The following is a 54,845-nucleotide window of genomic DNA, read 5'->3' on the forward strand; positions in this document are numbered from 1 at the left end:
GGTGATCGTCCAGAGCGTTCCGGCGACCGTCCTGAGCGTGGTGATCGTGAGCGTCGCGCTCCGGTGCCATTGGCTGAAGGTCGTGCTCGCTGCCGTACCGCGCTGGGCGCGCGTGACGGTATCGCGGCCAAGAACCTGCTGGGCGCTATCCTCAACGAGGGTGGCCTGGCACGTGAGGCCATCGGTCGCATCCAGGTCCGTGACAGCTTCTCCCTGGTGGAGCTGCCGGAAGACGGTCTGGAAAAACTGCTGACCAAGCTGAAAGACACACGCGTTGCCGGTAAGCAGCTCAAGCTGCGTCGCTACCGCGAAGATTGATCCGCCCCTGGGCTGATTGATCGCACCTAAAAAAATCCCCGACTGGTTCGGGGATTTTTTTTGCCCGGCAATTGGCGCGGATCGTCGTGGGGTGGTCGGCCATAACGGTCAGCTACTGATCTTATCGGGTTTAGGAAAAGTCTGAGTTTCTGAGCGGCCTTTCTGGCAGCCGGCTTTGCGTAAAGTTTTTACTATCAAGTGACGGGGGCGGATAAACCTGAGTTGCATCGCTCAAGGGTAAAAAACGCTCTCAATCTGCTCTCGTCAGTTGTTCAAGTTGGAAAGGTTCGCTTGTGACCGTGTCGAGGGATAGGCGCCGGGCTTGACGGCTATTGATTGATTTTTCCAGAAAGGAGCTGTGGCTGTTATGCGTATTAATAATTCACAGTTGTTTCCACAAACAATGCCTGAGCCTGCGACTTATCCTCCCAGCCAACCGCCTGTTAATCAGGCGCGAGAGCCAACACGCGAGCACGGTTTGCCGTGGACCGAGCGCGCACTCGCTTCGGATGCCGCGGCCGCTCGTTCAAGAAGAAATACGCCATCCATGCCTGTAGCGTCTGCGACCACGACGTCAACGCTTAATAAAGTCAGCGATCCAAAACTGGAAATCAAGAAGGTAGCCACATCGCCCAATGGGTTGTATGGCCTGAGTTACTCGCTGTCCGCGCCTGGCGCTGGGTTGAGTAACATTACGTTTCCAATGAGTATCGACGAAGGCCTTCAACGAAAAGGAAGCAAGGACGCAGGGATTTATTATGCGATGCAGTTTGGCGTCAATGATGCGCAAGGTCGGCCTCTTGGCCGTGGCTATATTGGGATGCAGCCGCGCGGGGATGGCAAGGCGCTGATTGTGTTTTCTGGAAACGGTGAGCATTTCAAGGCGCCACAAGGCCGCCCCGAGTTTGATGGGGGAAAAGGCGCCAGTAACAGCACCTTGGTAGATTTTAAATTTGGGAATAAATATAACCTCACGGTAGAACGAGATCCTGAGGATGCCCATAAGTTGAGGGGGTTTATTCAGGACGTTACCGATGCCGACATGCCGGGCCCCAAGCAGCATGTCAAAGATATTTATGTCGATCAGAAGTTTGCCTTGGCTGGCAGAGACAGAGGCTTCGTCGAACATTACGGCGCGAAAATAGACCGAAGTTCGCAGATCGCGCCTACTCGCGGTAGTTTCTCCGCCCCCTTTACTACAGACGATAAGGGCAATGTCAGGGTGGGTGAAATCAAGAGTGACGGGCTCTATGGCCGGTACAAGAACTCGATGGTGGGACTGCAGCGGGTGATCAGCGAAGCGGGTAAAGGTCAGGAAATACAATTCTCTTTTCAGGGCGCAGGTTATGAGAAGAAAGCCTGAAGGCGCTGTTGATAGAGCCTGAGTAGCGTTTCAACGCTACGCCTGTTGGAGTTGCGCCCCTTGAAAATATTGGCGATGCAAAAACCCGGAAGGCCCACGCAGGTGAGGATTTCCGGTTTTTCTTCTTGGGCCGCGCTCGCTTTGTGGGCGGCCCTCAATCTGGGTTTGCCCGCGCATTGGGATGTGCGTCAGCCGAAGCGGTAGATGTCCATGCCCAGCGCGCCCATGGTGAAGCCTTGGTGCGCCACGCTGAAGTCGCCGCCGGCACCCCGCGCAAAGTAGAGCGGCAGTAAATGTTCATCACTGGGATGGCTGCGCACGGCGTTGGGCGCCTGGCGGCGATAATCGTGCAGCGCGGCTTCGTCGTTGGCGGCAAGCTTGTCCACCATCCAGTCACGAAACGCCCGCGCCCACGGCTCGATGCTTTCGGACCCGGCGTGCCAATCCAGTTCACCGAGGTTGTGGGTGATGCTGCCGGAGCCGATCAGCAACACGCCTTGTTCGCGCAGGCTGGCGAGGGCGTGTCCGACCCGGGTCTGCAGGGCAGGGCCCATACGGCTGGGCAAGGACACTTGCACCACCGGGATATCCGCGGCCGGATACATCAGCGACAGCGGCACCCAGGCGCCGTGGTCGAAGGGACGGCGCTCATCGATGCGCGCATTCAAGCCATCGGCGTGCAGCAACTCGACAATCTCGCGCGCCAATTGCGGGTCGCCCGGCGCCGGGTATTGCACGGCAAACAACTCGGCCGGAAAGCCGCCGAAGTCATGCCAGGTTTCCGGTGCGGCGTTGCCGCTGACCAGCAATTCCTGACTTTCCCAATGCGCCGACACCACCACAATCGCCTTCGGCCGTGGCAGTTCAGCTGCCAGGCGCTGCAGAGCCGGGCCGCTGGCGCCGGGTTGCAGGGCGAGCATGGGCGAACCATGGGAGATAAACAGAGTGGGGAGCATTAGAAGGGCCCTCAGGGTTAACATGCCCCATCTTCAACCAGATCAATGATCTAAATCTAATATAAGTTTTAGCGCCTTTTGATCGAATTTTTAGGGTGATGTATGGATTCTCAGTTTTGGCGGGAGCGCTGGGCACGTAATCAGATCGGTTTTCACTTGCCCGAGGTCAACCCCTATCTGCAACGGCACTGGCCGCAGTTGGCGGTCGCGCAGGGGGCAAAGGTGCTGGTGCCCTTGTGTGGCAAAAGCCTGGATCTGGTGTGGCTGGCCAGTCAAGGCTGTCGCGTGCTCGGGGTAGAGCTGTCGGAGCAGGCGGTTGAGGCATTCTTCAGTGAGCAGGGGCTGACACCGCATATCAGCCAACGTGGCGTGTTCAAGGTGTACCAGGCGGATGTGATCGAGGTGTGGTGCGGTGATTTCTTCGCGCTGGACGCGCAGGCGCTGCTCGATTGCACGGCGCTTTATGATCGCGCGGCGTTGATCGCCTTGCCGCCGCTGATGCGGGCGCGCTACACCGAGCACCTCAATACGCTTCTGGGGCCGGGTTGCAAGGGGTTGCTGATTACCCTCGACTACGACCAGACGCAAAAGGCCGGCCCACCGTTTGCGGTGACCGATGATGAGGTGAAGGCGCTGCTGGGGGCGCACTGGGCCCTCGAAGTGCTTGAGGAGCAGGACGTTTTGGGTGAGAGCTGGAAGTTCGTTCAGGACGGCGTAACCCGGCTGGAAGAGCGAGTCTACCGACTCACGAAGCGCTGAGTCCTGGGCTGGCAAGGCGCCCACAAAAAAGGGGCGATCAGATCGCCCCTTTCCGTGTCGCCGCCAAGCGGTCAGCCGCGACGACGCAGTGCGTCAATCCGCTCTTCCAGCGGCGGGTGGCTCATGAACATGCGCGCCAGGCCCTGCTTGATGCCGCCGTTGATGCCAAACGCGGTCAGGCTGTCCGGCATATGCACCGGCAGGCCTTGTTCGGAGCGCAGGTGCTGCAAGGCTGCAATCATCGCCCCGGTGCCGGCCAGGCGGGCACCGGCTTCGTCCGCACGAAATTCCCGTTTGCGCGAGAACCACATGACGATCGCGCTGGCCAGGAAGCCCAGCACCAGTTCAGCGAAGATGGTTGCCACGTAGTAGGCAATGCCGCGGCCTTCTTCGTTCTTGAAGATCACCTTGTCGACGAAGTTGCCGATGATCCGCGCGAAGAACATCACGAAGGTGTTCACCACGCCCTGGACCAGCGCCAGGGTGACCATGTCACCGTTCGCCACGTGGCCGATCTCGTGGGCCAGCACCGCCTTGACTTCATCGTAGGAGAAGCGCTCCAGCATGCCCTGGCTCACCGCAACGAGCGCGTCGTTCTTGTTCCAGCCGGTGGCAAAGGCGTTGGCTTCATAGGCCGGGAAGATCCCGACCTCCGGCATCTTGATACCGGCCTCGCGGGACAACTGTTCGACGGTCTGCAGCAACCATTGCTCATGCCGGGTGCGTGGCTGAGTGATGACCTGGGTGCTGGTGCTCATCTTCGCCATCCACTTGGAGATGAACAGCGAGAACAGCGAGCCGGCAAAACCAAAGACCGCACAGAAGATCAGCAGCTGATTGAGGTTCAGATCAACCCCGTTGGCCGCCATGAACCCGTTGAAGCCGAAAAGGCTCAGGGTGATGCTGGCAATCAGCACGACCGCCAGGTTGGTGGCCAAGAACAGCAGGATGCGCATCATGGTTGTAGAGTTCTCCTCATGCTAAATATGTCGCGTACTGCGGGGTATATAAGGTGCGACATGGGGTGATTCAACCGAGCGACTATTTCAAACTGTGTCCTACAGCCTGAATGTAGAGTCTTGAAGGGAATTTCCCACCTGTATTGCCCCGCTTGATCAGCCTCCTGTTGCCTCGCGGCCCTTTGATTATAAGGGGCACGCGCTGGGAGAGGGGCAAACGCAGTGCGGAGCGGGGCAATGGGCAGAGAAGTGTTGCCAGATACTCGCTGTACGACCAGATCCCGGTCGTACAGCGTCATAGTCGTTACTGGCGATAGGACTTGAGGAAGTTGCCGATGCGACCGATGGCCATGTCCAGGTCATCCACACGCGGCAAGGTCACCACGCGGAAGTGATCCGGCCACGGCCAGTTGAACGCGGTGCCTTGCACCACCAGGAGCTTTTCCGACAGCAGCAGGTCGAGCACGAACTTCTCGTCGTTGAGGATCGGGCAGACTTTCGGGTCGATGCGTGGGAAGGCGTACAGCGCACCCATCGGCTTCACGCAACTGACGCCGGGAATGTCGTTGAGCAATTCCCAGGTGCGGTTGCGTTGTTCCAACAGGCGGCCCTGAGGCAGCAGCAGATCGTTGATGCTCTGGTAACCTCCCAGCGCAGTCTGGATCGCGTGCTGGCTCGGTACGTTGGCACACAGGCGCATATTGGCCAGCATGTCGATGCCTTCAATGTAGCTCTGGGCGTTGTGCTTGGGCCCGGAGATGGCGACCCAGCCGGAGCGGAAACCCGCCACGCGGTAGGACTTGGACAAGCCGTTGAAGGTCAGGCAGAGCAGGTCCGGCGCGAGGGAGGCGGTGCAGATGTGGACGGCGTCGTCGTAGAGGATCTTGTCGTAGATCTCGTCGGAGAACACCACCAGGTTGTGCTGGCGCGCCAGCTCGAGCATGCCCAGCAGCACTTCCCGCGAGTACACGGCGCCGGTCGGGTTGTTCGGGTTGATGATGACCAGCGCCTTGGTGTTCGGGGTGATCTTGGCCTTGATGTCGGCCAGGTCCGGGAACCAGTCGGCGCCTTCGTCGCACAGGTAGTGTACCGGGCGGCCACCGGCCAGGGTCACCGCGGCGGTCCACAGCGGGTAGTCCGGCGCCGGCACCAGCACTTCGTCGCTATTGTTGAGCAAGGCCTGCATCGACATCACGATCAGTTCGGACACGCCGTTGCCCAGGTAGATGTCTTCGATGCCGACACCTTCGACCTGCTTCTGCTGGTAATACTGCATCACCGCCTTGCGCGCACTGAACAGGCCTTTGGAATCGCTGTAGCCCTGGGCGGTGGGCAGGTTGCGGATCACGTCCTGGAGGATTTCGTCCGGCGCTTCGAAACCAAAGGGCGCCGGGTTGCCAATGTTCAGCTTGAGGATGCGATGGCCTTCCTCTTCCAGGCGTTTGGCGTGCTTGAGCACCGGGCCGCGAATGTCGTAGCAGACGTTGGCGAGCTTGTTCGATTTGCTGACCTGCATGGCGATGTGATCCTGAAAATGAACGATCCAGACGGTGCGAAGCCTACCGTGCTGAGAATCCTGCGTTGGTCGCACCCATAAATACGTTTGAATGCCGCTAACGCGGGTGCCAGACTGCCGGGTTGAAGAGGCGCAATCATACGTGCCGCCTGATCCCTGGAAAAGACACAGATCAGGGTTTTTCAGTTGCCGAGGTGTACTGATGGAAAAGCTGCAGAAAACCATTGAAGAATGGAAAGCGATGCTCGATCCGGAGCAATACAACGTGTGCCGCCTGAAGGGCACCGAACGGCCGTTTTCCGGCAAGTACAATGCCACCAAGACCGACGGCGTGTATCACTGCATCTGCTGCAATGAGCCGCTGTTCGACTCTACCACCAAGTTCGATTCCGGCTGCGGCTGGCCCAGCTTCTACGCACCGATCGCCGACAGCGCGATGATCGAGATCCGCGATGTCAGCCACGGCATGATCCGCACCGAAGTCACCTGCGCCAAGTGCGACGCGCACCTGGGGCATGTGTTCCCGGATGGCCCGCCGCCGACCGGCCTGCGCTATTGCATCAACTCGGTGTGCCTGGACCTCGTGCCGCGCTGAGCCTGAGTCGCCCCTGCGTCTTGCGCGGGGGCGATGTATACCGGGCTATCAGTTTGATCAATTCAATTGCATGCAATTGAATTGCTCGCTATGTTTTGCCTTCTTTCTCCTGATCCGAGGCATTGCCATGAGCGACAACCTGCTGAGCATCCCTTGCACCACCATCAAGGGTGAGCAAAAGACCTTGGCCGATTTCGCCGGCAAGGCCATTCTTGTGGTCAACACTGCCAGCAAATGCGGCTTCACCCCGCAGTACAAGGGCCTGGAGCAACTCTGGCAGCAGTACAAGGACCAGGGCCTGGTGGTGCTGGGGTTTCCGTGCAACCAGTTCGGCAAGCAGGAACCGGGCAACGAAGGCGCGATTGCCGAGTTCTGCGAGCTGAATTTCGGCGTCAGCTTCCCGTTGTTCAAGAAGATCGACGTCAATGGCGGCGCTGCCCACCCGCTGTTCGTGCAGTTGAAAAAACGTGCGCCGGGCCTGCTGGGTTCCAAGGGCATCAAGTGGAATTTCACCAAGTTCCTCATCGGTCGCGACGGCCAGGTGGTCAAGCGCTTTGCGCCAACCACCAAGCCCCAGGAGTTGACCCAAGAGATCGAAGCCCTGCTCAAATGACCGACCTGCCCACCGTGTCCCTGGCGCTGGACAACCAGCTGTGTTTCAAGCTCTACGCCGCATCGCGCGCGGTGACCCGCGCCTACAAACCGATGCTTGACCAGTTGGGCCTGACCTACCCGCAATACGTGGTGATGCTGGTGTTGTGGGAATGGCACCACGCGACGCCGCCCCAGCCCACGGTCAAGGCCTTGGGCGAGCGCTTGATGCTCGATTCGGGCACGCTGACGCCGCTGCTCAAGCGCCTGGAGCAGCTTGGGTTAGTGAGACGCCAGCGCAGCGCGCAGGATGAACGCGAAGTGCATTTGAGCCTGAGCCACGCCGGGGTGCAGTTGCGCGGCCAGGCCCATCAGTTGAAAACCCGCTTGCTGTGCGACAGCGGTGTCGACCTCAACCAGGCCGATGCCTTGCGCGAGGGGTTGGACCAATTGCTCGCGCAGATCAGAGACTTGTCGTCTTAGGCACCCACAGGTCCAGCAGCGCATTGAGTTCTTCGCGGCGAAACGGCTTGGCCAGGTAGTCATTCATCCCCGCCGCCCGGCAACGCTCGCGTTCTTCCGACAGCGCGTTGGCGGTCAGGGCGACAATGGGCAGGTCCGGCCAGCGCCCGCTGCGACGAATCTGCCGACTGGCCTCGTAGCCATCCATCACCGGCATGTTGCAGTCCATCAGCACCATGTCGAAGTGCTGTTCTTCGAGGAACCTGAGCGCTTCGCCACCATGGGCGGCGACGATCACTTCGCAGCCCAACTTGCTGAGCATGCCCTTGGCCACCAGTTGATTGACCGGGTTGTCCTCCACCAGCAGGATGCGTGCCCGGTGGACCAGGGGCGTGGCATCGAGTGCGATCGGGTCGAGGATCAAGTGCGCGTCGCTGCGCAGATTACGTTGCAGGATCTGGTACAGCGCGTTGCGGCTCAAAGGGCGCGCCTGTTGCTGCAACGGCGCCAGGGCCGCGACTTCCTCACTGGGCATGAAATTGCCATAGGCGGTCACCAGCAGGATCGGCGCCGTGATGGCCGGGCGCAGGCGAAACAGGCACTCCGGGCAGTCCGTGATCAGCAAGTCGGGGTTTTTCCCGCTCAAGTCCTCATCGATAGAATAGCAATGCACTGTCAGCCCCCAGTGAGGTAGCAGGGTGCTGAGCAGCTCCGCCAGGCCGCTGTCGGCACTGGTGATTGCAATGACTTCGCCCGTCAGCGGCGCGAGCCGGGGCGCAGGTAAATGGGCGGGCAGCGGCAGGTCGGCGCAGAACTGGCTGCCGAAGCCGACTTCCGAACTGATGCTCAGCCGACCGTGCATCGCCTCGCACAGGTTATGGGTCAGCGCCAGGCCCAGGCCGGTGCCGCCAAACTGGCGGGTGATGCCCGCGCCAGCCTGGGTGAACGGCTGGAAGATCTTCACCTGCGCGTCCTGGGCAATGCCGATCCCGGTGTCGCACACTTCGATTTTTACTCGGCCATCCTGGGCGCTGAGGCGCACATCCACGCGGCCGAAGCGCGTGAACTTCAAGGCGTTGGACAGCAGGTTACTGACGATCTGCCGCACACGTGTCGGGTCGCCGAGCACCTGCGCCGGGAACTGCGGGTCGATCAGGCACGTCAGTTCGACACTCGGCGCGGCGTTCTGCGATAACAGGTTGGCGGTGTCTTCCACCAGCGCGCCGAGGTCGAACGGGATGCGCTCCAGCTCCAACTGGCCCGCGTCGAACTTGGACAGATCGAGGATATCGTTGAGCAGTTCCACCAGCACCTTGCCGGAGTCATGGGCGATCGACAGTTGCTGACGCTGCTCGGCGTTGAGCGGGCTGTCCAGCGACAGCGCGATCATGCCCAGCAACCCATTGAGCGGCGTGCGGATTTCGTGACTCATATTGGCCAGGAACGCCGCCCGCGCCTGAGCCATGCCCAGCGCGTTCATTTTTGCTGCTTCCAACTCATCGTTGGACTGGCTCAAGCGCTGGTTGCTGGCCTTGAGCTCCAGCGTGCGCGCCGAGACGATGTTTTCCAGTTGCCCCAGGTACTCGGTGAGGCGGTCCTCGGCGTGACGGCGCTGCTGGATCTCGGTTTCCAGGGTGTCGAATTGCTGGTTGGCCATGTTGACCAGCACGCCGATTTCATCGTGCTCGTGCCCCGGCGGGCAATCCAGGCGTGTCTGCCTGCGCGTGCTCAGCTCGCGAATGATGCGTACCAGCGGTTGGGTCAGCATCACATAGAACAGGCCCAGCAGGATCCCGGTCAGCAGCAGGCTGCGCACAAACCCGTTGATCAGGGTGACCTCGGCGCGGTGCAGGAAGCGGCTGCCAAAGGCGTAGGTGTCTACGTCGAGGCGCAGCACGCCAAGGGATTCGTTGGGCATATGGCTGAGGAACAGCCGGTCTTCAAACTGGCGGTTGGCGCCGAACAGGAAATCGCTGACGGGCCGGTAGGGGCTTTCCTTGCGCGGCCGTCCGACGTCGGCCAGTACCACGCCGTTGTTGTCGGTCAACCGCGCCTGAATGATGGCGGGGGAGTGCAACAGGCCGAGGGTCAGCTCCTGGGCCAGCTCGGCGTCGATGTTGTAGGCGATGCGCGACGCCGGGTTATGGCTGATTTCAATCAGCGAACGAATTTCACGGTTGATGGATGCGTCTTCGCTGGCATAATCAATGCCGATCTGGATCAGGCTGAGCAAGGTTCCCAAGACGAAACCGACCAGCACAGTCAATCTGGCTTGTTTATAAGACAAGCGGTGGGCGAACTTGATATCCATCGAGTGTTGAACCACTTCACGTTTCCCTTCGCCCGGCAAGCATAGCTGAACATCCACAGGTTCAGGCTTGCCCGGTACGAATCGTCAGTTTTAGAGGTGCAGCCCGGAGCGCTCGGCCGCAGGGTTGCCAATACGCCATCTTTTACAAGAACTTGCCAGAGGAATAGTCGTGGATTCTCGATTGAATGCCTTTCTTGAGCGTGCCGATGCCGTACTCGCGCGCCTGGAACCCCTGTTGCCAGCCCCGCGCCAAACCATCGACTGGAACCAATGCCTTGCGGCCCGTTGGCAGCGTGAGGGTCGCAGCGGCTTCCTGCTGCCGCTGGAGGTCAGCCTGGACATGCGTCTGTCCGACCTGATCGGTGTGGACAAGCAGCGTGAAACATTGGCGCGCAACACCCGACAGTTCCTCGACGGCCTGCCCGCCAACCATGCGTTGCTGTGGGGCTCGCGCGGCACGGGGAAATCGTCGATGGTGCGCGCCTTGCTCGCCCAGCACGCCAGCGCCGGTTTGCGCTTGATCGAAATCGAACGCGATCACCTCGCCGACCTGCCGCGTGTGGTCGAACAACTGCTCAAGCTGCCGCAGCGTTTCATTCTGTTCTGCGATGACCTGTCGTTCGAGGCCGGAGAAGGCGATTACCGCGTGCTCAAGAGCGTGCTGGACGGTTCCCTGGAACAGGCGCCGGAAAACGTGCTGCTGTATGCCACGTCCAACCGTCGTCACCTGGTGCCGGAAAACCAGAGCGACAACGATAACTGGAAACGCGTGGATGGCGAGCTGCACCCGAGTGAGGCGGTGGAAGACAAGATCGCCTTGTCCGACCGTTTTGGCCTGTGGCTGTCGTTCTACCCATTCACCCAGGAACATTTCCTGAACGTGGTGGAACACTGGATCGGCGAGCTGGCGCGCAAGGCCGGCCTGCAGTGGCAGCGTGATGAAGACCTCGATATCCTCGCCGTGCGCTGGGCCACCGGGCGTGGCAACCGCAACGGCCGTTGCGCGTATCAATTCGCCCGTTACTGGGTGGGCCTCAAATTGCTGGAGCGTCAACCATGATCGATTTGCAGCAGGCCGGCAGCGGTCTGGATGGCTATGCCATGTTGTGTGCGCAGTTGGAGTCGCTGCTGGCCGATGAGCGCGATTTCATCGCCAACGGCGCGCAGTTCTCTGCGTTTTTGTTCAATCAGTTGGATGACTTGAACTGGGCCGGTTTCTACCTCAACCGTCACGAAGAGTTGGTGTTGGGGCCGTTCCAGGGGCAGATCGCGTGTGTACGCATTCCGTTCGGGCGTGGCGTGTGCGGTGCGGCGGCCGCGTCGCGCCAGACCCAGCGGGTGGAAGATGTGCATGCGTTCCCGGGGCATATCGCCTGTGACAGCGCATCGAACAGTGAACTGGTGGTGCCGCTGGTCAAGGATGGCCGACTGATTGGCGTCCTCGACCTCGACAGCCCGTCGCTGGCCCGGTTTACCGCGCAAGACCAGGTTGGTATCGAGCAGTTGGCGGCGATTTTCCTGCGCCTGACCGACTGCTGACCGACCGTTGCGGGGGCGGGCCGTGCGGCGCGCTCCTGCCTACCCTGGAGAGCCCAGGCCGTTGAGTTGCATGTGCAGCAGGCGCTCCAGTTCCAGCATGCACTTTTCCAGGGTCTTGATGCCGGTTTCGATCACCGCCCGATCATCGCCGCGGGCGCAGGCCTGCTCCAGCGCTTCGCATTGCGCCGCCAGTACACTGGCCTGGACGATACGCGCAGCGCCCTTGATCTTGTGGGCCTGCTCGATGATGTCCTGCAGTGAAGCCTGCTGGGCCCACAACGTGACCAATATCTGGCGATCGTGACAACTGCTGCTCAGCAGTTCCTCAAGCAGCCGCCGAGTCAGTTGCGGATCGCCGCCCGTCAGCGCATCCAGGTGGCTGAGGTCGAGTCGCGGGCCGGACGGCTGCGGCGCGATCTGCGCCAGTTGCCGTTCCAGCGCCGTGAGGCTGATCGGTTTGAACAGGCAGTCGTTCATCCCGGCTTCGGCGCAGCGCAGCTTCTCTTCGGGCTGGGCGTTGGCGGTAAACCCCAGGACCACGCAGGGTGTCAGTTGCTCCCGCTGCTCATACTCACGGATCGAGCGGCTTAACTCATAGCCATTCATGATGGGCATGTTGCAGTCGGCGATCACCAGGTCGAAGTGGGCCTGGCGCCAGGCCTGGAACCCGGCGGCGCCATGTTGGGCTGCGGTGAACTGGTGGCCCAGGTAACCCAGTTGCTGGCACATCAGCAGGCGATTCGCCGGATGATCATCCACCACCAGCACGTTGAGCACCGGCGCCGGTGCGGGCGCAGCCGGCAGGGGTTCATCCGCGGCCTGGATGGGCTGCAGGCAGTTCATCTTCAGGCTGACATGCACCTGGGTGCCGACCATGGGCACGCTGCTCAGGCTCAGTTGCCCGCCCATCATCGCGCACAGGCTGCGGCAGATCACCAGCCCCAGGCCCGCGCCGCTGCGGGCCAATTGCCCGGAATTGTCGGCCTGGGCAAAGGGTTCGAACAGGCGCAACTGGTCGTCGCGGCTGATGCCGATCCCCGTGTCTTCGACCACCAGCTTCATTTCGACCTGCTGTGCCAATTCGGTGGCTTGCACCTGCACCTTGATCTTTACCTGCCCGCGCTCGGTGAACTTGATCGCATTGCTCACCAGGTTGGACAGCACCTGCTTGAAGCGCAGCGGGTCGATCAGCACGTCGGTGTCATCGAGTTCGGGCTTGAACTCCAGCAGCAAACTCAGGGTTTTCTGGCGTGCCAGGCCGTCGAACACCCGCACCACCGACTCGATCACTTCCCGCAGGTTCACACGCTCCGGCGCCAGGCTCAGGCGGCCGGATTCGATCCGCGCGATGTCCAGAATATCGCCGATCAGCTCCAGCAGGTCCTTGGCCGAGTGGTAGGCGACTTCGATCGCCGGGCGGTCGAGATGCCCCTGGTCGGCGCGCTTGAGGGTCAGTTCGAGCATGCCGATCACCGCGTTCATCGGGGTGCGGATTTCGTGGCTCATGGTTGCCAGAAAGGTGCTCTTGGCACGGTTGGCTTCGTCGGCACGTTCCTTGGCGGCGCGCAGCTCATCGAACAGCTGGCGTCGTTCGCTGATGTCGATCCAGCCGCCGATGATGCCCTGGACTTCGCCGGTGGAGTCGCGGTAGGGCAGTATCCAGTGGTAGATCGTCAGCTTTTTGCCATTGATGAGCAGGGTGCGATCAAGGATCAGCGGGTTGCCCTCGGCGACCACGCGCAGATAGTCGGCGTGATACTGAGCCGCTTCGGTTGCCTGGGCCGTGCTCATCTGCATCACACTTTTGCCGATGACCTCTTCGCGCTTGACGTCGAACACCTGCAGGTAGCTGTCGTTGCAGGTCTGCAACAGGCCGTTGCGGTCGCGGACATAGATCGGGTGTGGCGTTTCGTTGACCAGTGCGCGCATGAATTCGAACTGGTCGTTGAGGGCGCGTTCGGCCATCTTGCGGTGCTTGATCTCCCGGCGCATGTAGGCGTTCCAGGTCAGGGAAATCAGCAGCAGCAGGCCGGTGACGAGGATGATCTGGGCAATCAGGTGGTGGTAGTTGCGCCAGTAGCTGTCGGAGGCGGCGGCGTAGCCTCGCCAACGGCTGTTGATCACCCCGAGCTCATCGGGGGCGATGCTCAGCAGCGCCTTGTCGAGGATCGCGCTCAACTCGGTGGCACCCCGTGACGTGGCCAGCGCAAAGACTGCGGGGAGGGTGCCGATGCTGCCGCTGATCTGCAGTTTGTCCTGAAACACTTGGGAGGACAGGAAATAGTTGGCGACCACCAACGAGTTCACCGCGCCTTCCACATGCCCCTGGGCCAGGAGTTCCGAGGCCTTGAAGGTATCACTGGTTTCCACCAGGCGAATGTGCGGGAAATCCTTGCGCAGAAGGCTTTCCAGAGGGTTGCCTTGGGTGATCGCCAGGCGCTTGCCTGCCATCTGTTCAAGATTCGATGGGGCGTTGGGTTCCTTGCGCGTGAGCAATACGTAGGAGTTTTCCAGATAGGGACGACTGAAGTTCAGTTGAGCTTCGCGTTCCGTGCTGGGAATGATGGCGCCGATGAGGTCGGCTTTGCCGGTATCGATTTGCTCGATCATCGCGTTGACATCGCGTGCGCGCAGGATCTCGAAGCGCAACCCGGTGCGCAGGCGGATCAGCTCCAGGAGGTCGGCGGTGATGCCGCGGAAGTTGCCGTCGGCATCGAAGAAGGTCAATGGCGCGAAGGTTTCGTTGGCGATTACCCGGACCACCGGGTGCGCCTTCAGCCAGCGTTCTTCGCGTTGCGTCAGTTGCAGTTTTTGCGCGGTGAGCAGGATGTCGCTGCCCGCACTCCAGCGTTTGGCAATGCTCTCCTGCTCATTGGTCGGCACCGCCGCCAGCACCGCGTTGAGGATGCTCAAGAGGGTGTGCTGGTCCTGGCGCACGGCAAAGCTGAAACCATAGGCTTCGTGCTTGCCGAAGTTGGCCATGCGGATATTTTTCAGGTAGCCCTTGTTGATCATGTAATGGGTGGAAATGGTGTCGCCGAGAAACACATCCGCCTGGTCGAATGCCACCGCATTCAGGGCGTTCTGATAAGAAGGGTAGGTGTGGATGATCGCCTCGGGATACAGCTTCTCGACTTCGCCCAGCGGCAGGTAGTGATAGACCAGGCTCAGGCGCAGCCCGGCCAGGCCCTCACTGAGGCTGCGGGTTTCGCCCTCGCGTGTCACCAGCACTGGCTGGTCCACGGCATACGGTGCTGAAAGGGTGAGCAGCGGGTTGGTGGCCTCAAAGCCATTGGACGAGCCCAGCAGGTCGATTTCACCGGCTTCAAGCGCCTGAATGGAGGCTTCCCGGTTGGGGTAGCGCAGCACTCTGACGGGGAGCGCCAGCGCCTTGGCCAACAGCCCGGCGTAATCGGCCGTGAGCCCCTCATAGTCGCGTCCGCTGGCCGTGAGGTCGAAGGGCGGGTAGTCGGGAGCTGCCGCGCCGAGCACCAGTTCGCGTTTGTTCTGCAGCCACTGGCGTTGCGTCTTGTCCAGTTGAGTGTCCAGTTGAACGGCGCCTGCGCGGCTCAATAAGGTGAAGTGTTCCGGTTCCGTTTGAGCAGCGAGCACAGAGGTGCTCAAGCACACGCCTGCGCTCAATATGATCAGATAGTCCTTTATACGCCTGGGCATCCGCTTTCTCACACTAGCGCGTTTCGTTTTGCCAACTCGATAAGTTCTACCAAGGACTTGGCTTTGAGTTTTTGCATAAGCCTCTTTTTGTAGGTGCTGACGGTTTTGTTACTGAGAAACATACCTTTGGCAATTTCCTTGTTGGTGCGACCTTGTGCAAAAAGTTGCAAGACCATTAATTCGCGATCATTCACTGCCTTGAACAGTTCCAGTTCCTGGGAATTACTGTCCGGGCCGCAGGCGTTCAATGCCTGGCTGGGGAAGTAGTTGTAGCCGGATAATACAGCGCGGATGGCACTCAGCAGTTCACTCAGGTCGCCCTCTTTGCACACATAGCCATCGGCGCCCGAGCGCATGCAGCGGGTGGCGAACAGGGTTGGGCATTGGGCCGTCAGAATCAGGGTTTTCATCGAAGTATTCATTGCGTTAAATCGGCACAGCACTTCGAGGCCATCAAGTTTTGGAATACTGATATCCAGAATGATCAGGTCTGGAAGGCATTCGCGAACCATTTGTATTGCATCACAACCGTTATCCGTTTCGCCGACGACTTTATAGCCTTCGTGTTCCAACAACATACGAATCGCCAGCCTGATAACAGGATGGTCATCAATGATGAAAACTGTGTTCATAATCACATTCCATGCAAGTGCAAATAAAGCGGGCACATTAGCTCAGAAGGCGAGGCGGGAGCATGGAGGTGAGGGGGCGTAGATACAGAACAGGAATATTCCTACATTAAAAAAGGTATTTCCTTACGATCTATCAAGGCTTTGTGGACGTCTGTTTCAGAATTCGGTCGGCGATGCGGGTTCGGGCCTTGGCCCACCGGTTAAGCGGTTGTTGTGGTAAGTTTTTCCTATGTGGAGATGTTTAAATTCCTACATTTACAGCGGGCTTATCAGCGTCATTAGTTCGTCCCGGTTTAACGGTTTTGATAAATAGCCAAGTAACGGCAAGTTACGTTGTAAGGCTTGAGTCTTCAGATTCGCCAGTTCGGGCAGGGGCAGCCCGCTCAACAGGATCGCCCCTGCGATAAACCCCCGCCGACCGGCGATTTCGACTAACTCAAGCCCGGGCAGATCTGGCAGGCATTGGTCGCACAACATGAGGTCGAAGGGCCGTTCGGACTGGGTCATCAAGCGGATCGCCTGTTCGGCGTTTTCCGCCAGGGTCAGGTGCTCGAAGCCGAAGCTGTTGAGCAGGCACTGGGTTGCCAGGAGCTGAAAGGGGTGATCCTCCACCAACAGGATGCGAAGGCAATTCTTGAACATAGGAAGGGCACACGGTGAGTCAAGCGGCGATTGGGCGGGGCGTAGGAAGGCGCCCTATGCCCTTTAAGAGCGTGCGTGATTATTCATCGGGTGTTTGTACTGATTCGATCAGGCCGCTCTGTTCCCTTCGTAGGTAGATTCTGTTCAGGCAACAGGCAGCTGGATCAGTCATCTATTGCGGGCTGGAACGCCCGGTCATTTCCCGCGCCATCTCGGTGGCGTAGCTGTCGGTCATGCCGGCGATGAAATCGATCATCCGCAGGAACGAGGCGTGCAGCGACCAGGCCGGGTCGGGGGCACTGTTGCCCAGCAAGTCGAGGATGCGCCGGTTCTTGAACGACGGCGTGCGCCCGCCGTGCTGTTCAAGCGCCGCCCCGCAGAAGGCGTTGAGGAGGATTTCCAGGGTGGTGTAGGCGCCGATTTCATGCAGGGTCTTGCGCTTGTCCTGGAAGATTTTCTTGCGCGCCATGTCCTTGGCATCCAGCACGCAGCGCTTGGCGGGGCCGTGCATATGCTCGACCAGATCACCGTGCAAGGTGCCGGCGAGCAAGGCGTCCTGTTGTTCGACGAAAGCGCGTGCGGCGGCGTTGGTCAGGTGTTCGATGGCTTTGCCGCGCAGGATCGCCAGTTTGCGCCGCCGTGAATCCTGGGCGCCCAGTTGCCGGTAGGTTTGCGGCAGGTCGTCGCCGACCAGGTCGAGCAGCAGCGACTCGACTTCGGCATATTGCAGCAAGTCCATTTCCAAGCCGTCTTCCAGGTCGATCAGCGCGTAGCAGATGTCGTCCGCGGCCTCCATCAAGTACACCAGCGGATGGCGCGCCCAGCGTTGTTCTTCCAGTTGCGGCAGGCCGAGCTTGTGGGCGATCTGCTCAAGGATCGGCAATTCGCTCTGGTAGCAGCCGAACTTGTGTTTCTTGTAGCCCAAGGAGTCCGCATGGCGGGCGGTCCACGGGTATTTCAGGTAGGTGCCCAAGGTCGCGTAGGTCAGCCGCGTGCCGCCGTCGAACTGGTGGTATTCCAGCTGGGTCAGCACCCTGAAGCCCTGGGCGTTGCCTTCGAAATTGAGGAAGTCATTGCGCTCGGCCACGCTCATGTCGTCCAGCCAGCCGCGCCCGGCGGCCTGCTGGAACCAATGGCGGATGGCGTCTTCGCCGGAGTGTCCGAAGGGCGGGTTGCCGATGTCGTGGGCCAGGCAGGCCGATTGCACCACCATGCCCAGGTCGCTCGGGTCGCACCACTCGGGCAGGGCGCTGCGCAGGGTTTCGCCCACGCGCATGCCGAGGGAGCGGCCGACGCAGCTGACTTCCAGGGAGTGGGTCAGACGGGTGTGGATATGGTCGTTGCTCGACACCGGGTGGACTTGAGTCTTGCGCCCCAGGCGGCGGAACGCGCCGGAGAAAATGATGCGGTCATGGTCTTTGTGAAACGGGCTACGGCCCAATTCTTCCGGGCTGTGCAGGGGCTTTCCAAGACGTTCGCGAGTCAGCAGGGTGGGCCAATCCAAGGCGGGTACTCTCCGTGCGGTGAATGACTCGCCCAGCTTCCCGGTTCCGGGTGGGCGGAGCAAGCGAAAATCTACAGGCCGACCGCGTCGATATCGATTAACAGCAAGCGCTGACCGTTATCGAAGAATTGTCCGGCGGTCAGGCAATACTGGTTGGTGGTGGCGTCGCGGTAGGTCGAAGACAGCGTCAAACGGCGCTCGTCCCAGCCTTCGGCCAGCAGATGATAGAAATACGGGCGCCACGACCAATTGTGGCCGAGGTAGCGGCTGTCGGCTTGCCAGGCGTCCTGGCGCCATTCGAAATTGGGGGTCAGTTGGGTGCCATGCCGGTCGCACTGGTAGAACCGCAGCAGCCAGGGATAATCCGGCAATTGCGGCAAATGGCTCAGCGGCGCCTGGCCCTGGGCCCAGGTCTGGAGGATTTTCATCAGTTCGGCCAGTTGTTGGCGCAATTGCATGATGCGTCCGCGTTCGGCGAGTTTTTTCTGCACGTAGGCGCCACGCAGTTGGGCGAAGCGCGGCACGAAAGCATCGGCGGCGAACCAGTCCAGTTGCGCCTGGGCAAACAGATAACCCTGCACATACCGCGAGCCGCATTCCAGCGCAAAACTCAACTGCGCCTCGGTCTCCACCCCTTCGGCAATGATCCAGCAGCCGGTTTTTTCCGCCATTTGCGCCAGTGCCCGCACCACTTCACTGCTGGGGCCCCCTTTGGCGGCCTCCTGAAACAGGCGCATGTCCAGCTTGAGAATGTCCGGCTGCAACGCCAGCACGCGGTCGAGCTGCGAATAGCCGGCGCCGAAGTCATCGATGGCGATGCGCGCGCCGGCCTCGCGATAGCGCGCCACCACGTCGGCCAGGCGCTGAATATCGCCGCCCAGTTCAGTGATCTCGAACACGATGCGCTGTGGATCGACGCCGTGGGCCTGCACCTGTTGCAAGCTGGGCAGGGCCTGGCCGGCGCGCAGGCGATTGATCCAGCGCGGTGAGATATTCAGGCTCAGAAACCAGTCCTGCGGTGCCTCGTGCAGACGGCTCAAGGCGTTGTCGCGGATCTGCCGGTCCAGGCGCCGCAAGGCCACGCCTGAGGTGCGCGGGTCGGCGAACAACGGGCCGACCGACAGCAGGCGACCGTCAGCCTGGCGCAGGCGGCCGAGAGCCTCGACGCCGGCGATGCGCCCGGTGGCGGTGTCGATGAAGGGTTGGAAGCAGGCGAGCGGTTGCCCGTCGATCACGGGGCCTCCTTAAAAACGTTGGCAACAAAGTGCCCGGCCCTCGTTGACGAGGGCCGGGCCGATTCTGTTTGCAAGAATGCAGCCAGCAGGCCTCAACCTTTGCGTGAGGCGCCCTGCATGGCTAATTTGATCAGTGGGATCAAACCGGCGCCCAGCCGCACCAGGCGGGTCAGGCTGCTGAGACTGCCGCCCTTGGCGCCCTTGCCGGTAAAGAAGCCGATCAGCGTCACTGCGGCCACGCCCCACAGCGGCGCATGCTTGATGCCCAGGCTGTCCTGCCAGTGCTGGCCCATGTTGCGCACCTTATTCAGGGGCGCCATCAGTTGCTGGGACTCGTGGCGGATTTCCTGGCGGTGCATTTCCATGCGCAGGCGGATCAATGCCTTGCGCATTTCCCGGCGCGAGTTGGTGGGTGGGATTTCAGTCAGGCTCATGGCAGCAGGCGCTCCCGGTCATTGGCCAGCTCTTCGAGGGTGGCGTGGAACGGCGTGGACTCATCGAACACCGCCGCCTTCAAGCGCACACCGCAGAATGCAGCGGCCAGGGTATAGAACACGCAGAGGCAGATGATTCCGGTCAGGCGGTAGCCGGTGTCCCACACCAGAATCATCACCAATGTCGACAACCCCACCAGCAACAGCAGGGCAAACACCAGGGCCAGCCCGGCAAACAGCAGCAGGCTGACGGTGCGCGCTTTCTGCTCCTGCAGCTCGATGCCGAACAGTTCGACATGGCTGTGCAGCAAGCCCAGTACGGCTGCGCCCAGGCGTCGGGACGTTGAACTTGGGCCCGTGGACGAGCCGGATTCGCCGATAGACATAGGATTAGCGCCTTGTAGCCAACAGACCGATCAAGAAGCCCACGCCAGCGGCAATGCCCACTGATTGCCAAGGGTTGGCCTGCACATAATCTTCGGTCGCGGTGACGGCGGCCTTGCTGCGGTCGCGCAGGGAGTCTTCGGTCAGTTGCAGGGTTTCACGGGCCTTGAGCAGGCTGTCGTGGATCTTGGCGCGCAGCTCGTCGGCCTGGTCACCGGCCAGGATGGCGGTGTCGTCCAGCAACTTTTCAGTATCACTGACCAGCGTTTGAAAATCCGCCATCAGTATTTCTTGAGCCGTCTGTGCTGTTTTGCTGGCCATGGTTATCTCCGTGAGTGGCTGATCGGTACGTGTGGTTTCGAGTCACCGGTATCGGTGAAGGTTCATTGCAAATGACTGGTACAGCTTTTGCTTTGCCTTGGTGCGCAGGCCCCTGGGTCTGCGCTGAATCTGGGCGGTTGGGCCGCAAACCGGTGAAAACCTTACCCTATATAACTGAAACTCGCGGAAAAACCCTGTCGGGAATGGCCGGTTGTGCTGATCGCTGCGCTAAAGCGGTTCACGCCCTCAGAAGAGGGGCGGAGCCGGTGGTACCAATTTAGTGCGCGAAACGCCGGTTTGAACCGCTTTGGTGCTTTTTGCCTTTATCGCAGGCCTGCCAACCTCCATGGAAAATCTGCAAAGCGCAGTGGACACCCTCGTCCACAGCTCCAACACCCTGTTCATTCTGATCGGTGCGGTCATGGTTTTGGCCATGCACGCCGGTTTTGCCTTCCTCGAAGTCGGCACCGTGCGTCAGAAGAACCAAGTCAACGCCCTGTCGAAAATCCTCAGTGACTTCGCGATCTCCACCCTGGCCTATTTCTTTATAGGCTATTGGATCTCTTATGGCGTGAGCTTCATGCAACCGGCGGCGGTGATCAGTGCCGATCACGGCTATGGTCTGGTGAAGTTCTTCTTCCTGCTGACCTTTGCCGCGGCGATTCCGGCGATCATTTCCGGGGGCATTGCCGAGCGTGCACGATTTGTTCCGCAACTGTGCGCTACCGCGCTGATCGTGGCGTTTATCTACCCGTTTTTCGAAGGCATGGTGTGGAACGGCAATTTCGGCGTGCAGGCCTGGTTGCTCGCGACCTCCGGTGCCAGCTTCCATGACTTCGCCGGTTCCGTGGTGGTGCATGCCATGGGCGGCTGGCTGGCGTTGGCGGCGGTGCTGTTGCTCGGGCCGCGCAACGGGCGTTATCGCGAAGGGCGCCTGGTCGCGTTTGCGCCGTCGAGCATCCCGTTCCTGGCGCTGGGCTCGTGGATTCTGATTGTCGGCTGGTTCGGCTTTAACGTGATGAGCGCACAGACCCTGAACGGCGTCAGCGGCCTGGTGGCGGTCAACTCGCTGATGGCCATGGTCGGCGGTACGGTTGCGGCGCTGGTGATTGGCCGCAATGACCCCGGCTTCCTGCACAACGGCCCCCTGGCCGGGCTGGTGGCGATTTGTGCCGGTTCCGACCTGATGCATCCGGTGGGCGCATTGGTCACGGGGGTTGTCGCCGGTGGCTTGTTTGTGTGGTGCTTCATTGCCGCCCAGGATCGCTGGAAGATCGACGATGTGCTGGGTGTCTGGCCGTTGCATGGCCTGTGTGGCGTGTGGGGTGGCATTGCCTGCGGCATCTTCGGCCAGACCGCCCTTGGCGGGTTGGGCGGGGTCAGCCTGATCAGCCAATTGATCGGCACCGCGTTGGGTGTGCTGGTGGCGTTTGCCGGCGGCCTGCTGGTGTATGGCGTGATCAAGCGCGTACACGGGCTGCGCCTGAGTCAGGAAGAGGAGTACTACGGCGCGGACCTGTCGATCCACAAGATCGGTGCGATCAGTCAGGATTGATCGGCGCCTCTTCGTCAGGGGCCGCCCGCGGGTAGAAGCCGTGCAGCAGACGGTAGCGGTTATGCCGCACCTCATCGACCCGCGCTTGCACCTGCTGGTCCGGCAGGCCCAGCAGGATCAGGGCGTGGGAGGCGAGCATCAGGCTCGACTCCAGCAGCTCGGGCACCACTTCGCTGGCGCCCGCGGCTTTCAGTTCGGCTAATTGGCTGTCGTCGCGGGTGCGTACCAGGATCGGTACGTCGGCGTTGATCCGGCGGGCTTCCTTCAGCACCAGCAGGGCGACTTCGGTGTTATCCACGGCGATCACCACCAGCCGCGCCCGCTCCAGGCCGACCGCGCTGAGCAGGGCGCCACGGCGGCAGTCGCCGTAATGCACGCTGTTGTCTTCGGTGGCGGCTTCCTGCACCCGTTCCGGGTTGTCATCCAGGGCGATAAACGCTTGTTTTTCGTGGTGCAGAAAGCGCCCGATGGATTGCCCGACGCGGCCATAGCCGCAGATTACCGCATGGTCGCGTAACTCGGCGTTGAGCGCGGTGATGGCTTCGAGTTGCACCTGCTGGTTGGGTTTGCGGTGCAGGCGCAGGGCAATGCCCGGTGCCGCGCGCAGCAAAAGAGGGGTCAGCAGCATCGAGCAGAAGGTGGCGGCCAGCAGCAAGCCGTTGAACTCATCCGGAATCAGCCGGCTCTGTTGCATCTGCGCCATCAGCGCAAAACAGAACTCGCCGCCCTGGGCCAGGGCCAGGCCGCTGCGCCAGGCGGTTTCGCGGTCGCTGCCGCGCAGTTTGACCAGCGCCGCGACCACGCAGCCCTTGGTCAGCATCAGCGTGAAGGTCAGGCCGAGGATCAGCAGGCTGTGGCTGATGAACAGTTGCAGGTCGATGAGCATGCCGATGCTGACGAAAAACAGCCCCAGCAGAATGTCGCGAAACGGCCGGATATCCGCCTCGATCTGATGCCGGTAATGGCTTTCCCCCAGCAGCATGCCGGCCAGGAACGCACCAAGCGCCGGGGAGAGGCCCAGCAAGTGCGTGAGCCAGGCGGTCAGCAACACGATCACCAGCGCCAGCAGCACAAACAGCTCGGCCGAATGGGAGGCGGCGACTTCATGGAACAGACGCGGCAATAACCAGCGGCTGGCGAGCAACAGGCCGACGAACAACAACAATGTCTTGGCCAGCGTCAACGGCAGTGCCCAGTACCAGGCCTGCTCACTGCCACCGGCGAACACCGGCACCAGGGTCAGCAGCAACACCGCCACTACATCCTGGAACAGCAGCACGCCAATCGCGTTCTGGCCGTGGCTGCTGAAGATTTCCCCGAGGCTGCTCAGCTCTTTGCTGACAATGGCCGTGGACGACAACGCCAGCCCCGCACCGAGCATCAAGGCGATGTTCGGCGACACGCCAAAGGCCATCAACAGGCCTCCCAGCAGCAACCCGCAGCCCAGCACTTGCAAGCTGCCCAGGCCAAATACCACGTGGCGCAGGGCGAACATCTTGCTCAGGGAGAACTCCAGGCCAAGGGAAAACAGCAGGAATACCACGCCCAGCTCGGCGAGGTCGGGCAGGTTTTCGCTGTCATTCACCCAGTCGAGGGCGGTCGGCCCCACGGCCAGGCCCACGCACAGGTAGCCCAGCACGGGCGGCAATTGCAGCCGGCGAAACAGCGCAATCACCACCAGGGATGAGGCCAGAATGATCAGCAGGTTGGCGAACACAAGCATCTCCGTTGCAGGGCGAGCGGACAAAAAGCCGCGAGAATCGCTGAATCAGTTATAGGGCATGGTGATCTGGGTCAGGGTTTATCGGCTCGCCAGCGCTATAGAGTCGGCCTAAAATGGGCGCCTATCCCTGATCAGGTCCTGTCGTCATGCCTTCTGAATGCCAGTTGTTCACTACTTCGGGTTGCCATCTGTGTGAGCTCGCCGAAGCAGAAATCATGCCGTTGGTCGAACATGGGTTGCTGGTTGAGCTGGTGGATATCGCCGATTCCGAAGCCTTGTTTGAAGCCTATGGCCTAACGATTCCGGTGCTGCGCCGGGTGGATACCGGGGCTGAACTGGGGTGGCCGTTCGACACGGAGCAGGTGGTGGCCTTCCTATTCTAGCGCTTGGGCGATGGCAGCTTTCTCAATATTGGGTTACTGTATGTTTGTACAGCGATTGAATAGAGGGAACGCCCGTGGTGAATGTTGAACAACTGAAAAGCAGCGTTAATCGCATGTCCGCCGACGTCGTGCGCGATGCGGTGAACGAGCTGCGCCTCGACGGCCTGGTCACGGAAGGCAAGACGCCGTTTAACAAAGTGCATTTCAATACCTGCTTTGCCGAGATCGAAGCGCTGTTCCAACGCGCCGGTTATCACAAGCAGTTGGATGTGGTGGGTTACCAGGGCTTGCTGTACGCGCTATATGATCCGGGCCGTTGGGAAGCGGTGGACGTGCTGCGCTGGCTCAAGGAATTTACCGAGGCCGCCAGTGCTTCGCCGATTCTGCGGGCGCAATTGGCCAAGGCCTGAGATCCGCCCTAGGCTCAATCCCGCTCCATGCGGGATAATGCCGGCCTGTTTCCCAGGCTTCGAGCATCTGCATGTCCACTTCCGGTTTTTCCGCGTCCCAGCATCAAGCCAGCACCCTGTACTTGCCGCCTGGCCCTTGGGCGACGGTGCTCGACTGCCTGTGCGAGCATTTCCCGGCGATCGGCCGCACGCAGTGGCTGGACCGCATCGCCCGTGGCCGGGTGCTGGATCTGCAGGGTAGCCCGATCCGCCTGGACCTGGCCTACAAGGAAGGCCTGTGCATCTACTACTTCCGCGAAGTGCCGAACGAAAAAGTCATCCCGGTGCAGGAAACCATCCTGTACGCCGATGAACACCTGGTGGTGGCGGACAAACCACACTTTCTGCCCGTCACCCCGGCGGGTGAGTACGTCGAGCAAACCCTGTTGCGCCGCCTGATCCGCCGCCTGGACAACCCGTCCCTGGTGCCCCTGCACCGCATCGACCGGCATACGGCGGGGCTGGTGCTGTTCTCGGCCAACCCGCAAAGCCGCTCGGCCTATCAGCAGTTGTTTCCCACGCGTCAAATCGACAAGTTCTACGAGGCCATCGCCCCGGCCTTGCCGAACCTGACCTTCCCGCTGGTCCACAAAAGCCGTCTGGTGGATGGCGAGCCGTTCTTTCGCATGCAGGAAGGGCCGGGCGCCAGCAACACCGAAACGGCCGTGGAAGTGCGCGAAACCCACGGCGACTTATGGCGCTATGGGCTGTTCCCTGTGACCGGCAAGAAGCACCAGTTGCGTGTACACATGACGGCGCTCGGCGCGAGCATTTGCAATGACCCGTTCTACCCCGAGGTGATCAAGGATGCCGTGGACGACTACGCCAATCCCTTGAAGCTGCTCGCCCAGGGGGTGCGTTTTATCGATCCGGTCACGGGTGCAGAACGCAGTTTCCGCAGCCAGATCACGCTCGACTGGTAACCGCAGAAACGACAAGGCCCGCGCGAGGCGGGCCTTGTATGCAAGCGTTGCGGCTTACAGGTCTTTAACGGTACGCACTTGATCCTTGTTGATGCGGGTGCGCTTGCCGTCAAGCTGTTCGAATTCGTAGAAACCCGTATCTTCATTGTATTTCGGGGTATCGACAGCCTGGATTTCGCGACCGTCATTCAGGGTGATCACTGTCGGCGAGGCGCAACCGGCAAGGGTAGCGAGGCCCAGTGCAAGCATGAAAGCGGCGATGGTCCGTTGAGTCATGGGTGTGTCTCCAAGAAAATTCTTTTTGATTGCTGACTGTGTGACGCGTGGCGCGTCGACAAAGTTCCTTGTGCGGGGTTCATTCTGACACGTCGGGCCTGGTGTGTAACAGCGCAGGCGTGTTCAGGTTGGCCAGGCGCGGATCATCTGCCGGGCATTCCAGCCCGATGCCCCCCAACTGCAGGAAGATCTTGCGCGGGCTGCGCTCACCGGCTTGCCAGGCCTGTTCTACCGCGCTTTGCAGGTGGGTAGGGATGATGCAGATCAACGGTTCCCAGAATTCACCGTGGCGCACCATCACCGGCAGCTGCGGATTGCGCTGCGCCGTCTTGCGCAGGTCGGCGAGCAGTCGAGCGTCTAGATGCGGCACATCGCACGGCAAAATCAGTAAGTGCTCATGGCGGGCGGCGTTCAAGCCTGCGCGGATACCGGCCAGCGGCCCGGGGAAATCCGTACTGTCGTCACTCACCAACTGGTCGGCATACGGCGTGTAGCGGTCCGGGTTGCGGTTGCACGAGATGATCAGGTCGTCGGTCAGTGGGCGCACCAAGTGGTGCAAGTGCGCGATCAATGGCTGACCCTGCCATTCCAGCAAGCCTTTGTCTTGTCCGCCCATGCGTTGGCCGCGGCCACCGGCCAACAGCAGAATCGAACAGGGCAGAGGCGAAGAATCGTCGGGCATGGGGGTTCCGCAGCGGCAGGTAAATAGGGGCCTGTGATATAACATCGGGCTGTTCCTTCGACAACCGGACCGTGCCATGAAAGCCAAGGCAGATGCACCCTTTGTACCCCTGAATATCGCTGTACTGACGGTCAGCGACACCCGCACCCTGGACACCGACACCTCGGGCCAGGTTTTCGTCGATCGCCTGATCGCCGCCGGCCACCTCCTGGCCGAGCGCGTGCTGCTCAAGGATGACCTCTACAAGATTCGCGCGCAGGTGGCCCACTGGATCGCCGAAGACGTGGTGCAGGTCGTGCTGATCACTGGCGGCACCGGCTTCACCGGCCGTGACAGCACGCCCGAAGCGGTGAGCTGCCTGCTCGACAAACAGGTCGACGGCTTTGGCGAGCTGTTCCGCCAGATCTCCGTGGCCGACATCGGCACCTCCACCGTGCAATCCCGCGCCCTGGCCGGCCTGGCCAACGGCACCCTGGTGTGCTGCCTGCCGGGTTCGACCAACGCCGTGCGTACCGGTTGGGACGGCATCCTCGCCGAGCAACTGGACAACCGTCACCGCCCCTGCAACTTCGTACCGCACCTGAAGCAGGCCGAACCCTGTGAATCCCGTGGATAAGCCGGGCAAGACCGGCGCCTTGATGCCGGTGGAAGAAGCCCTGCAACGCTTGCTCGAGATGGCCGAGGCCGCGCCGATTCGCGAGCAGCAGGTGTTGCCCCTGGCCGCGGGTGATGGCCGCGTACTGGCGCAGGATTTGATCTCCACCCTCGATCTGCCGCCGTGGCCCAACAGCGCCATGGACGGTTATGCCATGCGCCTGGCGGACTGGACGGGCGAACCGTTGGCGGTGAGCCAGCGCATCTTCGCCGGTCAGGCCCCCGCGCCATTGGCTGCCGGCACCTGCGCACGCATCTTCACCGGGGCGCCCGTGCCGCAAGGCGCGGACTGCGTGGAAATGCAGGAAAACGCCGTGGTCCACGCCGACGCGCGTGTGAGCTTTACCGAGCCGTTGCATATTGGTCAGAACATTCGCCCGCAAGGGCAGGAAACCACCGTCGGCGAAGTGGTGCTGACCGCGGGCACGCGCCTGGGGCCGATCGAACTCGGCCTGGCTGCGTCCCTCGGTCTCGACCAATTGACCGTGGTGCGCCGCGTGCGGGTCGCGGTGCTGTCCACCGGCGATGAGTTGATTGAGCCCGGCCTGCCCCTCGGCCCAGGGCAGATCTACAACAGCAACCGTCGCGTGCTGTGCAGTTGGCTGGAGCGCCTGGGATGCGAAGTGATCGATGCGGGCATTCTTCCCGATGACCTGGACCAGACGCGCACGTGTCTGGCGGGCCTGGGCGCGGTTGACTTGATTCTGTCGACCGGCGGTGTGTCGGTGGGCGAGGCGGATTTTCTCGGCATTGCCCTGCGTGAAGAAGGCGAGCTGGCCTTGTGGAAGCTCGCGATCAAACCGGGCAAGCCGCTGACCTTCGGCCATTTCCGTGGCGTGCCGGTGATCGGCCTGCCGGGCAATCCGGCGTCGACGCTGGTGACGTTTGCCCTGTTGGCACGCCCCTATCTGCTGCGCCGCCAAGGTGTGGCGGAGGTCGAGCCGCTGCGGTTCGAGGTGCCAGCGGGGTTCGTCTGGCCCAAACCGGGCAACCGCCGCGAATATTTGCGCGGGCGCATCGAGCAGGGCAAGGCGGTCATCTATCGCAACCAGAGCTCCGGCGTGCTGCGCAGCGCGGCGTGGGCGCAAGGGTTGGTGGAGGTGTTGGAAGGGACGACGCTGGCGATGGGCGACCGGGTGAATTTCATTCCCCTGAGCGAAGTCCTGAACTGAAGCCGATCTGAATGTGGGAGGGGGCAAGCCCCCTCCCACATTTGGATTGTTGTTTGTCTGGGGCTACTCAGTAGTCGTCGCCACGCTCGGTGACATCGCGCTCGACCGGCGCGGCGTGCGGGTCGTACCCCGCCGGAAACTTGCCCTTCAGCGTCCAGGCAAACGCAATGATCTCGGCGATCGTGCGGTACAACTCTTCCGGGATACTGTCGCCCAGTTCCATGCGCGCCAGCAGCTTCACCAGCTCGGCGTTTTCATAGATGGGCACTTCGTTTTCCCGCGCCAGCTTGAGGATCGCTTCGGCCAGGGCATCGTCGCCCTTGGCGGTCAGGGTCGGCGCTTGTTGGCCGTCATACTTGAGGGCGATGGCCTGGCGCGGTGGGTTGGCGTTGTTCATGCGGTTTCGTCCACCCAGCGTTGCTCCAATCCGGTTTTCGGCCCGCGTGGCGGCGTGCCGAGGTGGCAGTCGAGGTCGCCGACATTGATGCCCGACGTCACCAGGCGCTCGCGCAAACTGCCCAAGTGACTTTCGATCAAACTGGCGGTGAACGGTCGCGTCGCCCACAACTGGCTCGACAGTTTGCCCTGCGACAACTGCGCCTGGACCTGCAACGGCCCCAGCGGCTCCATGTCGAAGGCCAGTTCCACGCGCCAGAGCATCTGCTTGGGGTCTTTTTTGTCCTTGCGTTCAGGCTGGTCCTTGTCCTGCGCGGGCTCTTCGCGCTGGAACTTGACCTGCAGCGGCACGATGTCCTGCAGGGTCCGCATGGGGATTTCCAGCTGCCAGGTGGTTTGCAGGCGGCCGTCGGCGGTGGTGCCGGTCTGTTCCAGGCTCGACAGCTGATGGCTCTGTAACCGCGAGATGGCCCCGGCGGCCAGGCGCAGCAGGTTTTCCAGGTCGCCTTCGCCTTCCAGGCGTTGCATCAGCCGCTCCGGCAATGGAAAACCGGCGGGTGCCTGGCGGGCGCTGATCTGTCCGAGGGTGTTCAGCGGGCTGCGCACGAAGTTGGGCAGTATCTGGGCCAGGGTGTTGGCGGCGAGGATGGCATTGAGGTTGGTGCTGGCGGGCAGGGCGGGCAGCAGATCGGCGACCAGGCGCAGCAGCGCGCCTTTCATATCCAGCGGTGGAATTTGCGGGTTTTGCCCGGCCAGCAACTTGGCTTCAAGAAACGCGCCGCTGTTCTGGATGACTTGCGCCAGCACCTTGGGATTGCTGACTTGCGCCAGGTCGGGCAATGCCGCGAGCAGCCGCGTGGCGGCCGAGCGCAGTTCGACGGACGTACTGTCGTCCTGGGGCAGGCGTTGCAACGCGGTGAACACCGCATCCAACGAGCCCTGGCGACTTTGCTGGGTGGCGAGTTGCTGGGTCACGGCCAGTTGATCCTTGAGCCCGCTCAAGGGCACAAAGTTCAGGGTCTGCGTGTCCTGTACCACGGCGCTGAGCAGGCTGCCGACGCGTAGCGGTTGCGGGCTTTCCAGGGTCAGGGTCGTGCCGGCCAGGGTGCTGTTGAGCACCGTCACCAACGAACGGTAGATCGTCGGTTGCGTGGTGCCTTGGGGCAGCGCTTGGCTGGTCAGGACTTTGGCTTGCAGCAAGGTGCCCGCCGGCATTTGTGTGGTGTCGATGCGGGTGAGGGCGGCGACGTTGGCGCTCAAGGCCTGCTGCAGGCTGAGGGTCAGGTTACCGGCGGACGTCTGGCTCACCGCCACATTGCTGCCCAGCGGCAAGGGTTGCGGGCTGCTGGCCTGCACCAGCGTCTGGCGGCCACCGTCGAGGGTCAATTTGAGCAGCAACTGAAAGGCTTCGCCGCCTTGTTTAAGTGCGATGACTTCGGCGTTCGCGGTTTTTCCCGGGTCAATCAAGCCGATCTGCGGCTCCAGCAGTTTCAGCAACTCACCGGTTGCTGGCGCCGGCGCAGGGGCCGGCCCGGCTGTCGGGGCAGGAGAAAGCGTAGGAAGGTTGATCTCACCGGTCATCGTGCGTGTCGTCTCAGGGGAAATAGCCCTCTTTAGCGTAGGGCATCGCATGTATAATGCGGCCCGTCTGCCATGAGAGCGGTAAAAACCTCACAACTATTTGATCCAGCTCTCTAAAATCGGTCGCCAAAGCCGTTATTGTGCTCCTTTCTATAACGGCCGCAGCACCGCCGACTTGAACCGTAAAGGCCCGCGATCTTTTGACCAGCCCTCTTCTTGAAGCCGTAGCGCTTGCCTGTGAACGCGACCTGCGCCTGCTGTTCGAGCACCTCGACCTGCGCCTGGCGGGCGGTGACATGGTGCAGATCAGCGGTCCCAACGGCAGCGGCAAGACCAGCCTCCTGCGTTTGCTGGCCGGGTTGATGCAGCCCACGGCGGGCGAAGTGCGGCTCAACGGCAAGCCCCTGAACGAACAACGCACCGAGCTGGCCCGCAACCTCACCTGGATCGGCCACGCCGCCGGGATCAAAGACGTGCTCAGCGCCGAGGAAAACCTCAGTTGGCTCAGCGCCCTGCATCATCCGGCCAGCCGCGAGGCGATCTGGCAGGCACTCGCCGCCGTCGGCCTCAAGGGCTTCGAAGATGTGCCCTGCCACACCTTGTCGGCCGGCCAGCAGCGCCGTGTGGCCCTGGCGCGCCTGTATCTGCCCGGCCCGCCGCTGTGGATTCTCGACGAACCCTTCACCGCCCTCGACAAACAAGGTGTCGCCCAGTTGGAAGAACACCTGGCGCGGCATTGTGAGCAGGGCGGCCTCGTCGTGCTGACGACGCACCACAGCCTGACGCGCCTGCCCGCCGGTTACCGCGAGCTGGACCTGGGGCGGTGGTCGGTATGAGTGTGTTCGCGCTGTTGGTGGCCCGCGAGGCGCGGCTGTTGTGCCGGCGCCCGGCCGAACTGGCCAATCCGCTGGTGTTCTTTGCGATTGTCATTGCGTTGTTCCCGCTGGCGGTCGGCCCCGAGACTAAACTGTTGCAAACCTTGTCTCCGGGACTGGTGTGGGTGGCGGCCCTTTTGTCCGTGCTGCTCTCGCTGGACGGGCTGTTTCGCAGTGATTTCGAGGACGGTTCCCTGGAACAGTGGGTCCTTTCGTCGCACCCCCTGCCACTTCTGGTATTGGCCAAGGTACTGGCACACTGGGCGTTTTCCGGCCTGGCGCTGGTGTTGCTCTCGCCGTTGCTGGCAATGATGCTAGGGTTGCCCAGTGAATGCCTGCCGGTATTGCTCATGTCCTTGTTGCTCGGCACGCCGGCGCTCAGCCTGTTGGGAGCGGTGGGCGCGGCGCTGACGGTGGGTTTGAAGCGCGGCGGCCTGCTGCTGGCTTTGTTGATTCTGCCTTTGTATATCCCGGTGTTGATCCTCGGCAGCGGCGCTTTGCAAGCCGCGCTCATGGGCATGCCGGCGACCGGTTACCTCCTGTGGCTTGGCAGCCTGACCGCCCTGGCGGTAACCCTGACACCCTTTGCCATAGCCGCCGGCCTGAAGATCAGCGTCGGCGAATAATGAAGTCGGGTTACGCGTAACCCGTTCTTCAACATAAGAAAGACCCTACGCTTCTTGCAAACACAAGACGCAACCGTGATGGAAACAGCAATGAACTGGACCTGGTTTCACAAGCTCGGCTCGCCCAAATGGTTTTACGGCATCAGCGGCAAGCTGCTGCCGTGGTTGAGCATCGCCGCCGTAGTGCTGATCGGCCTCGGCCTGGTCTGGGGCCTGGCCTTCGCGCCGCCGGATTACCAGCAGGGCAACAGCTTTCGCATCATCTATATCCACGTGCCTACCGCAATGCTGGCCCAGTCCTGCTACGTGATGCTGGCGGTGTGCGGCATCGTCGGCCTGGTGTGGAAGATGAAACTCGCGGACGTCGCCCTGCAATGCGCCGCGCCCATCGGTGCGTGGATGACCGCCGTGTCGCTGGTCACCGGCGCGATCTGGGGCAAACCCACCTGGGGCTCGTGGTGGGTGTGGGATGCACGACTAACGTCCATGTTGATCCTGCTGTTTCTGTACTTCGGTCTGATTGCCCTGGGCAACGCGATCAGCAATCGTGACAGCGCCGCCAAGGCCTGTGCGGTGCTGGCGATTGTCGGTGTGATCAACATCCCGATCATCAAATACTCGGTGGAGTGGTGGAACACCCTGCACCAGGGCGCCACCTTCACCCTCACCGAAAAACCGGCGATGCCTGTGGAAATGTGGGCGCCGCTGTTGCTGATGGTGCTGGGGTTCTACTGCTTCTTCGGCGCTGTGCTGCTGATGCGGATGCGCCTTGAAGTGCTCAAGCGTGAAGCCCGCGCCAGTTGGGTCAAGGCCGAAGTGCAGAGCAGCCTGGGAGCGCGTGGATGAGTTTTGCTTCTTTCAGTGATTTTCTCGCCATGGGCCACCATGGCCTGTATGTCTGGACGGCCTATGGCATCTGCCTGGCGGTACTGGCCCTCAACGTTGCCGTGCCGATCCTGGCCCGCAAGCGTTACCTGCAACAAGAGGCGCGTCGTCTGCGCCGGGAGACCGAAAAGTGAATCCGCTGCGTAGAAAGCGTCTGTTGATCATCCTTGCCATTCTGGCCGGCGTCGGTATTGCCGTGGGCCTGGCGATGAGCGCCCTGCGGGAGAACATCAACCTGTTCTACACCCCAACCCAGATCGCCAACGGCGAAGCACCGCTGGGCACGCGCATCCGCGCCGGCGGCATGGTGGAGAAGGGCTCGTTGAAACGCTCCGGCGATTCTCTCGACGTCACCTTCGTGGTCACCGACTTCAACAAGGCCGTGACCATTACGTATCGCGGCATCCTCCCGGACCTGTTCCGCGAAGGCCAGGGCATCGTCGCCCTGGGCAAACTGAATGCCGATGGCGTGGTGGTGGCCGATGAAGTACTGGCCAAGCACGATGAGAAATACATGCCGCCGGAAGTCACCAAAGCGTTGAAAGACAGCGGCCAAACCGCTCCAACTCCAGCCAAGGAGGGCTAAGTGATGACGTCCGCACTGTTTATTCCGGAGCTGGGCCATTTGGCGATGATCCTCGCCCTGTGCTTCGCCATCGTCCAGGCCGTGGTGCCGTTGCTCGGCGCGTGGCGCGGCGACCGCCTGTGGATGAGCCTGGCGCAGCCGGCCGCCTGGGGTCAGTTTGCCTTCCTGGTGTTCGCGTTCGGTTGCCTGACCTATGCCTTTATGACCGACGATTTTTCCGTCGCCTATGTGGCCAGCAACTCCAACAGCGCCTTGCCCTGGTATTACAAGTTCAGCGCCGTGTGGGGCGCCCACGAAGGTTCGCTGCTGTTGTGGGCCCTGATCCTCGGCGGTTGGACCTTCGCCGTGTCGATCTTCTCCCGGCAACTGCCGCAAGTCATGCTGGCCAGGGTGCTGGCAGTGATGGGCATGATCAGCGTCGGCTTCCTGCTGTTCCTGATCATGACGTCCAACCCGTTCAGCCGCATCTTGCCGCAGATCCCGATGGACGGGCATGACCTCAACCCGCTGCTGCAGGACATCGGCCTGATCGTCCACCCGCCGATGCTCTACATGGGCTACGTGGGTTTCTCCGTGGCCTTCGCCTTCGCCATCGCCGCCTTGCTCGGCGGGCGCCTCGATGCGGCCTGGGCGCGCTGGTCGCGGCCATGGACCATCGTCGCCTGGGCCTTCCTCGGCATCGGTATCACCCTGGGTTCGTGGTGGGCCTATTACGAGCTCGGTTGGGGCGGCTGGTGGTTCTGGGACCCGGTGGAAAACGCGTCCTTCATGCCTTGGCTGGTGGGTACGGCGCTGATTCACTCGCTGGCCGTCACCGAAAAACGCGGTGTGTTCAAGAGTTGGACGGTGTTGCTGGCCATCGCGGCGTTTTCCCTCAGCCTGCTCGGCACTTTCCTCGTGCGTTCGGGCGTGCTGACTTCGGTTCACGCGTTTGCGTCCGACCCTGCCCGCGGTGTGTTCATCCTGATGTTCCTGCTGTGTGTGGTCGGCGGTTCCCTGACCCTGTTTGCCCTGCGCGCGCCGGTGGTCAAAAGCCAGGTCGGCTTCAACCTGTGGTCGCGGGAAACCCTGTTGCTGGGCAACAACCTCGTGCTGGTGGTGGCCGCGTCGATGATCCTGCTCGGCACCCTGTACCCGCTGGTGCTGGATGCGCTGACCGGCGCCAAGCTGTCGGTCGGCCCGCCGTATTTCAACGCCTTGTTCATTCCGTTGATGGGCTTGTTGATGGTGGTAATGGCCGTCGGCGTGCTGGTGCGCTGGAAAGACACCCCGGTGAAATGGCTGGTGGGCATGCTGACCCCGGTGCTGCTGGGCAGCGCCGCCTTGGCCGTGATCGCCGGTATCGCTTATGGCGATTTCAACTGGGCGGTTCTCGCCACGTTCATGCTCGCCGCCTGGGTATTGCTGGCCGGCATGCGCGACATCGTCGACAAGACCCGTCACAAAGGCCTGATCAAAGGCCTGCCCACCCTGACCCGCAGCTATTGGGGCATGCAGATTGCGCACATCGGCATCGCCGTGTGTGCCCTCGGCGTGGTGCTCTCCAGCCAGAACAGCGCCGAGCGTGACCTGCGCCTGGCCCCCGGCGAGTCCATGGACCTGGCCGGTTACCACTTCATCTTCGAAGGCGCCAAGCACTTCGAAGGGCCGAACTTCACGTCCGACAAAGGCACCGTGCGCGTAATCCGCAACGGTAAGGAAGTCGCCGTGCTGCACCCGGAAAAACGCTTGTACACCGTGCAGAGTTCGATGATGACCGAAGCCGGGATCGACGGCGGTTTCACCCGTGACCTTTACGTCGCCCTGGGTGAGCCGCTGGGCGAAGGTGCCTGGGCGGTGCGCGTGCATGTCAAACCGTTCGTGCGCTGGATCTGGTTCGGCGGTTTGCTCACCGGTCTGGGTGGTGTGCTCGCGGCGCTGGACCGGCGCTATCGAGTCAAGGTCAAGAGCCGGGTGCGTGAAGCACTGGGCCTGCAAGGAGCGGCGGTATGAAGCGTTGGTTGATGGTCGTGCCGCTGGCATTGTTTCTGCTGGTGGCGGTGTTCCTGTATCGCGGGTTGTACCTGGACCCGGCCGAGTTGCCCTCGGCCATGATCGGCAAGCCGTTCCCGGCGTTTTCCCTGCCGACGGTGCAGGGCGACAAGACCCTGACCCAGGCCGATTTGCTGGGCAAGCCGGCGCTGGTCAACGTGTGGGGCACCTGGTGCATTTCCTGCCGCGTAGAACACCCGGTGCTGAACAAACTCGCCGAGAACGGCGTGGTGATCTACGGCATCAACTACAAGGACGACAATGCGGCGGCCTTGAAGTGGCTGGCGGAATTCCACAACCCGTACCAGCTGGATATCCGCGATGAAGACGGCAACCTGGGGTTGAATCTCGGCGTCTACGGCGCCCCGGAAACCTTCTTTATCGATGCCAAGGGCGTGATCCGCGACAAGTATGTCGGCGTCATCGATGAAGTGGTCTGGCGCGAACAACTGGCCGCCAAGTATCAGGCCCTGGTCGACGAGGCCAAGCCATGAAGCGCTGGTTAGCTGCTGCCGTATTGGCCCTGGGCCTGGCGGGCGTGGCCCACGCCGCCATCGACACCTACGAATTCGCCAACGACGCCGAGCGTGAGCGTTTTCGCGAACTGACCAAGGAACTGCGCTGCCCCAAGTGCCAGAACCAGGACATCGCCGACTCCAACGCGCCCATCGCCGCCGACCTGCGCAAAGAGATCTTCCGCATGTTGGGGGAGGGCAAGGACAACCAGCAGATCATCGACTTCATGGTCGACCGCTACGGCGATTTCGTGCGCTACAAACCGGCCCTCACCGGCAAGACCGCACTGCTCTGGTTCGGCCCCGCCGGGCTGCTGCTGGCTGGCATGGTGGTGATGGTGGTGATCGTCCGCCGTCGCCGCGCCGCCCCTACCGATGGTTCCGACGCGCTATCCCCCGACGAGCGCCAACGCCTCGACCAATTGCTGGACACCAAGACTGATGATTGATTTCTGGCTCGCAGCCGGTTTGCTGCTTCTGATTGCCCTGAGTTTCCTGTTGATCCCTGTGTTGCGCGGCCGTCGTGCCCAACGCGAAGAGGATCGCACCGCGCTGAACGTGGCGCTGTATCAAGAACGCGTGGCCGAACTGCAAACCCAGCAGGACGAAGGCGTGCTCAACGCCACGCAACTCGACACCGGCCGCGCCGAAGCCGCGCGCGAATTGCTGGCCGACACCGAAGGCATGGAAAAGCCCCGCGAATCGCGCCTGGGCAAGCCGCTGCCGTTGCTCGCAGCGGTTTTGGTGCCCGTGCTGGGCATTGGCTTGTACCTGCACTTCGGTGCCAGCGACAAGGTCGAACTGACCCGCGAATTCTCCCAGCCACCGGTGTCCATGGAAGACATGACCCACCGCCTGGAACGCGCCGCGGCGGCTCAACCGGATTCCGCGGAAGGCTTGTACTTCCTCGGTCGCGCCTACATGGCCCAGGACCGCTCCGCCGATGCCGCCAAGGTCTTCGAGCGCACCGTGGCCCTGGCCGGGCGCCAGCCGGAGCTGTTGGGCCAGTGGGCCCAGGCCCAGTACTTCGCCGACAACAAGCAGTGGTCGCCCAAGGTCCAGGCCCTGACCGACGAAGCCCTCAAGCTCGACCCGCGAGAAGTCACCAGCCTCGGTCTGCTTGGCATCGCGGCCTTTGAAGGCCAGCGCTACCAGGAGGCGATCGATTACTGGAGCCGCCTGCTGGCGCAACTGCCGCCCGAAGACAACTCCCGCGTCGCCCTGCAAGGCGGGATCGACCGCGCGGCAGAGCGGCTGAAAGCGAGCGGTGGCACCGTCGCCCAAAAAGCCGTGATGAAAGTGCGCGTGGACCTCTCCGCCGACATCAAGGCCAAGGCCCTGCCAAGCGACAGCGTGTTCATCTTCGCCCGCGCTGTCTCCGGCCCGCCGGCGCCGCTGGCGGCCAAGCGTGTGACCGTCGCCGACCTGCCGGTCACCGTCGAACTGGGCGATGCCGACGCAATGATGCCGCAGTTGAAACTGTCCAACTTCCCTGAAGTCCAACTGGTTGCGCGCATATCCCGGGCCGGTCAACCGACCACTGGCGAGTGGATCGGCCGCAGCCAACCCCTGGCCAGCACCACCACTGCGCTGCAGCAGCTGACCATCGACAGTCCGGACAAGTAATTCGAGGAAACGCCTATGACCGCCCTTGCACGCATCACCCTGCTCAGCCTGGTATTGGGCTTGAGCGCTTGTGCGGTCCACCGCCCACCTCCGGCACCCACCGGCCCGACCATTCCCCCATCGGGCCCCTCGACCAAGCCAGCCACCAGACCTTCCAGCCCGGTCACCGCACCCGCGAAAGCGCCACCGAGCAAGTCGCCGACCTTCGCCCCGCCACCCGGCGCGGCCAGCCACTGGGACGGCAAGATGCAGGTGTATGTGCTGGAAGACCAGCCCGACACCTTCTACCGCCAGCGCACCTACTACCGCTGGAGCAACGGCTGGAGCCGCTCCATCAGCCCGGACGGGCCGTGGGAAGAGACCGACGTGCATGGCGTACCGCCGGGGTTGAGCAAGCAGTACGCGCAGTGACAGAAGGCGACCTTTGGGTCGCCTTTTTCATGCCTGCAGTGTGGTCCTTCAAACGCTGGAGATCCAATGCCGGGGCCGGACTTGTCCGAGATAGAGGTCTGTCAGATAAAAATGATTTCCGAACTCAGCGCCATGAGTCCGTCATAGGCTGATGGCGTCATTCGGCGGATCTTCATCCTTACTCTCAACAAGTGCCGTTCGATAAAAGATTGTGCTGTCTTCGCACTTTCCACACGGACTGCCGCCATTCGCCCCTAGACGGACAGTTTGGGTGAAAAAATCGGCTCGACACCTACAAGCGGCTGACGCGGCGTTGCTGCTTTCTTCGCCTTGTAGGACGGACCCTGTAGCGAGCAGGTAGGTATGAATGCCACCTCTGCGGACACGTACTTGGTGACCAGGGAATTGAGTTTCAGGCAAGGCGAAAACTACTGCGATGGCATGGCGGAAAACCGCGCCTGTACTGCTGAAGGGCTGGGTCACATTGATTTCGTGATACTCGCACTTGAACTCCGCAGGATGGCGATCTGCGACACGCCCGCAATATCCGTATTGATTGAGACGGCGTCTGGTCAGCGAGCCGAGGAGGCCTGCGCGCCACAGTACGCCTACCGTAAAGGTAGGGCGAGATGAGCGAGGGGTAACTGCAAACCTGTAATTATGCTGCCCGGTAGCTCATAAGTTGAAGTTTGAAATTGCCCGTCAGGGGATGGTTGATGCGGTGTTGGGGATGTAACTCCATTAAATGAGAGGTTTCACTCAATAAAAAAGGAAGTTTCTATGTGTTGCCTACTTTTGTTGGAGTAGGAAGGAGGTTTTTTTTAAACTTGGCGGTTGGCTCATAGTTGGTTCGTAGCGGATGGCAAGGCTCTAAGTCGCATGTTTCATAGGTTTGTTGGAAATAATTGATTTGTGGATTGACATGTGTGGCGTGATGCTAATAATTTTGTGTGCAATGCCTTTTTAAAGGCGGGTTGAAATTCATTTATTATAAAAACAAGGATAATTATATGAGTGTTCAGAATTCGATCGGCGCGGGATCAAATGAAAGATCTACTCGTGGTGGAATATATAAAGTGTGCGAGGCTGGTTATAATGAAATCGCAAATGCGATAGTGCGGCACTCTGCCCTACGTGAGCTTGAGTCGTTTGGGAAAATTATTTCCGATAAGCCACTAAGTCATCCAGAAAGGGCTCTATTTTTTGCAACTATTTGGGCTTTCTTCAAGGATGTTCCGGCTGGAATCGTCGCATTGGCTGCGCGCGTTACGGATGAATGGATTAAAGAAGATATGTGGCACGGCACGGCTAAAGCCGCGCATATTCTTTACGCATCCGTGGATGAATACGGTCTACATCAACATAGCAAGCATATGTTGCCAACCCATCATCAAATGTTCAAACAACTGACCACTCACCTGGGACTTTCCGATGCTGAGCTGTTCAATCCTCACTACATTCTTCCTGAGGGCACCGCCATGGGTAATAATACCCATCGAATGTACCGTTCTGAGTTTTTAGGTGAGGCATTGGGTTTTCATTTGGCGTCAGAAATGACTTCCTCACGAGAGTTTCAGTTTTTCCTGAAAGGATTTCAAAAATATGCCGGCGAATATGGTCTGGTCGACGAAGATGACCCCGTTTTGGCATTCTTTGCGATTCATTGTGAGGTTGAACCTATGCATGTCGCGACCGGGCGCGAAATCATGATTTCGTACTTGGAGAAAAATCCAACTATTGCCCCGCATGCAATGCGCGGGGCGATGGCATTTATGGATGGGTTCGAGCAAATGTTTGCCGCTTTGAATCGGCGGCTGGCCTGAAAATCGAACTTCTGATAGTGAAGGACATTATTATGAGTCGGTCTTATGAGTGCCAGATTTGCCACTACGTTTATTCAGAGTCTTCAGGCGAGGCTCTAGTCGATATAGAACCCGGCACGACTTGGGATGAGATTGGGGAGGCGTTTCAATGCCCGCACTGCCAAGCGAAGAAAAAGCTGTTTATTGAGGTTCTGAGTTAGATGCAGGGTTTTCTGAGTTCGATGGTATTCGCCACAATGCTTTCCATAGGTTTTGGACCGATAGCCTTGATCATCCTGAGGCAGTCCATCGCCTGTGGCTTTCGCGGCGCACTACCTGGGGCTCTAGGTGCGGCAGTTGCAGATGCGGTTTTTGCGGCTGTCGCATTTTATGGTTTGCAGACAATCAAGGCATTTTGGCTAGCCAATAACCGTCTGTTGACCTGGGTGGCAATTGCTTACCTGTTTTATCTGGGGGGCATTACATTTGCAAAACATACAGCTGTGGCACAAGTAAAAACGACAGCAGGATTTATCCCGGTCTTTTTACTGACGCTAATGAACCCACTCACTATCGTAGCGATCTCCTCCTATGTGATTGCCAGCGGCACGCTGTTTGAGGGGCTCGGGCTCTACCTGAGTCTGGCGGGTTTTCTGGTGGGTTCATTTTTAGGCCAGATATTATATGCGCTGGGTGGCAGCCTCATCAGGACTGCGCTGATCGATAATCCTGATCTTGATGTGATCAATCGCATCAGCGGTGGATTATTGATTGGCTTTGCGGTGTGGCAATGCGCGCGCGTTTTGTCTGGAGGCTGACCCTCTGCCTTCCGGGAAACCGTGCACAGTTCCTGCACCCGAACATGAAAGCGCCTACGCGCACGCCTGACCGAGTGCGTAGCGCGTCACAATTCGATACTGTGGCCGCCGCCGTGAAACGTAGTCGGTCATGCAACAAATCTGCAGACAAGCGAAGAGGGTGTATTGATGGCGGGCAGGTTGATCTATCTCATCGGGCCATCGGGTTCGGGCAAGGACAGCCTGTTGGACGCTGCACGACCACGTTTGGCCGAACGTGGCTGCCGCATTGTGCGTCGGGTGATTACCCGCTCGGCGGAAGCGGTGGGCGAGGCGGCACAGGGGGTGAGCGCCGAGCAGTTTGTCGCGATGCAAGCCGAGGGCGCGTTTGCGTTGAGTTGGCAGGCTAATGGGTTGTCCTATGGCATACCCACGGACATCGACGCATGGCTGGCGGCGGGGGAGGATGTGCTGGTCAACGGCTCCCGTGCCCACCTGGCGCAGGCCCGCGAGCGTTACCCGGCGTTGCTGGTGGTGTTGCTGAGTGTCGATCAGGCGGCGCTGCGCCAGCGCTTGCTGGCGCGGGGGCGTGAGTCGGTGGCGGATATCGATGCGCGCCTGGCGCGTAATGCACGGTTTACGGCGCAGTTGCTGGCCGGCATGGGGGCGGGGTTGCTCGTGCTGGATAACTCCGGCCCGCTGGAACATACGGTCGAGTGTTTGCTGCGCTACCTGGACCCGTCAGCGCGTTGACAACCGTTCCACATACTCCACAAACGCCCGCGCCTTGGCACTCGCCATTCGCCCTGTCGGAAACACCGCCCATAAGTCCCGCGCCGGCAAATGCCAGTCGGTCAACACCGGCTTCACCGCGCCACTGGCCAGTTCCGGCGCGAACATCCAGGCCGATGCCAGGGTCAGGCCCAAGTGGTTCAGCACAGCCGCACGTACCCCTTCCGCCGCTGTGATGTGCAAGCGGCCATGGACGACGATCGGGTATTCGCGGGCGTCTCGGGTAAATGTCCAGCGCGCGCCCTCGCCCTGGGTGTAGATGACCGCCTGGTGTCGCAGCAGATCGGCTGGCGTGGCGGGTTCGCCGAAGCGTTCGAAGTAGGCCGGGGTACCCAGGATATGGCAGGGCGACGCCCCGATCTTGCGTGCGGTCAGCCCCGAATCGCTCAGGTTGCCCATGCGCAGGGCGACGTCGATGCCTTCTTCCACCAGGTTGAGGCTGTGGTCGTCGAGTACTACATCGATGTTCAACCCAGGGTACTGCTCCAGGAACGGCCCCAGGTGCGGAAGGATATGCAGGCTGGCGAAGGTCACGGCGGCGCTGATGCGCAAGTTACCCGACAGCCCGGCGCCCGCGCTGCGGGCAGCGTCGTCGGCCTCGTTGGCCTCATCGATGGCGCGCTTGGCTTTTTCGAAATACGCCAGGCCCGCTTCGGTCGGCGTCAGGCCCCTGGTTGAGCGCAGTACCAAGCGCACCGCCAGGCGCGCTTCCAACTGCGCGACGCTCTTCGACACCGCGGGCTGGCCGATGCCCAGGCGTTTGGCGGCGGCGGAGAACGAGCCGGTTTCGACAACGTGGACGAAGGTTTCCATGGCGGTCAGGCGGTCCATCGGGTGTCCCTTGCTTGTGATTGAGCGCATCGCGATGCAGTACGGCGCACAAGCCTACGGGGAATGGCTATGGCTTGTCACCCGCTCCCAGGCGGGGTTTATCGCCGTGAAGAAGCTTAAGTGGATATGTCTTTGTCTGGCGGGAATTGAAGTAAGCCAGTGACGGGTATTTGTTTAGAATTTGTTTTTTTATTGTAAAAGCAACCCGGTATTGGTGAGTCGGTTGTGTGGTTGGATGTTTAAATTGCAAATAAAATCCTGGTTGTCTGACTGCATGTTACGCGGCGTGTGGTTGTTTCAGCTGAAACTAAAATAGTGTTGGTCCGCTATTTTTCACTGTGCGAGATTATCGGCGATAACGATGAGCCTGGTTTAACGCGGCTCGCGGTTATTGATACTTAATCTCCGGATCGATTCGATTCGGTGTTCTTGTGTATTCATTAATAATACGAGTGCCGCACAATGAATGGACCTGATCTGTTTTCTGTAACTTCCCGCATGGGGTTTCCGATATCGGACCCCGGCCCGTTTGGTGCCGGGGCCTCGAAGAAACCGTCGTTTACGACGGACCAGGCGGCCAAACAAATCACGCGGGAAAATCATCGTTTCCGTGACCGTAACGGCGATCAGAAGATCGACTTGCACTACACGGTCGACGCGAGTTTCACCGCCCAGCAGAAACAGCGCGTACACCAGGCAGTGCAAGCCTGGCAGGATGTGGCCAATATCAGTTTCCGCGAGCAGTCAAACGGTACGGACGGAGCGCTCAGTATCCACAACAACCCTCGCGGCGACCGGGGGGTTGCCGACTTGCCTCATGGTTCCACGAATCGGACAGCGGCCACGATCGGCACCCGGGGCGGGGCGGCTTCGCCTGCGCTGGGCAGTCACTTTTCGGTCACGGCTATTCATGAAATCGGTCACGCTATTGGCCTGCAACATCCGGGACGCTATAACGGCGACGGTGCCAACTACCAAAACGGCGCGGTCTACGCGCAGGACACCAAGGCACGCACCGTGATGAGTTACTGGTCGGAACGCCATCAATCCGGTCATGACTTCAGATCGCTCAATCCGTCTGCCCCGATGATGGACGATATCGCCGCGGCGCAACGCTTGTATGGCGCCAACCACCAGACCCGCAAGACCGACACCGTCTATGGTTTCAACTCCAATACCGAGCGCGAAGTGATGAGCCTTACCAGCGCCAGGGACAAACCGGTGTTCTGTGTGTGGGATGGTGGTGGTGTGGATACGCTGGATTTTTCCGGGTTTTCCCAGGATCAGAAGGTCGATCTGAATGCGGAGTCGTTCTCTGACGTGGGCGGCTTGAAGGGCAATGTGTCCGTCGCCAAGGGATGTGTTATTGAAAACGCGATCGGCGGTGCCGGTCGTGATGCCTTGATCGGCAATGATGCGGCCAACCGCCTCAAGGGCGGTGCCGGCGCCGACACGTTGAGGGGGGGCGGCGGCGCGGATACGTTTGTCTACGATAACGTCAGCGACTCCGCCGCACAGAGCCCCGACCTGATCGAGGACTTCACCAGCGGTACCGATAAGATCGACGTCTCGGGTGCGTTAAAAGCGGCAGGTGTGCGCGCCCTGGTGTTTACCGATCGGTTCAGCGGCCGCGCCGGTGAAGCGGTGCTCAAACACGATGCCAGTACGGGGGGGGCGAGCCTGGCCATTGATCTGAAGGGGACGGGCAACGCGGACATGGTGATCAACAGCAAGGGGCAGATCAAGCCTGGCGATGTACGGTGGGATGGGTCGCAGCCTGAAGTTCAGTCTGTGCCGACGCCAGCCCCGACTCCGGCTCCAGCTCCAACCCCGCCGCCGGGTGAAACCCCAAACGGGCCGTCCGCACTGATCGAAATGCTTGCCAAGACACTGTCAGCGTTCGTGTTACAGCTGCTGCAGATTATCGCCCCATCGTCCAGTGGCGGGCCGCGCTCGTAACCCCACCCACGATCCCGAGGCATCATGCCGTCAGGCAGTGACCGTCGAAGTGTGGCGCGAAGCACTGAGAAAGCGCAGCAGCGCCACCAGCGGGAACGCACTGCCCACCAGCATCACGCCCAGCCAGCCGCCGTGTTCGTACACGCTGCTGGCAATCGCCGAGCCGAAGGCACCGCCGATGAAGATGCTGGTCATGTACAGCGCGTTCAGGCGGCTGCGGCTGTTGGCGTCGAGGGCGTAGATGGCGCGTTGGCCGAGGACCATGTTCATCTGCACGCAGAAGTCGAGGACCACGCCGGTCACCGCCAGGCCGATCACGCTGTACAGCGGGTGTACGAAGGCCGGCAGGAAGCTCAGCACCGCAAACACCATGGCCAGCAGTGACGCGCGGTGGGTGTGGCCGGCATCGGCCAGGCGCCCGGCGATGGGCGCGGCGATGGCGCCGATGGCACCGACCAGGGCGAAGATCGCGATCTGGGTCTGGCTCAGGCCATGGTTGCGCACCAACTCCAGCGGCGCGGCGGTCCAGAACAGGCTGAAGGTGGCAAACATGCAACCTTGATAAAAGGCGCGCTGGCGCAACAGCGGTTGTTCACGCAGCAGGGTGCCGAGGGAACGCAGCAACTGGCCATAGCTGGCGCTGTGGTCGGGCTGGCGCTTGGGGATGGTCATCAGCAAGACCACGCTGATAACGGCCATCAACGCGGCCGCGGCCATGAACATCGCGCGCCAGCCGAAATGGTCGGCGACCACACTGGACACCGGCCGCGCCAGCAGGATGCCCAGCAACAGGCCGCCCATGATGCTGCCGACCACGCGGCCACGGGACTCGGCAGGTGCCAGGTGCGCCGCCAGTGGGATCAGGATCTGCACCGACACCGAGCTGAAACCGATCAACAACGACACCAGCAGGAACAGGTTCGGTTGCTCGGTAAACGCCGCACCCAGCAGGCTGGCGATGGCGATCACGGTGGTGCTGATCATCAGCTTGCGGTTTTCCAGCAAGTCGCCCAGGGGCACCAGAAAGAACAGGCCCAGGGCGTAGCCGATTTGCGTCAGCGATACGATCAGGCTGGCCATGGCGGGCGTCAGGCCGATGTCCGGCGCGATCAGCTCGATGATCGGTTGCGCGTAGTAGATGTTGGCGACGATGGCGCCGCAGCAAAACGCAAACAGCATCACCATCCCGCGGGTCATGGTGCTCGTAGCGTGGGGAGTAGCGTTCATGGTGTTCTCATAAAAGCGAAGGAAGATGGCGAGCGAGAGTAAAGACAAGACACTGCGACGAGTAGGCTGTTAGCGGTGATAACACTCATGCCGTGAAATGATGACTGAAGCCTTGGCGTTGGCTTCGAACGCCCATGATACATGCAGACGCACCGGCCGAAACAGGCGACCCGGCGGCCTGACGATCACGCTTGGCATCAAACGAATGTGGGAGCGGGCATTGCCTGCAATGCGGACACCCCGGTGTATCGGACACACCCGGGCGACGCTATCGCAGGCAAGCCAGCCCCCACATTGGCTCGCGTTTCTTCAGTGCAAGCGGCTTACTGCCCGTTGTAGATCTGGTCGAACACCCCGCCATCGTTGAAGTGGGTTTTCTGCACGGTGCGCCAGTCGCCAAAGGTCTTCTCGACCGACAGGAAGTCGACTTTCGGGAAACGATCGGTGTACTTGGCCAGCACTTTCGGGTCACGCGGGCGCAGGTAGTTGTTGGCCGCGATTTCCTGGCCTTCCGGCGACCACAGGTACTTCAGGTAGTCTTCGGCGACTGCGCGCGTGCCTTTCTTCTCGACCACTTTGTCCACCACCGTGACCGGTGGCTCGGCTTCGGCGGAGACACTTGGGTAGACCACTTCGAACTGATCGCGGCCGAATTCGCGGGCGATCATTTCCGCTTCGTTTTCAAAGGTCACCAGCACATCGCCGATCTGGTTGGTCATGAACGTCGTGGTCGCGGCACGGCCACCGGTGTCCAGCACGGGCGCTTGCTTGAACAGCTTGCCGACAAAGGCCTTGGCCTTGTCTTCGTCACCGCCGTTCTTCAGCACGTAGCCCCAGGCCGACAGGTAGGTGTAGCGACCGTTACCCGAGGTCTTCGGGTTGGGCACGACCACTTGCACACCATCCTTGAGCAGGTCCGGCCAGTCTTTCAGGGCTTTCGGGTTGCCCTTGCGCACGATAAACACGGTGGCCGAAGTGAACGGCGCGCTGTTGTTCGGCAGGCGGGTAGCCCAGTTGTCCGGCACCAGTTTGCCGTTGTCGACCAGGGCGTTGATGTCGGTGGCCATGTTCATGGTGATTACATCAGCCGGCAGGCCGTCGATCACCGAGCGCGCTTGTTTGCTGGAGCCGCCGAAGGACATCTGCAAGGTCAGCTTGTCGTTCGGGTGCTCGGCTTCCCAGTGTTTCTGGAAGGCGGCGTTGTAGTCCTTGTAGAAATCGCGCATCACGTCGTAGGACACGTTGAGCAGGGTGGTCGGTGCGGCCTGGACGACACCGGCCAATGCAAGGCCGGCGGCCAGAAGAGAGGCGCTAACGAGTTTTTTCACTGCTCATTCCTTGTTGTACGAGAGTAGAGAGAGGCACTTTGCCAGCGACTATAGCCGGGGGGGCACATTCGCTTAAAGATCAAAAAGATCTTTGCTTATTTCAACTTATTAAACAGTGCATTGCCACACCGTGAACAAAACGCCGCGTTTGCGTCATGGGTGTTTTTCTTGCACACCGGGCAGTCCGTTTGCAACTGTTCACCGCGCATGGCGTTGGCCAGTTCGGCGGTGAAGATCCCGGTGGGCACGGCGATGATCGAATAACCGGTGATCATCACCAGGGACGAGATCACCTGGCCCAGCGGGGTCTTGGGCACGATATCGCCGAAGCCCACGGTGGTCAGGGTCACGATCGCCCAGTAGATGCCCTTGGGGATGCTGGTGAAGCCGTTCCCAGGCCCTTCGATCACATACATCAAGGTGCCGAACACCGTCACCAGGGTGCAGACGCTGAGCAGGAACACCACGATCTTCTGCTTGCTGCCGCGCAACGCCGACATCAGGTAGTTGGCCTGCTTGAGGTACGGCCCGAGCTTGAGCACCCGGAAGATGCGCAGCATGCGGATGATGCGGATGATCAACAGGTACTGGGCATCGCTGTAATACAGCGCGAGGATGCCGGGCACGATGGCGAGCAAATCCACCAGGCCATAGAAACTGAAGGCATAGCGCAACGGCTTGGGCGAGCAGTACAGGCGCAGGCCATACTCGATGGCGAAGATGACGGTGAAGCCCCACTCGATGTAGGCCAGCACGGCGGCGTAATTGTCGTGGACTTCCTGGATGCTGTCGAGGATCACCACCACCAGGCTGGCGAGAATGATCAGCAGCAGGGTGCTGTCGAAACGCCGCCCGGCCGGTGTGTCACTCTGGAAAACCATGACATAGAGACGCTGGCGCCAGTCGTTGTTGCTGTCCATCACGTTCGCCCCTATCGAATATCGGGCAAGCCTAGGGGGATTCGAACGGGCTGTCCACGCGGGCTTTGTGCCACATCCGGCGGCTGGCGTGCACCAACCAGCAGGCGAGGATAAAGGGCGCGGTCAGCGCGGGCAGGTGCAGCGCGGCAAAACCGGGGGTGAGGATGATCGCCAGGGCGATGCCGGCCAGCGGCAACCCAGGTCGGCGGCGTGTGCCGCTCAGGGCCAGGGCGGCCAGCGCCGGGTTGTAGCTGTGCAGGCCGAGGAGGGCGCCGACGGGCTCGCCCAGCAGCAGGGCGAACAGCACGCCGAGGACGGCGCCGGTCAATGCCCATGCTGCGGCACGGCGGTTGGCCAGGCATAACCCGAGCGCAATCAATGCGCCGGCCAGGGGCTGGTCCAGCAGCAGGATTTGCGCGAGGCCGCTAAAAGGCGCGCTGACGATGCCGAGAGCGTCGGGTTCGCGCAAGGCCACGGCGCTTTCGGCGGCCGCGCCCAGCAGCAGCCAGCCGAGGCCGACAAACGGCGCGGTATAGGCGGGCAAGGCCTCGGGCTGGGTGGTGTGTCGCAGCCATTGTCGGGTCAGAATCGCACTCAGGCCGCCGCAGGCGAGGATCAGCGGCACCACCATGACCGACCAGGCAAAGTGCTGGCTGATCAACAGGCCCAGCAACACACCGTTGTAGCTGTACAGGCCGGCCTGGCGTTCCGTCTTGGGATAGTCGCGGCGCTGGGCCGTGAGCAAGCCGGCGAGACCACCCAGCAGTGCACCGCCGAGCAGGGCCGGAGCGCCGAGCAGGATCGCCAGCAGACATAGCAGGCCACACAGCGGCTGGCGCTGCAGGACGATCTGGCTGAAGCCGTTGAGCAGCGCTTCGGCCCAGTCGGGGCAGGAGGGAGTGGGCATTGTTGTGTGATTCAGTGAGAGCGAGTTGTCCTCATCGCAGACTTGCCTGCGATGAGGCCCTGACCGGCGCTAGATCAACGTCTGATCGACCCCGGTTGCGCAACCCGCAGTTTCGGCCCTTGCAGGTCCATCGGGATGCTGAAGGGGCATTCAACAGGGTGGGCAGCCTCGAGAATCAGAATGGCGCGAAAGTCGTTGACGTTGGTGCGGGTCGGTTCGGTGATGATCAGATCGTCGAGGGCGGCGAAATAGCCGTAGCCATTGTTGTTGTCCAGCTCGTCGCAGGCCGACAGCCCCAGCGCTTCGGCGCGGGCGTAGCTGGTGGGGGTCATGAGCGCGCCGGCGTTGTCTTCCGAACCGTCGATGCCGTCGGTATCGCCGGCCAGGGCATAGACGCCGGGCAGGCCCTTGAGGCTGTCGGTGAGGCTCAGCAGGAATTCGGCGTTGCGCCCGCCACGGCCAGTGCCGCGCACGGTCACGGTGGTTTCCCCGCCGGACAGGATCACGCATGGCGCCGCCAACGGCTGGCCGTGCTGCACGATCTGCCGGGTGATCCCGGCGTGGACCTTGGCCACGTCCCGCGCTTCGCCTTCGAGGTCGCCGAGGATCAGCGGGCTGAACCCGGCCTGGCGGACTTTTACCGCGACCGCTTCCAGCGACTGTTGTGGGCGGGCGATCAATTGGAAGTGGCTGCGGGCGAGCAGCGGGTCGCCGGGTTTGACGGTTTCCGAGGCCGGGTTCTGCAACCAGCTGCGCACGGACGCCGGCGCGTCGATGTCATAGCGCTTGAGAATGGCCAGGGCCTGTTGCGAAGTGCTTGGGTCGCCGACCGTGGGGCCGGAAGCGATCACCGTGGCCAGGTCGCCCGGCACATCGGAAATCGCGTAGGTATAGACCGTCGCCGGCCATGCCGCCCTGGCCAGTCGGCCGCCCTTGATCGCCGAGAGGTGCTTGCGCACGCAATTCATCTCGCCGATGGTGGCGCCGGATTTGAGCAGGGCTTTGTTGATGGCCTGTTTGTCGGCCAGGCTGATGCCTTCGGCGGGCAGGGCGAGCAACGCCGAGCCACCGCCGGAGAGCAGGAAGATCACCCGGTCGTCTTCGCTCAGTTGGCTGATCAGCGCCAGCACGCGCTGCGCCACTTTGATGCCGGCGGCATCCGGGACCGGGTGGGCGGCTTCGACCACTTCGATTTTCTGGCACGGCGCGCCATGGCCGTAGCGGGTGACCACCAGGCCCGTGACTTCACCGTGCCAGGCGTTTTCCACGACCAGTGCCATGGCGGCCGCGGCTTTGCCGGCGCCGATCACAATCACCCGGCCGCTGCGGTCGGCGGGCAGGTAGGCTTCGAGGACTTGCCGGGGATGGGCGGCGTCAATGGCTGTGGCAAACAGCTCACGAAGCAGGTGTTGCGGATCGACCGACATAAGCGGGCTCCCGGGGATTTTTTTGTTATTAGAGATGCAGCAATTGCGGCTATTGAAATGCGATCAACCTGTGGGAGGGGGCGTGCTCCCTCCCACATTTGACGGCATTTCAAAAGGGCAGCGGTGTGGGTTATTTGTCGCGAATCGAGAAGTTCGCCATATGCTCCAAGCCCTTGATCAACGCCGAGTGGTCCCAGTTGCCGCCCCCGATCGCGGTGCAGGTGCTGAACACCTGTTGGGTGCCGGCGGTGTTCGGCAGGTTGATCCCCAGCTCCTTGGCCCCGGCCAGCGCCAGGTTGAGGTCCTTCTGGTGCAGGTTGATGCGAAAGCCCGGATCGAAGGTGCCCTTGATCATGCGTTCGCCGTGTACTTCAAGGATCTTCGACGAGGCGAAGCCGCCCATCAGCGCTTCACGCACCTTGGCCGGGTCGGCGCCGTTTTTCGCGGCGAACAGCAGCGCTTCGGCCACCGCCTGGATGTTCAGCGCGACGATAATCTGATTCGCCACTTTGGCTGTCTGGCCGTCGCCGTTGCCGCCGACCAGAGTGATGTTCTTGCCCATGCTCTGGAACAGCGGCAAGGCACGCTCGAAGGTCTGCGGCTCACCGCCGACCATGATGCTCAAGGTGCCGGCCTTGGCCCCGACTTCACCGCCGGACACCGGCGCATCGAGGTATTGCGCGCCGGTCTGGTTGATCCTGGCGGCAAAGGCCTTGGTGGCGGTGGGGGAGATTGAGCTCATGTCGATCACCACCTTGTTCGGCGACAGGCCGGCGGCCACGCCATCGGCGCGGAACAGCACGTCATCGACCTGCGGGGTGTCGGGCACCATGACGATGATGAATTCGGCTTCCTGGGCGACGTGCTGCGGGGAGGCCAGCGCGATGGCGCCGGCGGCGATCAACTCGGCTGGCGCCTTGCCGTGATGCTCGGACAGGAACAGTTGGTGACCGGCTTTTTGCAGGTTGGCGGCCATGGGTTGGCCCATGATGCCGGTGCCGATGAATCCGATTTTAGCCATGAAGAAATCCTCTTTTTATTCGATAGAGCGCGGTCTGCCAAACACATGGGGTCCAAATGTGGGAGGGGGCAAGTCCCCTCCCACAGGTTGGTTGCGTGTTGTGCCTGTCAGAGGGCGTTATGGGTCTTGAGCCAACCCAAACCCGCTTCGGTGGTGGTCAACGGCTTGTATTCACAGCCGACCCAACCCTGATAACCGATACGGTCCAAATGCTCGAACAGGAACCGATAGTTGATCTCCCCGGTCCCGGGCTCGTTGCGACCCGGGTTATCCGCCAGTTGGATGTGGTTGATCTCACCCAGGTGCGCGGCCAGGGTGCGGGCCAGATCGCCTTCCATGATTTGCATGTGGTAGATGTCGTATTGCAGGAACAGATTGGCGCTGCCCACCTGTTCGCGAATCGCCAGAGCCTGCGCGGTGTTGTTCAGGTAGAACCCAGGGATGTCGCGGGTGTTGATCGCTTCCATCACCAGCTTGATACCCGCCGCTTGCAGGGTGTCGGCGGCGTATTTGAGGTTGGCGACAAAGGTCTTTTCTACGATGGCATCGTCCACGCCCTGCGGCCGGATGCCCGCCAGGCAGTTGACCTGGGTGTTGCCCAGCACCTGGGCGTAAGCGATGGCCAGGTCGACCCCGGCGCGGAACTCCTCGACCCGATCCGGATGGCACGCCAGGCCCCGTTCGCCCTTGGCCCAATCGCCGGCCGGCAGGTTGAACAGCACCTGGGTCAAGCCATTGGCATCCAACTGCGCCTTGATTTCGGCAGAGCTGAATTCGTAGGGGAACAGGTATTCGACGCCTGCAAAGCCCGCATCGGCGGCTGCTTTGAAGCGAGCGAGAAACGCCTGTTCGGTGAACAGCATGGACAGGTTGGCGGCAAAGCGCGGCATAAGGTTCTCCTTAATCGAGCAGGGAAATGGCGGTCGGCGCATCGTTGCCGACCAGGGCCAGATCTTCGAATTCGTTGACGGCGTTGATCTCGGTGCCCATGGAAATATTGGTCACGCGCTCCAGAATAATCTCTACGATCACCGGAACCTTGAATTCTTCGAGCATTTCCTGGGCGCGGCGCAGTGCCGGCTGGATCTGGCCGGGCTCGAACACGCGCAGGGCCTTGCACCCCAGGCCTTCGGCGACGGCGACGTGGTCGACGCCATAGCCGTTGAGTTCCGGGGCGTTGAGGTTGTCGAAAGACAACTGCACGCAGTAGTCCATTTCGAACCCGCGCTGGGCCTGGCGGATCAGCCCCAGGTAGGAGTTGTTCACCACTACGTGGATATACGGCAGCTTGAACTGCGCGCCCACGGCCAGTTCTTCGATCATGAACTGGAAGTCATAGTCGCCGGACAGCGCCACCACCTTGCGGCTCGGGTCGGCCTTGACCACACCGAGCGCCGCCGGGATGGTCCAGCCCAACGGGCCGGCCTGGCCGCAGTTGATCCAGTGACGCGGCTTGTAGACATGCAGGAATTGCGCGCCGGCAATTTGCGACAGGCCGATGGTGCTGACGTAGCAGGTGTCTTTGCCGAACACCTGGTTCATCTCTTCGTACACCCGTTGCGGCTTGACCGGCACGTTGTCGAAGTGGGTCTTGCGCTGCAGGGTGGCCTTGCGCTGCTGGCAGTCATGCAGCCAGGCGCTGCGGTCCTTGAGTTTGCCTGCGGCTTTCCACTCGCGGGCGACTTCGATGAACATCGTCAGTGCGGCCCCGGCGTCGGAAACGATGCCGAGGTCCGGGGTGAATACGCGGCCGATTTGCGTCGGTTCAATGTCGACGTGAATGAACGTGCGCCCCTCGGTGTACACCTCCACCGAACCGGTGTGGCGGTTGGCCCAGCGGTTGCCGATGCCGAGCACCACGTCGGCTTTCAGCAGCGTCGCGTTGCCATAACGGTGCGACGTTTGCAGGCCGACCATGCCTACCATCTGCGGGTGATCGTCGGGGATGGTGCCCCAGCCCATCAAGGTCGGGATCACCGGGATGCCGGTCAACTCGGCGAACTCCACCAACAGGTCGCTGGCATCGGCATTGATCACGCCGCCACCGCTCACCAGCAGCGGGCGTTCGGCCTGGTCGAGCAGGGCCAGGGCTTTTTCCACCTGGATGCGCGTGGCCAGCGGTTTGGCCAGGGGCAGCGGCTGGTAGGCGTCGATGTCGAATTCGATCTCGGCCATCTGTACGTCGAACGGCAGGTCGATCAGCACCGGGCCAGGGCGGCCGGAGCGCATTTCATAAAAGGCCTTCTGGAACGCATACGGCACCTGGCCGGGTTCGAGGACCGTGGTCGCCCACTTGGTCACCGGCTTGACGATGCTGGTGATGTCCACAGCCTGGAAGTCTTCCTTGTGCATCCGCGCCCGGGGGGCCTGGCCGGTGATGCACAGGATCGGAATCGAGTCGGCCGAGGCGCTGTACAGGCCGGTGACCATGTCGGTGCCCGCCGGGCCCGATGTGCCGATGCACACGCCGATATTGCCGGCCTTGGTGCGGGTGTAGCCCTCGGCCATGTGCGAAGCGCCTTCAACGTGGCGAGCAAGGACGTGATCGATGCCACCGACCTTCTGCAAGGCCGAATACAGCGGGTTGATCGCGGCGCCTGGGATACCGAAGGCGGTGTCTACCCCTTCACGACGCATCACCAGAACGGCGGCTTCGATTGCTCTCATTTTGCTCATTGTTTTGGTGCCTCTTGCGTTTTGTAATTGTATACAAGTGGTGTTTGGTCGAAGTGTATTCACGGCGAGCGCCACAGGTCAATGCATTTTATTCAGTAGCCTTTGCGTTCGTCGGAAGGTCTTTGCAGGGCATTTTTTCGACATTCGGTAGGTTTGCGCGAAAATATTGTATACAAAAGATAACTATATTGTGTTCTATTTGTCGCATCCGGTATCTGTTCCAACAGAGCCCACGGCTTTCCCATAACAAGATAAGGACGGCACCCATGAGCGCTTTAACCTTGAAAGTCGCAGTCAACCTGGCCGGCCAGGCCCTCGCCGCAGGCCGCGCCATTGCCTCGGCACCGCTGACCATTGCGGTGCTGGACGGCGGCGGTCACCTGATCACCCTGCAACGGGACGACGGCGCCAGCCTGCTGCGCCCGCAGATCGCCATCGGCAAGGCCTGGGGCGCGATTGCCCTGGGCAAAGGCTCACGCTTGCTCGCGTTGGATGCGCAGCAACGCCCGGCGTTTATCGCCGCATTGAACAGCTTGGGGCAGGGCAGCGTGGTGCCGGCGCCGGGCGGGGTGTTGATTCGGGATCAGGAAGGGCTGGTGCTGGGGGCGATCGGGATCAGCGGGGACACGTCGGATATTGATGAGCAGTGTGCGATCACGGCGATTGAAACGCTGGGTTTGTGGGCGGATGCGGGGGTGTCAGCCTGATTATTGGATGACTGTCTGGGCCTTATCGGGAGCAAGCTCCCTCCCACATTTGACGGTATTCACAAATAGACATGTGTAAACCCGATCAAATGTGGGAGGGCGCTTGCCCCCGATTGCCACAGGCGCCTCGGTGTCTCAGTCCGGCGCACAGCCCTTGAGCACCAACCGAATAATCGTCTGCGCCGCCGCCTCGTAATCCGCTTCATCCAATTTGGCCTTGCCGGTCACCGCCGAAATCTGCCAATCGAAATCCGCATACGTCTGGGTTGCGGCCCAGATGCTGAACATCAAGTGATTGGGATCGATCGGCGCAATCAACCCGCGGTCCACCCAGTGCTGGATGCACTGGATATTGTGCTTGGCCTGGGCGTTGAGTTGCTCGACCTGTTCGGCGCTCAGGTGCGGGGCGCCGTGCATGATTTCGCTGGCGAACACCTTGGAGGCGAAGGGCAGGTCGCGGGAGATGCGGATTTTCGAGCGGATGTAGTTGCTCAGTACCACCGCAGGCTCACCCTCCGGGTTGAACGGCGTCGAGGCTGCCAGGATCGGCTCGATGATGCTCTCGAGCACTTCGCGGTAGAGGTTGTCCTTGGACTTGAAGTAGTAGTAGACGTTGGGCTTGGGCAGCCCGGCCTTGGCGGCGATGTCGCTGGTTTTGGTCGCGGCGAAGCCCTTGTCGGCAAACTCCTCGCTCGCCGCCCGCAGGATCTTTTCTTTGTTGCGCTCGCGAATGCTGCTCATAAACCAGAGGGTTCCTTGCCATGACAGGCGGTTGCGCATGGTAGCACCGGCCATCCGCGAGCCTCAACAATGTGCCCGCGACACTCTTGGGGTCGATCGTGCATCCCGGTTTTGGCCTACAAAAAACTCGGAAATAGACTATCTGTAAAATATAGACGAATTGTT

56 protein-coding genes and 1 pseudogene (1 of these 57 cut by a window edge) are annotated in these 54,845 nt (G+C 61.3%); 30 read left to right on the top strand and 27 right to left on the bottom strand.

Translation table 11 applies throughout. From position 1 onward, the window contains the following. Positions 1 to 318: the final stretch of a DEAD/DEAH box helicase gene (locus PverR02_RS09000; protein WP_017849506.1), read on the top strand. It extends 1,356 nt beyond the left edge of the window; 318 of the gene's 1,674 nt are visible here — the last part of the coding sequence; the start codon falls outside the window, past its left edge; the stop codon is at positions 316 to 318. 367 nt (positions 319 to 685) lie between these two features. After that, the gene (locus PverR02_RS09005) at positions 686 to 1,681 is read left to right on the top strand and encodes a hypothetical protein (RefSeq protein ID WP_227778804.1); all 996 of its coding nucleotides are present in this window, start codon (positions 686 to 688) and stop codon (positions 1,679 to 1,681) included. 188 nt (positions 1,682 to 1,869) lie between these two features. Here PverR02_RS09005 and PverR02_RS09010 read toward each other — a convergent pair whose 3' ends face one another. Then, positions 1,870 to 2,637: a DODA-type extradiol aromatic ring-opening family dioxygenase gene (locus PverR02_RS09010; RefSeq protein WP_026140336.1), complete on the bottom strand. Its 768-nt coding sequence runs from the start codon at positions 2,635 to 2,637 to the stop codon at positions 1,870 to 1,872. Between the two features lie 102 nt (positions 2,638 to 2,739). Here PverR02_RS09010 and PverR02_RS09015 point away from each other — a divergent pair, with 102 nt between their 5' ends. Then, positions 2,740 to 3,396 carry a thiopurine S-methyltransferase gene (locus tag PverR02_RS09015; RefSeq protein ID WP_079443157.1) on the top strand — a complete coding sequence of 219 codons (657 nt, stop codon included), beginning with the start codon at positions 2,740 to 2,742 and terminating at the stop codon, positions 3,394 to 3,396. Between the two features lie 71 nt (positions 3,397 to 3,467). Here PverR02_RS09015 and htpX read toward each other — a convergent pair whose 3' ends face one another. Continuing rightward, positions 3,468 to 4,355 carry a protease HtpX gene (gene htpX, locus PverR02_RS09020; protein ID WP_017849408.1) on the bottom strand — a complete coding sequence of 296 codons (888 nt, stop codon included), beginning with the start codon at positions 4,353 to 4,355 and terminating at the stop codon, positions 3,468 to 3,470. A 304-nt stretch (positions 4,356 to 4,659) separates the two neighbouring features. Next, on the bottom strand, positions 4,660 to 5,871 hold the full coding sequence (locus PverR02_RS09025; RefSeq protein ID WP_017849409.1) for a pyridoxal phosphate-dependent aminotransferase: 1,212 nt from the start codon (positions 5,869 to 5,871) through the stop codon (positions 4,660 to 4,662). 202 nt (positions 5,872 to 6,073) lie between these two features. Here PverR02_RS09025 and msrB point away from each other — a divergent pair, with 202 nt between their 5' ends. The 3 genes from msrB (at position 6,074) to PverR02_RS09040 (ending at position 7,540) form a co-directional block, all read left to right on the top strand. Beyond that, a complete protein-coding gene (gene msrB / locus PverR02_RS09030) occupies positions 6,074 to 6,466 on the top strand; it encodes a peptide-methionine (R)-S-oxide reductase MsrB (protein WP_046384231.1) in 393 nt (130 codons plus the stop codon). Between the two features lie 127 nt (positions 6,467 to 6,593). Further along, positions 6,594 to 7,079, top strand: coding sequence for a glutathione peroxidase (locus PverR02_RS09035; protein ID WP_017849411.1), 486 nt, complete (start codon positions 6,594 to 6,596; stop codon positions 7,077 to 7,079). Continuing rightward, positions 7,076 to 7,540 carry a MarR family winged helix-turn-helix transcriptional regulator gene (locus tag PverR02_RS09040; protein WP_046384229.1) on the top strand — a complete coding sequence of 155 codons (465 nt, stop codon included), beginning with the start codon at positions 7,076 to 7,078 and terminating at the stop codon, positions 7,538 to 7,540. The genes PverR02_RS09035 and PverR02_RS09040 overlap by 4 nt, the downstream gene beginning before the upstream one ends. Here PverR02_RS09040 and PverR02_RS09045 read toward each other — a convergent pair. Next, positions 7,521 to 9,830 (bottom strand): hybrid sensor histidine kinase/response regulator, encoded by a 2,310-nt coding sequence (locus tag PverR02_RS09045; protein ID WP_079443158.1) that lies wholly within the window; start codon positions 9,828 to 9,830, stop codon positions 7,521 to 7,523. The genes PverR02_RS09040 and PverR02_RS09045 overlap by 20 nt on opposite strands. Positions 9,831 to 9,999: 169 nt before the next feature. On the opposite strand from PverR02_RS09045, the gene PverR02_RS09050 reads away from it, so the two are divergent. Together PverR02_RS09050 and PverR02_RS09055 are read left to right on the top strand one after the other, a co-directional pair. Beyond that, positions 10,000 to 10,890 carry an ATP-binding protein gene (locus PverR02_RS09050; protein WP_079443159.1) on the top strand — a complete coding sequence of 297 codons (891 nt, stop codon included), beginning with the start codon at positions 10,000 to 10,002 and terminating at the stop codon, positions 10,888 to 10,890. Then, complete coding sequence (locus tag PverR02_RS09055) at positions 10,887 to 11,369, top strand: GAF domain-containing protein (protein WP_079443160.1); 483 nt, start codon at positions 10,887 to 10,889, stop codon at positions 11,367 to 11,369. The genes PverR02_RS09050 and PverR02_RS09055 overlap by 4 nt, the downstream gene beginning before the upstream one ends. 39 nt (positions 11,370 to 11,408) lie before the next feature. Here the strand turns inward: PverR02_RS09055 and PverR02_RS09060 are convergent, their stop codons facing one another. The 8 genes from PverR02_RS09060 to PverR02_RS09095 all read right to left on the bottom strand — a co-directional run bounded on the left by PverR02_RS09060 (position 11,409) and on the right by PverR02_RS09095 (position 20,196). Beyond that, positions 11,409 to 15,044: a transporter substrate-binding domain-containing protein gene (locus tag PverR02_RS09060; RefSeq protein ID WP_079443161.1), complete on the bottom strand. Its 3,636-nt coding sequence runs from the start codon at positions 15,042 to 15,044 to the stop codon at positions 11,409 to 11,411. Positions 15,045 to 15,052: 8 nt separating this feature from the next. Next, entirely contained in the window at positions 15,053 to 15,676 is a 624-nt protein-coding gene (locus PverR02_RS09065) for a response regulator transcription factor (RefSeq protein WP_017849417.1), read from the bottom strand. A gap of 255 nt (positions 15,677 to 15,931) precedes the next feature. Beyond that, positions 15,932 to 16,318 (bottom strand): response regulator, encoded by a 387-nt coding sequence (locus PverR02_RS09070; protein WP_017849418.1) that lies wholly within the window; start codon positions 16,316 to 16,318, stop codon positions 15,932 to 15,934. 172 nt (positions 16,319 to 16,490) lie between these two features. Beyond that, on the bottom strand, positions 16,491 to 17,822 hold the full coding sequence (locus tag PverR02_RS09075; protein ID WP_017849419.1) for a deoxyguanosinetriphosphate triphosphohydrolase: 1,332 nt from the start codon (positions 17,820 to 17,822) through the stop codon (positions 16,491 to 16,493). A 71-nt stretch (positions 17,823 to 17,893) separates the two neighbouring features. After that, positions 17,894 to 19,057 (bottom strand): EAL domain-containing protein, encoded by a 1,164-nt coding sequence (locus tag PverR02_RS09080; protein WP_017849420.1) that lies wholly within the window; start codon positions 19,055 to 19,057, stop codon positions 17,894 to 17,896. A gap of 92 nt (positions 19,058 to 19,149) precedes the next feature. After that, positions 19,150 to 19,491, bottom strand: coding sequence for a hypothetical protein (locus PverR02_RS09085; protein WP_017849421.1), 342 nt, complete (start codon positions 19,489 to 19,491; stop codon positions 19,150 to 19,152). Further along, positions 19,488 to 19,877 carry a phage holin family protein gene (locus tag PverR02_RS09090; RefSeq protein WP_017849422.1) on the bottom strand — a complete coding sequence of 130 codons (390 nt, stop codon included), beginning with the start codon at positions 19,875 to 19,877 and terminating at the stop codon, positions 19,488 to 19,490. The genes PverR02_RS09085 and PverR02_RS09090 overlap by 4 nt, the downstream gene beginning before the upstream one ends. 4 nt (positions 19,878 to 19,881) lie before the next feature. Beyond that, positions 19,882 to 20,196, bottom strand: coding sequence for a DUF883 family protein (locus tag PverR02_RS09095; protein ID WP_017849423.1), 315 nt, complete (start codon positions 20,194 to 20,196; stop codon positions 19,882 to 19,884). 346 nt (positions 20,197 to 20,542) lie between these two features. On the opposite strand from PverR02_RS09095, the gene PverR02_RS09100 reads away from it, so the two are divergent. Continuing rightward, on the top strand, positions 20,543 to 21,751 hold the full coding sequence (locus tag PverR02_RS09100) for an ammonium transporter (protein WP_046385335.1): 1,209 nt from the start codon (positions 20,543 to 20,545) through the stop codon (positions 21,749 to 21,751). Here the strand turns inward: PverR02_RS09100 and PverR02_RS09105 are convergent. Continuing rightward, positions 21,738 to 23,468 (bottom strand): cation:proton antiporter, encoded by a 1,731-nt coding sequence (locus tag PverR02_RS09105; protein WP_026140340.1) that lies wholly within the window; start codon positions 23,466 to 23,468, stop codon positions 21,738 to 21,740. The genes PverR02_RS09100 and PverR02_RS09105 overlap by 14 nt on opposite strands. Positions 23,469 to 23,620: 152 nt before the next feature. On the opposite strand from PverR02_RS09105, the gene PverR02_RS09110 reads away from it, so the two are divergent. The 3 genes from PverR02_RS09110 to PverR02_RS09120 all read left to right on the top strand — a co-directional run bounded on the left by PverR02_RS09110 (position 23,621) and on the right by PverR02_RS09120 (position 25,229). Then, on the top strand, positions 23,621 to 23,857 hold the full coding sequence (locus tag PverR02_RS09110; RefSeq protein ID WP_079443162.1) for a glutaredoxin family protein: 237 nt from the start codon (positions 23,621 to 23,623) through the stop codon (positions 23,855 to 23,857). A gap of 74 nt (positions 23,858 to 23,931) precedes the next feature. Further along, positions 23,932 to 24,267 (top strand): hypothetical protein, encoded by a 336-nt coding sequence (locus PverR02_RS09115; protein ID WP_017529348.1) that lies wholly within the window; start codon positions 23,932 to 23,934, stop codon positions 24,265 to 24,267. A 71-nt stretch (positions 24,268 to 24,338) separates the two neighbouring features. Beyond that, positions 24,339 to 25,229, top strand: coding sequence for a pseudouridine synthase (locus PverR02_RS09120; protein ID WP_046384224.1), 891 nt, complete (start codon positions 24,339 to 24,341; stop codon positions 25,227 to 25,229). Positions 25,230 to 25,283: 54 nt separating this feature from the next. On the opposite strand, the gene PverR02_RS09125 is transcribed toward PverR02_RS09120, so the two are convergent. Both PverR02_RS09125 and mobA read right to left on the bottom strand, forming a co-directional pair. Further along, positions 25,284 to 25,505 (bottom strand): YgdI/YgdR family lipoprotein, encoded by a 222-nt coding sequence (locus PverR02_RS09125; RefSeq protein ID WP_017849428.1) that lies wholly within the window; start codon positions 25,503 to 25,505, stop codon positions 25,284 to 25,286. Between the two features lie 79 nt (positions 25,506 to 25,584). Next, the gene (gene mobA / locus PverR02_RS09130) at positions 25,585 to 26,187 is read right to left on the bottom strand and encodes a molybdenum cofactor guanylyltransferase MobA (RefSeq protein ID WP_079443163.1); all 603 of its coding nucleotides are present in this window, start codon (positions 26,185 to 26,187) and stop codon (positions 25,585 to 25,587) included. A gap of 76 nt (positions 26,188 to 26,263) precedes the next feature. On the opposite strand from mobA, the gene moaB reads away from it, so the two are divergent. Together moaB and PverR02_RS09140 are read left to right on the top strand one after the other, a co-directional pair. Beyond that, a complete protein-coding gene (moaB, locus tag PverR02_RS09135; protein WP_017849430.1) occupies positions 26,264 to 26,803 on the top strand; it encodes a molybdenum cofactor biosynthesis protein B in 540 nt (179 codons plus the stop codon). Further along, positions 26,787 to 28,013 (top strand): molybdopterin molybdotransferase MoeA, encoded by a 1,227-nt coding sequence (locus PverR02_RS09140; RefSeq protein WP_079443164.1) that lies wholly within the window; start codon positions 26,787 to 26,789, stop codon positions 28,011 to 28,013. Before moaB ends, PverR02_RS09140 begins: the two co-directional genes overlap by 17 nt. Positions 28,014 to 28,080: 67 nt before the next feature. Here PverR02_RS09140 and PverR02_RS09145 read toward each other — a convergent pair whose 3' ends face one another. Beyond that, the gene (locus PverR02_RS09145) at positions 28,081 to 28,410 is read right to left on the bottom strand and encodes an EscU/YscU/HrcU family type III secretion system export apparatus switch protein (protein WP_079443165.1); all 330 of its coding nucleotides are present in this window, start codon (positions 28,408 to 28,410) and stop codon (positions 28,081 to 28,083) included. Further along, positions 28,407 to 29,990, bottom strand: a complete 1,584-nt coding sequence (gene fliK, locus PverR02_RS09150) for a flagellar hook-length control protein FliK (RefSeq protein ID WP_079443166.1) — start codon at positions 29,988 to 29,990, stop codon at positions 28,407 to 28,409. The genes PverR02_RS09145 and fliK overlap by 4 nt, the downstream gene beginning before the upstream one ends. 200 nt (positions 29,991 to 30,190) lie before the next feature. Between fliK and ccmA the strand changes: the two genes are divergently transcribed. From ccmA to phnN, 14 genes are all read left to right on the top strand, one after another. Next, positions 30,191 to 30,826 (top strand): cytochrome c biogenesis heme-transporting ATPase CcmA, encoded by a 636-nt coding sequence (gene ccmA, locus PverR02_RS09155; RefSeq protein ID WP_017849434.1) that lies wholly within the window; start codon positions 30,191 to 30,193, stop codon positions 30,824 to 30,826. Beyond that, complete coding sequence (ccmB, locus tag PverR02_RS09160; protein WP_017849435.1) at positions 30,823 to 31,491, top strand: heme exporter protein CcmB; 669 nt, start codon at positions 30,823 to 30,825, stop codon at positions 31,489 to 31,491. Before ccmA ends, ccmB begins: the two co-directional genes overlap by 4 nt. Positions 31,492 to 31,581: 90 nt before the next feature. Next, a complete protein-coding gene (locus PverR02_RS09165; protein ID WP_017849436.1) occupies positions 31,582 to 32,337 on the top strand; it encodes a heme ABC transporter permease in 756 nt (251 codons plus the stop codon). After that, complete coding sequence (gene ccmD, locus PverR02_RS09170) at positions 32,334 to 32,510, top strand: heme exporter protein CcmD (RefSeq protein WP_017849437.1); 177 nt, start codon at positions 32,334 to 32,336, stop codon at positions 32,508 to 32,510. The genes PverR02_RS09165 and ccmD overlap by 4 nt, the downstream gene beginning before the upstream one ends. Next, positions 32,507 to 32,962 (top strand): cytochrome c maturation protein CcmE, encoded by a 456-nt coding sequence (gene ccmE, locus PverR02_RS09175; protein WP_057003716.1) that lies wholly within the window; start codon positions 32,507 to 32,509, stop codon positions 32,960 to 32,962. The genes ccmD and ccmE overlap by 4 nt, the downstream gene beginning before the upstream one ends. Before the next feature lie 3 nt (positions 32,963 to 32,965). Continuing rightward, a complete protein-coding gene (locus tag PverR02_RS09180) occupies positions 32,966 to 34,954 on the top strand; it encodes a heme lyase CcmF/NrfE family subunit (protein WP_079443167.1) in 1,989 nt (662 codons plus the stop codon). Continuing rightward, a complete protein-coding gene (locus tag PverR02_RS09185) occupies positions 34,951 to 35,487 on the top strand; it encodes a DsbE family thiol:disulfide interchange protein (RefSeq protein WP_017849440.1) in 537 nt (178 codons plus the stop codon). The genes PverR02_RS09180 and PverR02_RS09185 overlap by 4 nt, the downstream gene beginning before the upstream one ends. Then, the gene (locus PverR02_RS09190; RefSeq protein WP_017849441.1) at positions 35,484 to 35,957 is read left to right on the top strand and encodes a cytochrome c-type biogenesis protein; all 474 of its coding nucleotides are present in this window, start codon (positions 35,484 to 35,486) and stop codon (positions 35,955 to 35,957) included. Before PverR02_RS09185 ends, PverR02_RS09190 begins: the two co-directional genes overlap by 4 nt. Beyond that, positions 35,950 to 37,134, top strand: coding sequence for a c-type cytochrome biogenesis protein CcmI (gene ccmI, locus PverR02_RS09195; RefSeq protein ID WP_057003715.1), 1,185 nt, complete (start codon positions 35,950 to 35,952; stop codon positions 37,132 to 37,134). The genes PverR02_RS09190 and ccmI overlap by 8 nt, the downstream gene beginning before the upstream one ends. A gap of 15 nt (positions 37,135 to 37,149) precedes the next feature. Next, a complete protein-coding gene (locus PverR02_RS09200) occupies positions 37,150 to 37,545 on the top strand; it encodes a hypothetical protein (RefSeq protein ID WP_017849443.1) in 396 nt (131 codons plus the stop codon). A gap of 1,010 nt (positions 37,546 to 38,555) precedes the next feature. Beyond that, entirely contained in the window at positions 38,556 to 39,368 is an 813-nt protein-coding gene (locus PverR02_RS09210; protein WP_079443168.1) for an iron-containing redox enzyme family protein, read from the top strand. 32 nt (positions 39,369 to 39,400) lie between these two features. Next, positions 39,401 to 39,568 carry a rubredoxin gene (locus tag PverR02_RS33045; RefSeq protein ID WP_017849446.1) on the top strand — a complete coding sequence of 56 codons (168 nt, stop codon included), beginning with the start codon at positions 39,401 to 39,403 and terminating at the stop codon, positions 39,566 to 39,568. Next, positions 39,569 to 40,165 (top strand): LysE family translocator, encoded by a 597-nt coding sequence (locus PverR02_RS09220; RefSeq protein ID WP_079443169.1) that lies wholly within the window; start codon positions 39,569 to 39,571, stop codon positions 40,163 to 40,165. It abuts the gene before it with no gap. A 168-nt stretch (positions 40,166 to 40,333) separates the two neighbouring features. Continuing rightward, on the top strand, positions 40,334 to 40,897 hold the full coding sequence (phnN, locus tag PverR02_RS09225; protein WP_017849448.1) for a phosphonate metabolism protein/1,5-bisphosphokinase (PRPP-forming) PhnN: 564 nt from the start codon (positions 40,334 to 40,336) through the stop codon (positions 40,895 to 40,897). Here the strand turns inward: phnN and PverR02_RS09230 are convergent. Further along, complete coding sequence (locus PverR02_RS09230; RefSeq protein ID WP_017849449.1) at positions 40,886 to 41,767, bottom strand: LysR family transcriptional regulator; 882 nt, start codon at positions 41,765 to 41,767, stop codon at positions 40,886 to 40,888. The genes phnN and PverR02_RS09230 overlap by 12 nt on opposite strands. Before the next feature lie 462 nt (positions 41,768 to 42,229). Between PverR02_RS09230 and PverR02_RS09235 the strand changes: the two genes are divergently transcribed. Beyond that, positions 42,230 to 43,726 (top strand): M10 family metallopeptidase C-terminal domain-containing protein, encoded by a 1,497-nt coding sequence (locus PverR02_RS09235; RefSeq protein ID WP_227778807.1) that lies wholly within the window; start codon positions 42,230 to 42,232, stop codon positions 43,724 to 43,726. A gap of 30 nt (positions 43,727 to 43,756) precedes the next feature. Here PverR02_RS09235 and PverR02_RS09240 read toward each other — a convergent pair whose 3' ends face one another. The 8 genes and pseudogenes from PverR02_RS09240 to gcl form a co-directional block, all read right to left on the bottom strand. Then, positions 43,757 to 44,953 (bottom strand): MFS transporter, encoded by a 1,197-nt coding sequence (locus tag PverR02_RS09240; RefSeq protein ID WP_079443171.1) that lies wholly within the window; start codon positions 44,951 to 44,953, stop codon positions 43,757 to 43,759. Positions 44,954 to 45,276: 323 nt separating this feature from the next. After that, positions 45,277 to 46,281: a sulfate ABC transporter substrate-binding protein gene (locus tag PverR02_RS09245; RefSeq protein ID WP_046384213.1), complete on the bottom strand. Its 1,005-nt coding sequence runs from the start codon at positions 46,279 to 46,281 to the stop codon at positions 45,277 to 45,279. Between the two features lie 95 nt (positions 46,282 to 46,376). After that, positions 46,377 to 47,201, bottom strand: coding sequence for an ion transporter (locus tag PverR02_RS09250; protein ID WP_079443172.1), 825 nt, complete (start codon positions 47,199 to 47,201; stop codon positions 46,377 to 46,379). A gap of 31 nt (positions 47,202 to 47,232) precedes the next feature. Continuing rightward, positions 47,233 to 48,108: an urea transporter gene (locus PverR02_RS09255; protein ID WP_079443173.1), complete on the bottom strand. Its 876-nt coding sequence runs from the start codon at positions 48,106 to 48,108 to the stop codon at positions 47,233 to 47,235. 164 nt (positions 48,109 to 48,272) lie between these two features. After that, positions 48,273 to 49,535 (bottom strand): annotated as a pseudogene (locus PverR02_RS09260) (glycerate kinase type-2 family protein); the annotation flags it as partial. 130 nt (positions 49,536 to 49,665) lie between these two features. Beyond that, complete coding sequence (locus PverR02_RS09265; RefSeq protein ID WP_079443174.1) at positions 49,666 to 50,556, bottom strand: 2-hydroxy-3-oxopropionate reductase; 891 nt, start codon at positions 50,554 to 50,556, stop codon at positions 49,666 to 49,668. Between the two features lie 107 nt (positions 50,557 to 50,663). Further along, positions 50,664 to 51,446, bottom strand: a complete 783-nt coding sequence (hyi, locus tag PverR02_RS09270; RefSeq protein ID WP_017849457.1) for a hydroxypyruvate isomerase — start codon at positions 51,444 to 51,446, stop codon at positions 50,664 to 50,666. Between the two features lie 10 nt (positions 51,447 to 51,456). Then, entirely contained in the window at positions 51,457 to 53,232 is a 1,776-nt protein-coding gene (gcl, locus tag PverR02_RS09275) for a glyoxylate carboligase (RefSeq protein ID WP_017849458.1), read from the bottom strand. 266 nt (positions 53,233 to 53,498) lie between these two features. Here gcl and PverR02_RS09280 point away from each other — a divergent pair, with 266 nt between their 5' ends. Then, positions 53,499 to 53,939 carry a GlcG/HbpS family heme-binding protein gene (locus tag PverR02_RS09280; RefSeq protein ID WP_046384207.1) on the top strand — a complete coding sequence of 147 codons (441 nt, stop codon included), beginning with the start codon at positions 53,499 to 53,501 and terminating at the stop codon, positions 53,937 to 53,939. A gap of 135 nt (positions 53,940 to 54,074) precedes the next feature. Here PverR02_RS09280 and PverR02_RS09285 read toward each other — a convergent pair whose 3' ends face one another. Further along, positions 54,075 to 54,680, bottom strand: coding sequence for a TetR/AcrR family transcriptional regulator (locus tag PverR02_RS09285; RefSeq protein WP_046384206.1), 606 nt, complete (start codon positions 54,678 to 54,680; stop codon positions 54,075 to 54,077). Positions 54,681 to 54,845: the final 165 nt, after the last annotated feature.

The organism is Pseudomonas veronii (assembly GCF_002028325.1).
GTDB classification, from domain to species: domain Bacteria; phylum Pseudomonadota; class Gammaproteobacteria; order Pseudomonadales; family Pseudomonadaceae; genus Aquipseudomonas; species Aquipseudomonas veronii.

What these genes read in the sequence shown, in the direction of transcription:
- hyi (WP_017849457.1), bottom strand. Translation starts at nt 51,446, where the DNA reads ATGCCGCGCTTTGCCGCCAACCTGTCCATGCTGTTCACCGAACAGGCG.
- PverR02_RS09010 (WP_026140336.1), bottom strand. Translation starts at nt 2,637, where the DNA reads ATGCTCCCCACTCTGTTTATCTCCCATGGTTCGCCCATGCTCGCCCTG.
- PverR02_RS09110 (WP_079443162.1), top strand. Translation starts at nt 23,621, where the DNA reads ATGCCTTCTGAATGCCAGTTGTTCACTACTTCGGGTTGCCATCTGTGT.
- mobA (WP_079443163.1), bottom strand. Translation starts at nt 26,187, where the DNA reads ATGCCCGACGATTCTTCGCCTCTGCCCTGTTCGATTCTGCTGTTGGCC.
- PverR02_RS09015 (WP_079443157.1), top strand. Translation starts at nt 2,740, where the DNA reads ATGGATTCTCAGTTTTGGCGGGAGCGCTGGGCACGTAATCAGATCGGT.
- PverR02_RS09235 (WP_227778807.1), top strand. Translation starts at nt 42,230, where the DNA reads ATGAATGGACCTGATCTGTTTTCTGTAACTTCCCGCATGGGGTTTCCG.
- PverR02_RS09090 (WP_017849422.1), bottom strand. Translation starts at nt 19,877, where the DNA reads ATGTCTATCGGCGAATCCGGCTCGTCCACGGGCCCAAGTTCAACGTCC.
- PverR02_RS09125 (WP_017849428.1), bottom strand. Translation starts at nt 25,505, where the DNA reads ATGACTCAACGGACCATCGCCGCTTTCATGCTTGCACTGGGCCTCGCT.
- ccmI (WP_057003715.1), top strand. Translation starts at nt 35,950, where the DNA reads ATGATTGATTTCTGGCTCGCAGCCGGTTTGCTGCTTCTGATTGCCCTG.
- PverR02_RS09180 (WP_079443167.1), top strand. Translation starts at nt 32,966, where the DNA reads ATGACGTCCGCACTGTTTATTCCGGAGCTGGGCCATTTGGCGATGATC.
- PverR02_RS09285 (WP_046384206.1), bottom strand. Translation starts at nt 54,680, where the DNA reads ATGAGCAGCATTCGCGAGCGCAACAAAGAAAAGATCCTGCGGGCGGCG.
- htpX (WP_017849408.1), bottom strand. Translation starts at nt 4,355, where the DNA reads ATGATGCGCATCCTGCTGTTCTTGGCCACCAACCTGGCGGTCGTGCTG.
- PverR02_RS09200 (WP_017849443.1), top strand. Translation starts at nt 37,150, where the DNA reads ATGACCGCCCTTGCACGCATCACCCTGCTCAGCCTGGTATTGGGCTTG.
- PverR02_RS09045 (WP_079443158.1), bottom strand. Translation starts at nt 9,830, where the DNA reads ATGGATATCAAGTTCGCCCACCGCTTGTCTTATAAACAAGCCAGATTG.
- PverR02_RS09265 (WP_079443174.1), bottom strand. Translation starts at nt 50,556, where the DNA reads ATGGCTAAAATCGGATTCATCGGCACCGGCATCATGGGCCAACCCATG.
- PverR02_RS09085 (WP_017849421.1), bottom strand. Translation starts at nt 19,491, where the DNA reads ATGAGCCTGACTGAAATCCCACCCACCAACTCGCGCCGGGAAATGCGC.
- PverR02_RS09185 (WP_017849440.1), top strand. Translation starts at nt 34,951, where the DNA reads ATGAAGCGTTGGTTGATGGTCGTGCCGCTGGCATTGTTTCTGCTGGTG.
- PverR02_RS09240 (WP_079443171.1), bottom strand. Translation starts at nt 44,953, where the DNA reads ATGAACGCTACTCCCCACGCTACGAGCACCATGACCCGCGGGATGGTG.
- PverR02_RS09065 (WP_017849417.1), bottom strand. Translation starts at nt 15,676, where the DNA reads ATGAACACAGTTTTCATCATTGATGACCATCCTGTTATCAGGCTGGCG.
- PverR02_RS09220 (WP_079443169.1), top strand. Translation starts at nt 39,569, where the DNA reads ATGCAGGGTTTTCTGAGTTCGATGGTATTCGCCACAATGCTTTCCATA.
- PverR02_RS09120 (WP_046384224.1), top strand. Translation starts at nt 24,339, where the DNA reads ATGTCCACTTCCGGTTTTTCCGCGTCCCAGCATCAAGCCAGCACCCTG.
- PverR02_RS09190 (WP_017849441.1), top strand. Translation starts at nt 35,484, where the DNA reads ATGAAGCGCTGGTTAGCTGCTGCCGTATTGGCCCTGGGCCTGGCGGGC.
- PverR02_RS09165 (WP_017849436.1), top strand. Translation starts at nt 31,582, where the DNA reads ATGAACTGGACCTGGTTTCACAAGCTCGGCTCGCCCAAATGGTTTTAC.
- fliK (WP_079443166.1), bottom strand. Translation starts at nt 29,990, where the DNA reads ATGACCGGTGAGATCAACCTTCCTACGCTTTCTCCTGCCCCGACAGCC.
- PverR02_RS09095 (WP_017849423.1), bottom strand. Translation starts at nt 20,196, where the DNA reads ATGGCCAGCAAAACAGCACAGACGGCTCAAGAAATACTGATGGCGGAT.
- ccmB (WP_017849435.1), top strand. Translation starts at nt 30,823, where the DNA reads ATGAGTGTGTTCGCGCTGTTGGTGGCCCGCGAGGCGCGGCTGTTGTGC.
- PverR02_RS09055 (WP_079443160.1), top strand. Translation starts at nt 10,887, where the DNA reads ATGATCGATTTGCAGCAGGCCGGCAGCGGTCTGGATGGCTATGCCATG.
- PverR02_RS09040 (WP_046384229.1), top strand. Translation starts at nt 7,076, where the DNA reads ATGACCGACCTGCCCACCGTGTCCCTGGCGCTGGACAACCAGCTGTGT.
- gcl (WP_017849458.1), bottom strand. Translation starts at nt 53,232, where the DNA reads ATGAGCAAAATGAGAGCAATCGAAGCCGCCGTTCTGGTGATGCGTCGT.
- PverR02_RS09100 (WP_046385335.1), top strand. Translation starts at nt 20,543, where the DNA reads ATGGAAAATCTGCAAAGCGCAGTGGACACCCTCGTCCACAGCTCCAAC.
- PverR02_RS09250 (WP_079443172.1), bottom strand. Translation starts at nt 47,201, where the DNA reads ATGGACAGCAACAACGACTGGCGCCAGCGTCTCTATGTCATGGTTTTC.
- PverR02_RS09035 (WP_017849411.1), top strand. Translation starts at nt 6,594, where the DNA reads ATGAGCGACAACCTGCTGAGCATCCCTTGCACCACCATCAAGGGTGAG.
- PverR02_RS09255 (WP_079443173.1), bottom strand. Translation starts at nt 48,108, where the DNA reads ATGCCCACTCCCTCCTGCCCCGACTGGGCCGAAGCGCTGCTCAACGGC.
- moaB (WP_017849430.1), top strand. Translation starts at nt 26,264, where the DNA reads ATGAAAGCCAAGGCAGATGCACCCTTTGTACCCCTGAATATCGCTGTA.
- PverR02_RS09005 (WP_227778804.1), top strand. Translation starts at nt 686, where the DNA reads ATGCGTATTAATAATTCACAGTTGTTTCCACAAACAATGCCTGAGCCT.
- PverR02_RS09060 (WP_079443161.1), bottom strand. Translation starts at nt 15,044, where the DNA reads ATGCCCAGGCGTATAAAGGACTATCTGATCATATTGAGCGCAGGCGTG.
- PverR02_RS09210 (WP_079443168.1), top strand. Translation starts at nt 38,556, where the DNA reads ATGAGTGTTCAGAATTCGATCGGCGCGGGATCAAATGAAAGATCTACT.
- PverR02_RS09230 (WP_017849449.1), bottom strand. Translation starts at nt 41,767, where the DNA reads ATGGACCGCCTGACCGCCATGGAAACCTTCGTCCACGTTGTCGAAACC.
- PverR02_RS09070 (WP_017849418.1), bottom strand. Translation starts at nt 16,318, where the DNA reads ATGTTCAAGAATTGCCTTCGCATCCTGTTGGTGGAGGATCACCCCTTT.
- PverR02_RS09280 (WP_046384207.1), top strand. Translation starts at nt 53,499, where the DNA reads ATGAGCGCTTTAACCTTGAAAGTCGCAGTCAACCTGGCCGGCCAGGCC.
- msrB (WP_046384231.1), top strand. Translation starts at nt 6,074, where the DNA reads ATGGAAAAGCTGCAGAAAACCATTGAAGAATGGAAAGCGATGCTCGAT.
- ccmD (WP_017849437.1), top strand. Translation starts at nt 32,334, where the DNA reads ATGAGTTTTGCTTCTTTCAGTGATTTTCTCGCCATGGGCCACCATGGC.
- PverR02_RS09025 (WP_017849409.1), bottom strand. Translation starts at nt 5,871, where the DNA reads ATGCAGGTCAGCAAATCGAACAAGCTCGCCAACGTCTGCTACGACATT.
- PverR02_RS09145 (WP_079443165.1), bottom strand. Translation starts at nt 28,410, where the DNA reads ATGAACAACGCCAACCCACCGCGCCAGGCCATCGCCCTCAAGTATGAC.
- phnN (WP_017849448.1), top strand. Translation starts at nt 40,334, where the DNA reads ATGGCGGGCAGGTTGATCTATCTCATCGGGCCATCGGGTTCGGGCAAG.
- PverR02_RS33045 (WP_017849446.1), top strand. Translation starts at nt 39,401, where the DNA reads ATGAGTCGGTCTTATGAGTGCCAGATTTGCCACTACGTTTATTCAGAG.